The organism is Streptomyces sp. RFCAC02 (genome assembly GCF_004193175.1).
Classification (GTDB): Bacteria; Actinomycetota; Actinomycetes; order Streptomycetales; family Streptomycetaceae; genus Streptomyces.
In genome coordinates this window covers 5714443-5771180 of the sequence record NZ_SAUH01000001.1, presented here as the reverse complement: position 1 = coordinate 5771180, position 56738 = coordinate 5714443, and the positions used below count along the sequence as shown (strand labels likewise).

General features: G+C 74.9%; 51 protein-coding genes, 1 pseudogene and 1 riboswitch (2 of these 53 only partly in view). Of the genes and pseudogenes, 33 read left to right on the top strand and 19 right to left on the bottom strand.

Annotated features, from left to right (window positions below):
- From EMA09_RS26595 to EMA09_RS26580, 4 genes are all read right to left on the bottom strand, one after another.
- Positions 1 to 1365 carry the 5' portion of a hydantoinase/oxoprolinase family protein gene (locus tag EMA09_RS26595; protein ID WP_129843497.1) on the bottom strand. 789 nt of this gene lie to the left of the window's left edge, so the window shows 1365 of its 2154 coding nt (coding positions 1–1365); its start codon is at positions 1363 to 1365; its stop codon lies beyond the left edge, outside the window.
- Between the two features lie 124 nt (positions 1366 to 1489).
- Positions 1490 to 3145: an FAD-dependent oxidoreductase gene (locus EMA09_RS26590; protein WP_129843496.1), complete on the bottom strand. Its 1656-nt coding sequence runs from the start codon at positions 3143 to 3145 to the stop codon at positions 1490 to 1492.
- Positions 3146 to 3180: 35 nt separating this feature from the next.
- A complete protein-coding gene (locus EMA09_RS26585; protein ID WP_240796584.1) occupies positions 3181 to 4242 on the bottom strand; it encodes a LacI family DNA-binding transcriptional regulator in 1062 nt (353 codons plus the stop codon).
- Positions 4243 to 4434: 192 nt separating this feature from the next.
- A complete protein-coding gene (locus EMA09_RS26580) occupies positions 4435 to 4887 on the bottom strand; it encodes an SRPBCC domain-containing protein (protein WP_129843495.1) in 453 nt (150 codons plus the stop codon).
- 371 nt (positions 4888 to 5258) lie between these two features.
- On the opposite strand from EMA09_RS26580, the gene EMA09_RS26575 reads away from it, so the two are divergent.
- Entirely contained in the window at positions 5259 to 7070 is a 1812-nt protein-coding gene (locus EMA09_RS26575; protein ID WP_129843494.1) for an ABC transporter ATP-binding protein, read from the top strand.
- Between the two features lie 35 nt (positions 7071 to 7105).
- Here the strand turns inward: EMA09_RS26575 and EMA09_RS26570 are convergent, their stop codons facing one another.
- Positions 7106 to 7993: a helix-turn-helix domain-containing protein gene (locus EMA09_RS26570; RefSeq protein WP_129843493.1), complete on the bottom strand. Its 888-nt coding sequence runs from the start codon at positions 7991 to 7993 to the stop codon at positions 7106 to 7108.
- Between the two features lie 77 nt (positions 7994 to 8070).
- On the opposite strand from EMA09_RS26570, the gene EMA09_RS26565 reads away from it, so the two are divergent.
- Both EMA09_RS26565 and EMA09_RS26560 read left to right on the top strand, forming a co-directional pair.
- Positions 8071 to 8928 (top strand): alpha/beta fold hydrolase, encoded by an 858-nt coding sequence (locus EMA09_RS26565; RefSeq protein WP_129843492.1) that lies wholly within the window; start codon positions 8071 to 8073, stop codon positions 8926 to 8928.
- A gap of 157 nt (positions 8929 to 9085) precedes the next feature.
- A complete protein-coding gene (locus EMA09_RS26560; RefSeq protein WP_129843491.1) occupies positions 9086 to 10132 on the top strand; it encodes a zinc-binding dehydrogenase in 1047 nt (348 codons plus the stop codon).
- A 13-nt stretch (positions 10133 to 10145) separates the two neighbouring features.
- On the opposite strand, the gene EMA09_RS26555 is transcribed toward EMA09_RS26560, so the two are convergent.
- The gene (locus tag EMA09_RS26555; RefSeq protein WP_129843490.1) at positions 10146 to 10637 is read right to left on the bottom strand and encodes a nuclear transport factor 2 family protein; all 492 of its coding nucleotides are present in this window, start codon (positions 10635 to 10637) and stop codon (positions 10146 to 10148) included.
- Between EMA09_RS26555 and EMA09_RS26550 the strand changes: the two genes are divergently transcribed.
- Positions 10628 to 11077, top strand: a complete 450-nt coding sequence (locus EMA09_RS26550; protein WP_129843489.1) for a carboxymuconolactone decarboxylase family protein — start codon at positions 10628 to 10630, stop codon at positions 11075 to 11077. The genes EMA09_RS26555 and EMA09_RS26550 overlap by 10 nt on opposite strands.
- Before the next feature lie 31 nt (positions 11078 to 11108).
- On the opposite strand, the gene EMA09_RS26545 is transcribed toward EMA09_RS26550, so the two are convergent.
- From EMA09_RS26545 to EMA09_RS28565, 3 genes are all read right to left on the bottom strand, one after another.
- Positions 11109 to 12194 (bottom strand): SagB/ThcOx family dehydrogenase, encoded by a 1086-nt coding sequence (locus tag EMA09_RS26545; protein ID WP_168220816.1) that lies wholly within the window; start codon positions 12192 to 12194, stop codon positions 11109 to 11111.
- 5 nt (positions 12195 to 12199) lie between these two features.
- Entirely contained in the window at positions 12200 to 13315 is a 1116-nt protein-coding gene (locus tag EMA09_RS26540; RefSeq protein WP_129843487.1) for a hypothetical protein, read from the bottom strand.
- A 97-nt stretch (positions 13316 to 13412) separates the two neighbouring features.
- The gene (locus tag EMA09_RS28565; protein WP_168220815.1) at positions 13413 to 13559 is read right to left on the bottom strand and encodes a hypothetical protein; all 147 of its coding nucleotides are present in this window, start codon (positions 13557 to 13559) and stop codon (positions 13413 to 13415) included.
- Between the two features lie 374 nt (positions 13560 to 13933).
- Here EMA09_RS28565 and EMA09_RS26535 point away from each other — a divergent pair, with 374 nt between their 5' ends.
- The 11 genes from EMA09_RS26535 to EMA09_RS26485 are packed head-to-tail and all read left to right on the top strand — an operon-like array spanning position 13934 to position 25637.
- Positions 13934 to 14857 carry a cupin domain-containing protein gene (locus tag EMA09_RS26535; protein ID WP_129843486.1) on the top strand — a complete coding sequence of 308 codons (924 nt, stop codon included), beginning with the start codon at positions 13934 to 13936 and terminating at the stop codon, positions 14855 to 14857.
- Positions 14854 to 16269 carry an MFS transporter gene (locus EMA09_RS26530; protein WP_129843485.1) on the top strand — a complete coding sequence of 472 codons (1416 nt, stop codon included), beginning with the start codon at positions 14854 to 14856 and terminating at the stop codon, positions 16267 to 16269. The genes EMA09_RS26535 and EMA09_RS26530 overlap by 4 nt, the downstream gene beginning before the upstream one ends.
- Positions 16269 to 17123, top strand: a complete 855-nt coding sequence (locus tag EMA09_RS26525; RefSeq protein ID WP_129843484.1) for a hypothetical protein — start codon at positions 16269 to 16271, stop codon at positions 17121 to 17123. Before EMA09_RS26530 ends, EMA09_RS26525 begins: the two co-directional genes overlap by 1 nt.
- Positions 17120 to 18481, top strand: a complete 1362-nt coding sequence (locus EMA09_RS26520; RefSeq protein WP_129843483.1) for a radical SAM protein — start codon at positions 17120 to 17122, stop codon at positions 18479 to 18481. The genes EMA09_RS26525 and EMA09_RS26520 overlap by 4 nt, the downstream gene beginning before the upstream one ends.
- Positions 18478 to 19317: a S8 family serine peptidase gene (locus EMA09_RS26515; protein WP_129843482.1), complete on the top strand. Its 840-nt coding sequence runs from the start codon at positions 18478 to 18480 to the stop codon at positions 19315 to 19317. Before EMA09_RS26520 ends, EMA09_RS26515 begins: the two co-directional genes overlap by 4 nt.
- Positions 19314 to 19901: a GAF domain-containing protein gene (locus tag EMA09_RS26510; protein WP_129843481.1), complete on the top strand. Its 588-nt coding sequence runs from the start codon at positions 19314 to 19316 to the stop codon at positions 19899 to 19901. The genes EMA09_RS26515 and EMA09_RS26510 overlap by 4 nt, the downstream gene beginning before the upstream one ends.
- A 13-nt stretch (positions 19902 to 19914) precedes the next feature.
- Entirely contained in the window at positions 19915 to 20937 is a 1023-nt protein-coding gene (locus tag EMA09_RS26505; protein WP_129843480.1) for a radical SAM protein, read from the top strand.
- On the top strand, positions 20934 to 21914 hold the full coding sequence (locus EMA09_RS26500) for a hypothetical protein (RefSeq protein ID WP_129843479.1): 981 nt from the start codon (positions 20934 to 20936) through the stop codon (positions 21912 to 21914). Before EMA09_RS26505 ends, EMA09_RS26500 begins: the two co-directional genes overlap by 4 nt.
- Positions 21911 to 22546, top strand: a complete 636-nt coding sequence (locus EMA09_RS26495) for an iron-containing redox enzyme family protein (RefSeq protein ID WP_129843478.1) — start codon at positions 21911 to 21913, stop codon at positions 22544 to 22546. The genes EMA09_RS26500 and EMA09_RS26495 overlap by 4 nt, the downstream gene beginning before the upstream one ends.
- On the top strand, positions 22543 to 22731 hold the full coding sequence (locus tag EMA09_RS26490) for an aroma-sacti cluster domain-containing protein (RefSeq protein ID WP_129843477.1): 189 nt from the start codon (positions 22543 to 22545) through the stop codon (positions 22729 to 22731). The genes EMA09_RS26495 and EMA09_RS26490 overlap by 4 nt, the downstream gene beginning before the upstream one ends.
- Positions 22728 to 25637, top strand: a complete 2910-nt coding sequence (locus EMA09_RS26485; RefSeq protein ID WP_129843476.1) for an adenylate/guanylate cyclase domain-containing protein — start codon at positions 22728 to 22730, stop codon at positions 25635 to 25637. Before EMA09_RS26490 ends, EMA09_RS26485 begins: the two co-directional genes overlap by 4 nt.
- 9 nt (positions 25638 to 25646) lie before the next feature.
- On the opposite strand, the gene EMA09_RS26480 is transcribed toward EMA09_RS26485, so the two are convergent.
- The 3 genes from EMA09_RS26480 to EMA09_RS26470 are packed head-to-tail and all read right to left on the bottom strand — an operon-like array spanning position 25647 to position 28790.
- Positions 25647 to 26516 carry a carbohydrate ABC transporter permease gene (locus tag EMA09_RS26480; RefSeq protein ID WP_129843475.1) on the bottom strand — a complete coding sequence of 290 codons (870 nt, stop codon included), beginning with the start codon at positions 26514 to 26516 and terminating at the stop codon, positions 25647 to 25649.
- Positions 26513 to 27457, bottom strand: coding sequence for a sugar ABC transporter permease (locus EMA09_RS26475; RefSeq protein ID WP_129843474.1), 945 nt, complete (start codon positions 27455 to 27457; stop codon positions 26513 to 26515). The genes EMA09_RS26480 and EMA09_RS26475 overlap by 4 nt, the downstream gene beginning before the upstream one ends.
- A gap of 43 nt (positions 27458 to 27500) precedes the next feature.
- Entirely contained in the window at positions 27501 to 28790 is a 1290-nt protein-coding gene (locus EMA09_RS26470; protein ID WP_129843473.1) for an extracellular solute-binding protein, read from the bottom strand.
- A 167-nt stretch (positions 28791 to 28957) separates the two neighbouring features.
- Here EMA09_RS26470 and EMA09_RS26465 point away from each other — a divergent pair, with 167 nt between their 5' ends.
- Positions 28958 to 30145 (top strand): ROK family transcriptional regulator, encoded by a 1188-nt coding sequence (locus EMA09_RS26465; RefSeq protein ID WP_129843472.1) that lies wholly within the window; start codon positions 28958 to 28960, stop codon positions 30143 to 30145.
- Here the strand turns inward: EMA09_RS26465 and EMA09_RS26460 are convergent.
- Positions 30117 to 30299 (bottom strand): annotated as a pseudogene (locus EMA09_RS26460) (2-phosphosulfolactate phosphatase); the annotation flags it as partial. The gene EMA09_RS26465 and the pseudogene EMA09_RS26460 sit on opposite strands and share 29 nt — an antisense overlap.
- A 54-nt stretch (positions 30300 to 30353) precedes the next feature.
- Between EMA09_RS26460 and EMA09_RS26455 the strand changes: the two are divergent.
- From EMA09_RS26455 to rpsN, 5 genes are all read left to right on the top strand, one after another.
- Positions 30354 to 31334 (top strand): pyridoxal-phosphate dependent enzyme, encoded by a 981-nt coding sequence (locus tag EMA09_RS26455; RefSeq protein WP_129843471.1) that lies wholly within the window; start codon positions 30354 to 30356, stop codon positions 31332 to 31334.
- 167 nt (positions 31335 to 31501) lie between these two features.
- A complete protein-coding gene (locus EMA09_RS26450; protein WP_129843470.1) occupies positions 31502 to 32737 on the top strand; it encodes an epoxide hydrolase in 1236 nt (411 codons plus the stop codon).
- 110 nt (positions 32738 to 32847) lie between these two features.
- Positions 32848 to 33012: a 50S ribosomal protein L32 gene (rpmF, locus tag EMA09_RS26445; protein ID WP_129843469.1), complete on the top strand. Its 165-nt coding sequence runs from the start codon at positions 32848 to 32850 to the stop codon at positions 33010 to 33012.
- A gap of 28 nt (positions 33013 to 33040) precedes the next feature.
- Positions 33041 to 33277, top strand: a complete 237-nt coding sequence (rpmB, locus tag EMA09_RS26440) for a 50S ribosomal protein L28 (RefSeq protein ID WP_129843468.1) — start codon at positions 33041 to 33043, stop codon at positions 33275 to 33277.
- Positions 33278 to 33287: 10 nt separating this feature from the next.
- Positions 33288 to 33593, top strand: a complete 306-nt coding sequence (gene rpsN, locus EMA09_RS26435; protein ID WP_129843467.1) for a 30S ribosomal protein S14 — start codon at positions 33288 to 33290, stop codon at positions 33591 to 33593.
- Positions 33594 to 33656: 63 nt separating this feature from the next.
- Here the strand turns inward: rpsN and EMA09_RS26430 are convergent, their stop codons facing one another.
- Together EMA09_RS26430 and EMA09_RS26425 are read right to left on the bottom strand one after the other, a co-directional pair.
- Positions 33657 to 35399: an ABC transporter ATP-binding protein gene (locus tag EMA09_RS26430; protein ID WP_129843466.1), complete on the bottom strand. Its 1743-nt coding sequence runs from the start codon at positions 35397 to 35399 to the stop codon at positions 33657 to 33659.
- Positions 35399 to 37120 (bottom strand): ABC transporter ATP-binding protein, encoded by a 1722-nt coding sequence (locus EMA09_RS26425; protein WP_168220814.1) that lies wholly within the window; start codon positions 37118 to 37120, stop codon positions 35399 to 35401. Before EMA09_RS26425 ends, EMA09_RS26430 begins: the two co-directional genes overlap by 1 nt.
- 156 nt (positions 37121 to 37276) lie before the next feature.
- Between EMA09_RS26425 and EMA09_RS26420 the strand changes: the two genes are divergently transcribed.
- The 7 genes from EMA09_RS26420 (at position 37277) to EMA09_RS26390 (ending at position 47803) form a co-directional block, all read left to right on the top strand.
- Positions 37277 to 38809: an ABC transporter substrate-binding protein gene (locus EMA09_RS26420; RefSeq protein WP_206306009.1), complete on the top strand. Its 1533-nt coding sequence runs from the start codon at positions 37277 to 37279 to the stop codon at positions 38807 to 38809.
- Positions 38806 to 39783, top strand: coding sequence for an ABC transporter permease (locus tag EMA09_RS26415; protein WP_129843464.1), 978 nt, complete (start codon positions 38806 to 38808; stop codon positions 39781 to 39783). The genes EMA09_RS26420 and EMA09_RS26415 overlap by 4 nt, the downstream gene beginning before the upstream one ends.
- Entirely contained in the window at positions 39780 to 40610 is an 831-nt protein-coding gene (locus tag EMA09_RS26410; RefSeq protein WP_206306008.1) for an ABC transporter permease subunit, read from the top strand. Before EMA09_RS26415 ends, EMA09_RS26410 begins: the two co-directional genes overlap by 4 nt.
- Positions 40607 to 42088: an ATP-binding cassette domain-containing protein gene (locus EMA09_RS26405; protein ID WP_129843463.1), complete on the top strand. Its 1482-nt coding sequence runs from the start codon at positions 40607 to 40609 to the stop codon at positions 42086 to 42088. The genes EMA09_RS26410 and EMA09_RS26405 overlap by 4 nt, the downstream gene beginning before the upstream one ends.
- 50 nt (positions 42089 to 42138) lie before the next feature.
- A complete protein-coding gene (locus EMA09_RS26400) occupies positions 42139 to 42717 on the top strand; it encodes a hypothetical protein (protein ID WP_129843462.1) in 579 nt (192 codons plus the stop codon).
- Positions 42718 to 42866: 149 nt separating this feature from the next.
- Positions 42867 to 47384, top strand: a complete 4518-nt coding sequence (locus EMA09_RS26395) for an RHS repeat-associated core domain-containing protein (protein WP_129843461.1) — start codon at positions 42867 to 42869, stop codon at positions 47382 to 47384.
- Positions 47381 to 47803, top strand: coding sequence for an Imm10 family immunity protein (locus EMA09_RS26390; protein ID WP_168220813.1), 423 nt, complete (start codon positions 47381 to 47383; stop codon positions 47801 to 47803). Before EMA09_RS26395 ends, EMA09_RS26390 begins: the two co-directional genes overlap by 4 nt.
- A 19-nt stretch (positions 47804 to 47822) precedes the next feature.
- On the opposite strand, the gene EMA09_RS26385 is transcribed toward EMA09_RS26390, so the two are convergent.
- The 4 genes from EMA09_RS26385 to EMA09_RS26370 all read right to left on the bottom strand — a co-directional run bounded on the left by EMA09_RS26385 (position 47823) and on the right by EMA09_RS26370 (position 50554).
- Positions 47823 to 48140 (bottom strand): hypothetical protein, encoded by a 318-nt coding sequence (locus tag EMA09_RS26385; protein ID WP_240796583.1) that lies wholly within the window; start codon positions 48138 to 48140, stop codon positions 47823 to 47825.
- A gap of 115 nt (positions 48141 to 48255) precedes the next feature.
- Positions 48256 to 48789, bottom strand: coding sequence for an EF-hand domain-containing protein (locus EMA09_RS26380; protein WP_129843459.1), 534 nt, complete (start codon positions 48787 to 48789; stop codon positions 48256 to 48258).
- 154 nt (positions 48790 to 48943) lie between these two features.
- The gene (locus EMA09_RS26375) at positions 48944 to 49477 is read right to left on the bottom strand and encodes an EF-hand domain-containing protein (protein WP_129843458.1); all 534 of its coding nucleotides are present in this window, start codon (positions 49475 to 49477) and stop codon (positions 48944 to 48946) included.
- A gap of 144 nt (positions 49478 to 49621) precedes the next feature.
- Entirely contained in the window at positions 49622 to 50554 is a 933-nt protein-coding gene (locus tag EMA09_RS26370) for an NADP-dependent oxidoreductase (RefSeq protein ID WP_129843457.1), read from the bottom strand.
- 266 nt (positions 50555 to 50820) lie between these two features.
- Here EMA09_RS26370 and EMA09_RS26365 point away from each other — a divergent pair, with 266 nt between their 5' ends.
- The 5 genes from EMA09_RS26365 to EMA09_RS26350 form a co-directional block, all read left to right on the top strand.
- The gene (locus EMA09_RS26365) at positions 50821 to 52710 is read left to right on the top strand and encodes a sialidase family protein (RefSeq protein ID WP_129843456.1); all 1890 of its coding nucleotides are present in this window, start codon (positions 50821 to 50823) and stop codon (positions 52708 to 52710) included.
- Between the two features lie 100 nt (positions 52711 to 52810).
- Positions 52811 to 53956 (top strand): sialidase family protein, encoded by a 1146-nt coding sequence (locus EMA09_RS26360; protein WP_129843455.1) that lies wholly within the window; start codon positions 52811 to 52813, stop codon positions 53954 to 53956.
- A gap of 80 nt (positions 53957 to 54036) precedes the next feature.
- Positions 54037 to 54152: riboswitch (SAM riboswitch) on the top strand.
- A gap of 170 nt (positions 54153 to 54322) precedes the next feature.
- Positions 54323 to 55621: an aminotransferase class V-fold PLP-dependent enzyme gene (locus EMA09_RS26355; protein WP_129843454.1), complete on the top strand. Its 1299-nt coding sequence runs from the start codon at positions 54323 to 54325 to the stop codon at positions 55619 to 55621.
- A 123-nt stretch (positions 55622 to 55744) separates the two neighbouring features.
- A complete protein-coding gene (locus EMA09_RS28560; protein WP_168220812.1) occupies positions 55745 to 55885 on the top strand; it encodes a hypothetical protein in 141 nt (46 codons plus the stop codon).
- A gap of 93 nt (positions 55886 to 55978) precedes the next feature.
- Positions 55979 to 56738, top strand: partial view of an RtcB family protein gene (locus tag EMA09_RS26350; RefSeq protein WP_129843453.1) — the 5' portion only. Its footprint extends 431 nt past the window's final position; only the first 760 of its 1191 coding nucleotides appear in the window; the start codon lies at positions 55979 to 55981; its stop codon lies off the right edge, out of view.

Here is a 56738-nt window from a genome sequence, read left to right as displayed (position 1 = left end):
GTCGCGGATCATCGCGTCCACGACCTCCTGGACCTGGCGCACGCCCGCGTCCAGCACGGCGCGCGCCGCGCCGGCGACGTCGGTGCCGAGGGCGTCGGCCAGCGGCCGCAGGGCCGCCCTGGCCGTCTCCTGGTCGGAGCGGGCGAAGTCGCCCTCGCCGACGAGGCCGAGGGCGTTCGCCGCGCAGGTCATGGTGATCGCGAACCGGCCGCCCGCCGCGTCGAGCACCGCGTGGTCCGCCGGGTCGCCGGGGAGCGGCGACACGGTCGCGAGGCGGGCGTCCCGCAGGTCGTCAGGGGCGGCGAAGCAGGCGTACGGCAGCCCCGCGATGTGCGCGCTGCGCGGCCCGGCGGTCACCACCGCGCCGCCCGAGACCCGCACCATGGAGCCGCCGCCGACCCCGACCGTGCGCACGTCGAGCGCCGGGAGGTAGGAGGAGCGGCCGAGCAGCGTGGCGTGGCGCACGGCCACCTTGCCCCGGTGGATGACGCTGATGTCGGTCGAGGTGCCGCCGGTCTCCAGGAAGACGCCCTCGCTCACCCGCTCGCGCATCAGCGCGCCCGCCACGCCGGCCGCGGGACCCGACAGCACGGTCAGCAGCGGCCTGCGGCGCATCTCGTCCAGCGACATGACGCCGCCGTCGCAGCGCATCACCATCAGCGGCGCGGTGACGCCGGCCTTGACGATGCTCGCGTCCACGAGGTCGGCGGTGGCGAGCATGCGCGGCAGGATCGCCGCGTTCACCACGGCCGTGCGGGTCCGCTTGTTCAGCCCGTACAGGGACGTGATCCCGTGCGCCGCCGTCATCGGCAGACCGGCCTCGCGCGCGACGGCGAGCACCGCGTCCTCGCCCTCCGGCGCGTCCACGCTGAACGGCTCGGAGACCACGAGGACCTGCGCGCCCGCGTCCGTGACGGAGGCGACCGCGGACCGTACGGCCGCGGTGTCGAACGGGTCGGGCACGTGGGCGTAGTGCAGGGGCAGCCGGTGGTTCTCCGTCAGACGGAGCTTCCCGAGGGCGGCGAGACGCCTGGTCAGTGCCGCGCTCGGCCCGGTGCCGATGCCCAGCAGTCCGACGGGGGCGACATCGCCCTCCAGCAGGGCGTTGGTAGCTTGGGTGGTGCCGTGCGCCAGGAACGCCACATCGGCGGCGTCGTGGCCGGTCTCGGACAGCAGCCTCGCGAGCGCCGTCACGATGCCGTGCGCGACACCGTCCTCGTGGTGGTGGCTGGTGGGCACCTTGACCTGGCCGACGAGTTCCAGGGTCGCGGCGTCCACGGCCACGGCGTCGGTGAAGGTCCCGCCCACGTCGATGCCGACGCGGATGCGGTGGGTGGACGGATGAACGGGCCGGTCAGTGGTCATCGTCTGACACCTCCTTGTGTCGTCCCTTTCGGAAGAGATCGGCGACCCGGGCGGTACCGGGCGGGACAGGTGGAGCTGTCCCGCCCGGGTCTCCCGCCGGGCCGGTACGGGGCCGGCGGCGGGATCAGTAGCCGCGGACGTCGGGCCAGTGCCGCTGGACGCCCGCGCGGTCCAGCGAGCGGGTGAAGTCGGTGAGCCGCCCGTCCTTCTCGCGCACCTCGTGCGGGGCGACGCCCTCGGTGAGGCAGTGCGCCGCGAGCGCGCCCGCGACCTCGCCGATGTTCCACTCCACGGGGTGGAGGCGGTAGCAGCCGTTGGTGATGTGGGTGGTGCCGATGTTCTTGCCCGCGGGCAGCAGGTTGCGCACGCGGCGCGGCAGCAGGGCGCCCAGGGGGATCTCGAAGGGCACCGAACCGATGTCGATGTAGTTGTCGCCGGCGGTCGACGGGTGCAGGTCGATGCGGTAGCCGCCCACGCCGACGGAGTCGTCGTAGCGCGTGCCGCCGTAGGGGCCGACGAGGTCGATGGCCACGTCGTGCTCCGTCACGGTGGTGACGGCCTTGATGCGGCGCGCCTCGCGCACGTACGCGGACTTGGCGAGCCCGTCGGGCGTGCCCGTGACGTCGGGGCGGGGCCGCAGCCCCGGGAAGCCGGTGCCGCCGTCGGGCCGCGGCGCCTCGGTCTGGAGCCAGTACAGGACGGACAGCGAGAGCCGGCGCGCCCCGTCGATCGCCTCCTGCGCCGGCGCCGCCTCCGTGCCGACGAGGGGCTTCAGCCAGTAGTCGTTCAGCGGCCAGTTCACCAGCGTGATGTCCGAGTCGAACGCGCCGGGCCGGTGCATCCCGCGGGCCAGGATGCGGCGGAAGCCCCACAGCTCCTTGTCGCCCGCGTCGGCGCTCTGGTCGGCGGCGACGGCCAGGGGGTCGGTGGCCGGGTTCGGCTCGAAGGTGCGGACCACGGGCTCCAGGGTGCGCGGGTCGGGGGCGTTGAAGCCGAGGAGCGGGCCGGGCCAGAAGTCCGGACGGTACGAGCGCCAGAAGCCGTAGTCGGCCGGCCGGTCGATCGTGTGGTCCTCGCCCTCGTGGTGCGAGAGGGCGAAGCAGACGGTGATGCCCTGCTGGTTGTCGGGCTGCGCGGTGTCGGGGGCGTGCGGCTCGTCGAACTCGGCGCGGGCCTCGGCGCCCAGCGCGTGTTCGACGCCCGCGAGCGCGAGCAGCTCACCGGTCTCGGTCGCGTCCAGGACGTAGGGCGCCGTGACGGTGTGCGGCCGTCCGTCCGGGCCTGCGAGGGTGACCGCGCGCACCGAGTCGCCGTCGCTCTCGGCCGCGACCGGCCGGTGCCCGGTCAGCACGGTGAGCCGCCCCGCGGCGCGGTGCGGGGCGAGCATGCCCTCCAGCACGGCGAGCGCGACGCGCGGCTCGTGGCACAGCTTGCTCACCCGGCCGGCGCCCGGGTTCAGGTCCGTGAGGCCGAGGGCCTCGGCACGCAGCGGGTACCACGTGCGGTAGTAGGCGCGGATGTTCTCGCGCAGCTCCCGGTAGGAGGCCGTGGTGCCGAACTGTTCGACCCAGGGGTGCTCGTCCGGCGGCACCGCCTGGGCGGTGAGCTGGCCGCCGATCCAGTCGGTCTCCTCGGTCAGCACGGCGCGGCGCCCGGCGCGGCAGACGGCGAGGGCGGCGGCCACTCCGCCGAGCCCGCCGCCGACGATCAGGACGTCGGTGGCGCTCTCGGACCCTGTCGCGCCCGGGGCGGGTGCGGTGGGGGCGGTGGTGGGGGACATGCGGGGGTACTCCTCGGTGTGGTGCGTCATCGGTCTCAGTGGCGCGGTGGTGCGGAGGCCGGCGGACCCGCCGTCGTGCCGGGGCGGAAGTGGCAGGCCACCAGCTCGCCGGAGCGCGTCTCCCCGGCCAGCAGGTCGGTCAGCAGGCGGACGGCTGCGGCGCCCAGCTCCGCGCGGGGGATGTCGAAGCCGGTGGGGGACGCCTCGCCGGCCAGGTCGGGGGGCGGCGAGCCGAGCAGCGCGAGCGACACGTCGCCCGGCACGCTGAGCCCGGTGCCGGCGACGGCGGCGCGCAGGGCGCGCCAGATGTCGTGGGTGTCGGTCTCCTCGGTGACGAAGGCGGTGACCCCCTCGTCGAGCCTGGCGCGCAGCCAGGCGGGCGTCAGCTCCCCCGCGGGGTCGGTGAGCCGTACGACCTCGCCCGCCGCGGTGCCGTCCAGGCCGGCGCGGAAGCCGCGCTCGCGGTCGGTGGACGCCGGGGCGTCGTCGTCCTCGCGCACCAGCACGATCCGGCGGTGGCCGAGGGCGGCCAGGTGCCGGACGACCTCGGCGCTTGCGGCGACGTAGTCGGCGCCGACCCAGGCCAGGTCCTCGGGCTCGTCGCGCCGCCCGAGGTGGACGAGCGGGAAGCCGTCGTCCAGGAGCCGGCGCAGCTCCCCGGCGGGCACATGACGGCCCAGGAGGAGGCAGCCGTCGGCGAGCCTGACCCGCTGCAGGGCGCCGGGCGCGCCGGCGCCGGCGCCGCCGGTGCTCGACCCGGTGAACAGCACCAGGTCGTAGCCCCTGGCCGCGGCCTCGCGCTCGACGCCCACCAGGAAGGGGTAGTACGAGTGCGCGAGATCGGTGGGGAAGGTCGCGGTGAAGCTGAAGACGCCGAGCAGGTCGTTGCGGGCGGCGGCGAGCCGCCGGGCGGCCGGGTCGGGCACGTAGCCGAGCGAGCGCGCCGCGTCCAGGACCCGCTGCCGGGTCGCCTCCTGGATGACGATGCCCTGCTTGTTCCCGCCGAGCACCAGCGAGACGGTCGTCTGCGAGACGCCGGCCAGCCGCGCCACCTCGGCCTGCCGGGGGCGTCCTCGCCTGCGTACGTTGTCGGCCACGTCGCACCTCTCGCTACTAATGCGCATTAGTCGCGGGCCACAGCGCCACTCGGTCGTACTAATGCGGATTAGCCGCTACTGTGACGCCGCTGCGGTCGCCATGTCAAGAGGGTCCTCGCCGGCGGAAAACGAACGCCGGCCCTCCGACGACGAGTGCGCGTCGGGGGCCGGCGGCGGGGCTGCGGTGCGGGATCAGTCCTCGGACGCCCCGGCGAGGAAGGCGGTCAGGCCGTCGAGGAGCATGGTGCTGCCCTGCTCGGCCATGTCGCGCTCCTCGGCCGTGTCGCAGGTCTGGCTCAGCGTCGCCTCCGTGCGGCCGCCGTCGAGTGCGGCGAGGTCCAGGACCATGGTGGCGGGCTCGGCCCTGCCCGGCACGTCCATGCCGGTCACCAGCCGGCGGTCCGTCTCGACCTCGATGTAGGAGCCGGTCAGGGGGAACTGCTGCCCGTCGGGGGTGACCATCGTCGCCTTCCACGCGCCGCCCGGCCGGACGTCCATCTCGACGGTGCCCTCCGCCGCGCCCGTCCACCGGGCGTACTGGTCGGCGGTCGTCCACGCACGCCACACCGCCGCCACCGGCACGTCGAGCGTCCGGGTCAGCGTGTAGGTGAAACCGTCCGCCGCGGTCTCCTGCTCAGCGCTCATGTCAAGTCTCCATTCATGTCCCCGGGCTGGGCCGTCATCAGTAGGACACGCCCAACCGCCTTGATTCATCGGTGCGTTGGGAAGTTTCTACACGCGGGCACTGACAATCGGCCCGGGCTGGGCGCGGCCGCCGGGAAAACGCTTGGACTGCGCCGGTGCCGCCACGGGAGACTGGCCGTTCCACGGACCGTGTTACGTACCCGACGCGCCGCCAGGACCCGCTCTTCGGCTCCGGCGGCCCCCCGCCCCCGGCCGACGTCCCGGGCGCGGCACTCGCAGAGACCGACACTCACCGCGGCCGGCCGGTGAGCCGCACGCCCACCCCCGCGGGAGGCGCGCGGCGGGCTGCCGCACGACCACACAGGGGTGGGATGGGAACGCCTGAGTCGCACCAAGGTCCGCCGCAGAAGGGGACCGTGCTGCTGGCCCTTCGGCACTACATGCGCCAGTTGACCCGGCTGCGGCGGTTCGCCCTGCCCGGGATGCTGCTCCCCGCGCTGGGGAACATCTGCATCGACTACATCGCGCCGCTGATCGTCGCGAAGCTCGTCGGCCACATCGCCGGTGACGCCGACGCCTCCGCCGGCTCGGCGCTGCCCTACGTCCTCGGGTTCGCCGCCACCCTGCTGCTCGCGGAGACGCTGTGGCGCGTCGGCCTCCACTGCCTGAACCGCCTCGACGCCCTCGGCATCGAGAACCTGTACGTGATCGGCATGGACGAACTGTTCGCCAAGGACGCCACGTTCTTCCACGACAACTTCGCCGGGGCGCTGACCAAACGGGTACTGAGCTTCGCGTCACGGTTCGAGCAGTTCATCGACACCCTGGCGTTCTCGGTCGTCGCCCGCCTCGTTCCGCTGGCGTTCGGGTCGGTGGTGCTGTGGCAGTACGAGCCGCTGCTCGTCGCCGGGCTCCTCACCGTGATCGCGGTGACGGTGCTGTGCGTGACGCCGCTCATCCGGCGCCGCCAGGCGCTCGTCTCCGCGCGCGAGGAGGCGATCGCCCGCCTGTCCGGGCACGTGGCCGACAGCCTGATGCACATGGAGACGATCCGGGCGTTCGCCGCCGAGGAGCGCGAGGCCCGGGAGCACCGGCGGCGCGCCGCCGAGGCGCGGCGGCTGCAACTGCGGTCGTGGGACTACGGCAACCTCCGCATCGACACGCTGGTCGCCCCGATGTCGGTCCTGACCAACACGCTGGGCCTGCTGCTCGTGATCTCGCTCGGCGGCGGCCTCGACGTGGAGGCGCTGGTCGTCACGTTCACCTACTACACCAACGCGACCCGCATCATGTTCGAGTTCAACCAGACCTACCGGCACCTGGAGAACTCGATGACGGAGGCCGCCCAGTTCACCGGGCTGCTGCTGACACCGCCGACCGTGCTCGACCCGCCGTCGCCCGAGCCGCTGGCGTCCCGGGCTGGAGGCATCCGCTTCAAGGGCGTCACCTTCACCCACTCGGGGACGGAACCGCTGTTCGACGGCCTCGACCTGGAGGTGCCGAGCGGCTCGAAGGTCGGGCTCGTCGGCCGGTCCGGCGGCGGCAAGACGACGCTCACCCGGCTGCTGCTGCGGATGACGGACGTCGACGGCGGGCGCATCACGATCGGCGGGCAGGACATCAGCCGGATGAGCCAGGCGGACCTGCGCAGCCTGATCGCCTACGTGCCGCAGGAGCCGGCGATGTTCCACCGCACGCTGCGGGACAACATCGCGTTCGCCCGGCCGGGGGCGACCGACGAGGAGATCCGCCGCGCGGCCGACGCGGCGCACGTCACCCCGTTCGCCGACGCGCTGCCCGACGGCTTCGGCACGATGGTGGGCGAGCGCGGGGTGAAGCTGTCGGGCGGCCAGCGCCAGCGGGTGGCCCTCGCTCGCGCGATCCTGCGCGACGCGCCGATCCTGCTGCTGGACGAGGCGACCAGCGCGCTCGACTCCGAGAGCGAGATCCTCGTGCAGGAGGCGCTGTGGCGGCTCATGGAGCGGCGGACGGCGCTGGTCGTCGCGCACCGGCTGAGCACGGTCGCCGGAATGGACCGGCTGGTCGTCCTCGACCGCGGGCGGATCGTCGAACAGGGCACGCACAAGGAACTGCTCGCGGCCGACGGCGCCTACGCGAAGCTGTGGCGCCACCAGTCGGGCGGCTTCCTCGACGGGACGCCCGCCCCCTCGGCGGCGGACTGACCCGCGTCCGGCGCGCCCCCGTCGGGGCGCGCCGGTCAGCCGCGCGCGGTCCGGCCAGCGGGCGGACGGGCCGGTGTCCCCGCGGAGGCGGGGAACCCGCCGGGCCACGCGATGTCGTCGACGGCGAGGAACGGCTCGCCGGCCACGGCCGCGGGCGTCACCCCGGCGAACGCCACGACGTCCCGGTGCAGATGCGACTGGTCCGCGTAGCCCGCGTCGGCCGCGACACGGGCCGCGCCCTCCCCCGCGACCAGGCGGTGGACGGCGTGGTCGAAGCGGACCAGCCGCGCGGCGCGCTTGGGGGTCGGTCCGAGCTGCGTCCTGAAGCGGGACCACAGCCGCTTGCGGCTCCATCCGGCCCCGGCCGCGAGACTGTCGACCCTGACCCGGCCGCGGGCGGCGACGACACGGTGCCAGGCCCCGGCCACCTCCGGGTCCACCGGCGGCCCCGCCCCGTACCGGCGGGCGAGCAGCGTGTCCGCCAGGTCGAAGCGCTGCTGCCAGGACACGGCTTCCCCGAGCCGCTCCCGGACCCGTGCCGCCTCCCTGCCCCACAGGTCCTCCAGCGGTACGGTGGCGCCGTCGAGTTCGGCGGGGGACACACCCAGCACCGCGCGTGCGATGACCGGGGACAGACGCACCTGCACGCACGCGACGTTCTCCCCGCTCGCCCGGACCGCGCCACCGGACCCGAGCCCGGGCCCGGCGACCAGACTGTCCCGGTGCCGCCTCCCGCCGGCGTCGTCGAGGACGGGCGAGCCGTCGCCGAAGACCAGCAGGAGCGTCACCGCCGGGTGCGGCACCATGCGGAGCGCGTCCAGGCCCGGGGCGTGGAACCCGGCCATGGTGACACCGGCCATGCGGCTGGGCCGACGCGGGCGCGCGACGTCCCAGACAGCCGCGCCGTGCACGAACGATCGCACCGTCCCAGGCTACGCCCGCCGTGCGGGGGAACATTCGTCCAATACGGCGGCGGGTACCCGTGGGGACAGTGGGCCTCATGACTGATTCCGACAACGGGCCGCGCGTGGACGACGGCGCCGGGACCACCGCGAGTTCGTCGCTGCCGCTGGACGACGGCGACATCCACGTGCGCCAGGACGGACCGCGCGACGCCCCCGCGCTCCTGCTCATCCACGGGACGGCCTCATCGACCCGCTCCTGGGACCCGCTGGTCCCGCTGCTGACGGCGGCGCACCGTGTCATCCGGATCGACCTGCTCGGGCACGGCCGGTCGGCGAAACCCGCGGACCGCGGTTACGCCGTCCCCGACCAGGCGCGCCGGGCCGGCGCGGCACTGGACCGGCTCGGCGTCGGCCACGCCGTCGTCGTGGGGCACTCCAGCGGCGGCGTGGTCGCGACCGCCCTCGCCGAGGAGCGGCCCGGCCTGGTGACCGCGCTCGCGCTCGTCAACACCGGTCCCCACCTCGACGCCTTCATCGCGCCGCAGACGGGGGGAGACGGCCCGTCGCAGTGGCCGCCCACCGACGAGCAGCTCCGTGCGTTCGCGAGCACGGGGTTCAGCCGGGCGGGCTACCGGTTCCCGGACGAACTGCTGGATGACGTGCGCGCCATGACGCTCCACACGTTCACCGCGACGATGCGGGGCACCCTCGCCTATCTGACGGAGCGGGCACTGCCGGATCGGCTCGCGGTCCTCGGCAAGCCGCTGCTCGTGGTCTTCGGCGAGGACGACCGCAGATGGCGGGCGTCGTCCGCCGCCGACTACCGCGTCGTCCCCGGCGCGAGGGTCGAGCTGCTGCCCGGACTCGGCCACTCCCCCCTGCTGGAGGATCCGGTGCGGACCGCCGTCCCCCTGCTGGACTTCGCCGCGCTCCATACCGTGCGGGCGGGCTGACAGGGCGGGGGGCCGCGGCGTCCCTGCCCCGCGGCCCCCGCCACCCGGGCGCGCACCGCCGGGCGGTCCCGTGTGCCGTCCGGCGCCGGTGTTGAATGGAGGGATAAGCCGGACTCCTGGCGGGTCGCGGCAACAGGAGCGAAGGAACGTTTTTGTCATGAATGATGGAGAACGCTACGCGACGGTGAGCGGCCCCCGGCAGCTCCGGTGGGCCGAGGACGCCCCGGTGGACCTGCCGGCGCCCGACGGTGTCGTCGTGGACATCACGTACACCGGCATCTGCGGGACGGACGTCCACGGCTGGACGGACGGCCACATGCTGCCGCCCGCCGTCTTCGGCCACGAGTGGACCGGGACGATCCGCGCCGTCGGTGACGGGGTCACGGGGCTGGCGGTGGGCCAGCGGGTCGTCGGCGGGGTCGGCCCGGCGTGCGGACGGTGCCGTCAGTGCGTCGCCGGACACGCCCGCCAGTGCGACACCGTGTTCGCCGAGGCCAACGGCGTGGACGCGGCGGCGCCGGCGCACGGGGCGTTCGCCACGCGGGTGCGGGTGGCCGCGCGGCGGGTCCTGCCGGTGCCGGACGGGATCACCGACGTCGAGGCCGCGCTCGTGGAGCCGGCGACCGTCACCTTCCACGCCGTCCGCCGCGTCGGGATGGAGCTGGGCTCCGTCGCCGTCGTCCAGGGCGCGGGGCCGATCGGCCTGCTGACGGCCCAGCACGCGCGGAACGCCGGCGCCGGACGGATCATCGTCTCCGAGCCGTCGGAGGCGCGCAGGGCGGCGGCGCAGCGGCTCGGCTTCACCGACGTCGTGGCGCCGGACGGTCTGGCCCCGCTGCTCCAGGACGTCACCGGCGGGCTCGGCGCCGACGTGCTGTTCGAGTGCGCGGGCGTCGCGTCCCTGCTCCAGCCGTCCGCCGAACTCGTGCGGCGCGGCGGTGTCCTCGCGCTGCTCGGCTTCCCGCTCACCCCTTCCACCGTGAGCTACGGGGACTGGCAGAGCCGGGAGCTGACCGTCATCGGCTCGCTCGCCTACAACCACGAGGACTTCGTCGGGACGATGCGGGCCATCGCCCAGGGGCGCATCGACGTCGCCGCGCTGCACACCGGCACCATCGGCCTGTCGGACCTCGACGGCATGCTGGCGGAGCTGGACTCCGGCCGCAGCACGCACGCCAAGGTCCTGGTCGACCCGCGGGCCTGAGCACGGGCGCCGCTCACACCGGGGCCGGCAGGTCGAGCGACGCGAGCCGGCCCGGATCGGCCACGACGGTGATGGCGGTGATCCTGCCGCCGGCGACGGTGAACGCCATGACCGACAGCGGCGTGCCGTCCGCGCGCCAGGACACGATGCCGGGCCGGCCGTCCACGATGACGTCGCGCCCCCGCACGGCCGTGTCACCGGCCGGCCGCGCGCCGGCGGCGACCCGGGTGGCGCCGAGGGTGACCACGGTGCCGCCGGGGGTCTCGGCCGTCAGCCGGACACCGGGGTCGAGCACGCGCAGCAGCCCCTCGAAATCCCCCTCGCGCGCCGCCGCCAGGAAGGCCCGCACCACCTCCCGCTGCGGTGGCCCCGCGGCGGCCGGCGAGCCGGCGCCCCGCAGCTTCCTGCGGGCACGGCTTCCCTTTCTCGGGCCTGCTCCGTCATGGGTGATGACGAACCCCGACCGGTCCAGGTGACCGACGAAGGAGCGGACCGATGGAAACACGCGCGAAGAGGACGGCGGAGCCCGACGTGGTCACGGCGATCCAGCAGCTCGTCAGGGCGGTGCACGCCGGCGGCGTCGAACCGCGCCTGCTGCAGCTCGTCCACCTGCGGACCAGTCAGATCAACGGCTGCAGCCCGTGCGTGGTCGCCGGTGTCGAGGGGGCGAAGCCGCACGGCGAGACCGATACGCGGCTGCACGCCGTGGCCGCCTGGCGGGAGACGCCGTACTTCACCGACGAGGAGCGGGCGGCGCTCGCTTTGGCCGAGGCGGCGACCCGCGTGCAGGACGGTGCGGCGGGCGTGACCGACGGGATACGGGAGGCCGCCGCCGCCCACTTCACCGAGGAGCAGATGGGCACGCTCGTCCTGGAGGTCGCGCTGACGAACTTCTTCAACCGGATCAATCGCGCGAACCGGGTGCGGGCCGGCGCGGGCTGGTGAACCGGGCGGCGCCGGCCCGTTCCCGCGCGGGTCAGTGGCCGCCGAACGGTTCGCCGGGCGTCCGGATCGACAGCGGCAGCCCGTCGGGGCGGCGCACGGGGACGCCGCAGGCCAGGGCGAACGTCGTGAACTCGGCGGGCTGTTCGAGGCCGAGCAGGGTGTCCGCCTCCGTGTCGCGGATCGCGCCGGTGAGCGCGGCGCCCAGGCCGAGCGCGGTCGCGGTCATGGAGAAGACCTGTGCGACGTGCCCGATGTTCTGCAGCAGCAGCTTGTAGGCCCGGGGGTGCTGGTACTTCCAGGCCATGCGGTGGGCCACGGCGGCGGTGAGCACCCCGAACGCGGCGCGCTTGAAAAAACCTTGGTGGTGCGTCAGGTGCTCCAGAACGTCGCGGCCGGCGGACGGATCGAGCGGGACGAGGCCGTGGCGGATGCCGTCGTAGTGGTAGAGGCCGGGCCGGACGTGCTCGACGTCGAGGACGAAGACGAACGCCTCGGTCTCGTGCCGTGCCCCGCCCGACGCGGCGGCGCGGAGCTGGAGGACCCCCATGGGGCCCGCGTCCGCGAACCGCAGGGGCGCGAAGCAGTAGTGCAGCATGTCGGAGAACGCGTCGAGGGCGATCGGCGCTTCCTCGAAGTCGCGGTGTGTGCGGCGCTGTTCGAGGACATCGCGGTACGGCACGCTCGATACGGTGCGGACGCGCGGCAGCAGCAGCACGCGGTCGCTCGCCGGGGCGCGGACGGACGGGGGCCGCGGGTACGCCTCGATCGCGGCGAGCACCCGCTCGCGCGCGGCCGGGTCGTCCGCGCGCGTGCCGACGAACGGGGTGTCGCGGGTGCGGTTGTGCAGGCTCCACGCGGTGGTGCCCCACACGTCCCACGGCGTCCCCGGCGCGTCGGCGGCCTCCTCCTTGCGGACCAGGAACCCGGCCTCGGCCAGGCGGGTCACCGTGCCGTCGCCGTCGTCGGGCACACCGTCGCGCGCGGCGAGCAGCAGGGCGGCGACGGAGGGGATGACGCGCAGGCGGGTGCGCAGCCGCGGGCTGGAGAGGACGAGGGCGCCGCCCGTCGATTCGACGACCAGCGGGTCCACGGGGTAGAGCAGGTCGCCGTCGGGCACCCTCGTCACTCCTCGAGTCGTTCGTGCACTGGTCCCGTCCAGTCGTCCCGGTGGCCGGTTCCGGCGCCGAGCCGCGCGCTGACGCGGGCGGTCAGGGCGGCCGGCACGGGGTCCTTCTCGCCGGGGGGCGCCGGGCGGGGGCCGAGGCCGGCCCGCTCGCGCGTGAGGCGGTCGAGCACGGGGTCGGCCGCCGCGGCCGGGTCAGCGGCGAGTTCGGCGAACAGCGACCGGGCGACGGCCGGGAGACCGGCCCGTTCGGCGGTGAGGGCGAGCGAGCCGAGCCAGCGCAGCGGGGTCACCGGATCGGCGAACGGGCCGTCGAGGACGTCCCGGCGCGCCGCGAGGTGGGTGACGAGTTCCCGCGCCCGTGCGCGGCGGCCGTCACCGGCCGCCGGGTCGGTGCCGGCGTGGGCGATGTGCAGGAGACGGACGTACGCGAGGCGGCGGGCGGCGCCGGGCGGCCCGTCGAGGAGTCCGGGCCGGACCTCCGGCTGCGCCGCCGCGTCCACCAGCCAGGGCGCTTCGGCGGCGTGCTGCACGCACCGGGTCTCGGGCAGTCCGGGCCACCGGCCGGCGAGGCGCGCGGCGGCGGCGGTGAGCCGGTCGTGCCGGTGGTGGCGCCACAGGATCTGGCAGGTGTCCTGGACGACGACGTTGCGCAGCACCGTGCGGTCGAGCACGCCCTCGTCCACGGCGCGGCGGGCGGTGGCGTCGTCGAGCGCGTAGTCGGGAAGACGGGTGCCCCGGCCGTCGATCAGCGGTTCCAGGGCGGCCAGTTCACGCAGCGCCGTGTCCGCGTGCCGGGGTGCGTACCCCTTGAGGCGGATGAGGTTGACCTGCGGCTGGAGCGCGAGGACGGCGAGGCGCAGGCCGCGGTCGGTGTGCCGGTGGGCGCGCGCGTACGCGATCTGGGCGAGGCAGAGCCTGCGTGCCCCGGCGGCGTCGCCGGTGCGGAAGTGGACGAGGGCGAGGAGGTTGCAGGCGCGGTAGAGGCTCGCCGTCCCGTCCCGGTCGAGGAGTTCCGTCACGGTGCGCAGGGCCTCGGCGCGGCCGGTGGGCGCGCGGCGGGTGTCGGAGAGGAAGCCGAACGGTGTCGAGCGACGTGTCATGGTGTCGGTCACGAGGGTCCCTCCGCCGTCCGGCCGGTCGCGTGCGCGTCGGGGTGGCCCGGCGCCGGGGCGGGAGCGGTGCCGCCGCGGGGCCGGGCCGGAGGGCTGGTCAGCAGCCGAAGTTGACGTCGAGCACGGGCGAGTCGACCTCCACCTCGGCGCTGATGCCGTGGCCCTCGACGTCGGCCTCGGCCTGCTCGACCTCGGTCTCGGCGGCCTCGATCTCTTCCTTGCCGGGCTCGTTCTCCTCGGACATGGCATACCTCCATCGCGTGTCGGTGCATGGGGTCGCCGGCGCATGCCGGCGCGAATGGCGCCATTGCTGTGGAACGTCGCGGCAGGGGATGACCTGTATTTCCGGCCGGTTTTACGAACCGGTTCCCGGTGCCCCCCGACACGATCGAGCGCCGCGAGCGCGGCGCAGTTCAGATTCCCGCCCCGCCAGATACCTGTCAAGTCCGGCGAAGAAAACGTGAAGAGGGTTTCCGAAGGCTTTTCCCGGCCGCGCCGCATGACTCCATTACGCGTCACGCGGTTGCACAGCCGCATGTTTCTGTCAACGGTTGCTGCCGCTGGGTGACCGGGCGTACTCTCCTCGCGAGATCCCGGGCGCACCCTCGAAGGAGGGCCATGGACTGCCTGCTCCGCCTCGTCGAAGACACCACGGCGCTGGAATCCGCGTGGGAACGCCACCCCCTCCTCAGCACCGGGCTGGGCGACTGCGACGATCTTCTGTCGTGGGAAAGCGTCGACGCGATGCTCGCCCGCGGCTTCCCGCTCGATTCCGTACGGCTGACCGCGGGTGGCCGACCCGTGAGGCCAATGGCGTTGGCATTACCCGGTGTCTACGGCCGTTCCGCGAACGACCGGGTGGCCGACGGCGCGGAAGTCGCGCGGCGTGTGGACGCCGGCGCGACCCTGATCCTGGAGAACCTCAAGGCGTATTCCCCGCCGATAGCGGATTTTGCGGGCGCCGTGTCCGAGGCGACGGGTTACGACACGTACGTGACGGCGTTCCTGACCCCCGCCGGGCACCCGGGCGTCGCGCCGCACCACGACACGGCGAGCGTCTTCGTCCGGCAGGTCGCCGGCTCGAAGCACTGGCGCGTGAGCCCGCCCGTCACCCCCTGGCCGCTGCGCGAGCACCGCGGCGCCCCCGGCACGGCGCCGGACGATCCGGTCGTCGACGTGGTCCTGCGGCCGGGCGACTGCCTGTACGTGCCGCGCGGGTTCGTCCACGCGGCCGAGGCGGCGGACGAGCCGTCGCTGCACCTGTCGGTGGCGCTGCGCCCCGTCACGTGGGCGCTGCTCCTGCGGAAGGCGCTGGAGCGCGCGGCGGACGAACGGCCCGAACTGCGTGAGGCGCTGCCCCCGGTGTTCGCCGGCGCGGACCGCGGGGAACTGCTGCGGGAGCGCGCCGCGCTGTTCGCCGCGTACACGGCGGACCTGGCCGCGTCGGGACGGGCGCGGGAGCTGCTGGCCCGCGAGACCCCGGCCGCCCGCTCCCCCGGCCCCCTGCTGAGCGCGCTGCGGGCGCCCGGGGGCGCCGAGTGAGCGACGGCGGCGCGGCGCGCGGCACGGAGGCCGCGGCCGGCGGGGTGCCCGGTGCGCCGGTGCCCCTGTGGCGGGAGCGCAACTGGCAGCGTCTGTGGTTCAGCCAGGCCGTGTCCGTCATCGGCGACCAGGTGTTCAACACGACCGTGCTCCTGTGGATCGGTGCGAGCGTCGCGGCGGGCGAGCCGTGGGCGCCCGCCGCGGTGAGCGGGGTGCTGCTCGCCGCGGCGCTGCCGGTGCTGCTGGTCGGCCCGGTGGCCGGGGTGTACGTGGACCGGTGGGACCACGCGCGCGTCATGCGGGTGGCGGACCTGCTGCGCGCGGCGTTCATCGGCGTGCTGCTGGTCATCCCGCTGGCGGGCGGGAGCTGGCCGGCCTGGCTCCAGGTGGCGCTGATCTACCTGATGGTGGCGCTCAGCAGTTCGGCGGCGCAGTTCTTCAACCCGGCGCGGTTCTCGCTGATCGCGTCCATGGTCCACGCGGACCACCGCACCCGGGCGTTCGGCCTGCTCACGGCGACGTCGGGGACGGCGGCCATCATCGGCCCGCCGCTCGCCGCGCCCCTGCTGTTCGGTGTCGGGGAGCAGTGGGCCCTCGTGGTCAATGTCTGCTCCTTCCTCGTGTCGTACGCGGCGATCCGGCTGATCCGGGTGCCGGCCGGCGGCCGGGCGCGCGAGGACGGAAAGGGATCCCGGGCGTTCCGCGCGGAGTTGCTGGAGGGTTTCCGGTTCTTCGTGGGAAACCGGATGCTTCTCGTCGTCGTCGGCACGGTCTTCGTCTACATGGTGGGGGTCGGCGCCCTCAATGTGCTGAACGTCTTCTTCGTCACGGACAATCTGCACACGGACGCCGGCTGGCTCGGCACGCTGAATGCCGCGTTCGGCGTGGGAAGTATCGCCGGGTCGCTCGTCGCCGCGAAGTTCGCGCGGAAACTCGGGGAGACCCGGACGTTCGCGTACGGCATTCTGGTGACCGGTGTCATCGTGCTGCTCTATTCGCGGCAGTCGTCCCTCTGGTTCGCTCTCGCGCTGCTCTCGCTCGCGAGCATTTCCATCGCTTCGGTGAATGTCGTCGTCGGGCCGCTGGTGCTGCGGGCGACGCCACAGCATCTGCTCGGACGCATCAACTCGGTGCTCAATCCGACCGTTTATCTGGCATCGATTCTCTCGATGGCGGTGACCGGTTTCCTCGCCAGTACGGCGCTGCGCGATCTGGACGGCGAGGTGTGGGGTGTGCATGTCGGCCGGATCGACACCATCTATGGATGCGGGGCACTCATGATGATCATCGCGGGAGTGTGCGCGATCCGCCCGCTCGCCCGGTACGCGGCGCGCGCGGCGGAGGCCGGTGAGCGGGACGACGGCGCCGGCGGGACGGGCGAGAAGGTCATGACGTCGGACGGGGCGGCCTGATGGCGGCCCCGGCGCAGCCGCGGGAGGCGGCGCGGACGGACCGCTGGCGTCCGGCGGTGCGGCAGATCACCGGCGGTCTCCTGCGCGGCAGCGGTGCGGAGCGCTTCGTCGTCGTCTTCGCGCCGCACCGCGCGGCGGAGGCGGCGCTGCTCGCGGCGTACGCCAGGGCGTACGGCGCCCGGTGCGTCGTACGCGCGGCGGGGCACGCGCCCCCTGCGGCGGTGGAGCGGCGCGTCGCCGCCGACGCGGCGGAACCGCGCACGGCCGTCGTCGTGCTGTCCGACGCGGTGCTCGGCCTGCCCCCCGGGGTGCTGCGGCTCGCGGGCACGGCGGACCGCTCACCGCTCGACCTGTGGCGCCCCGACGCCGAACTCGACGCGGCGGCGGACGCGCTGGCCGCCGGTCTCGGGCGGCGGATCCGGGTCGGCTCGGGCGGCGGCGCGGCCGAACTGGTCTGCACGACGTCAGGTGCCCGGCGCGGCAGCGCGCGCGGCACGGCGGAGGCGCCGCTCACGGGCGCCGACGGCGTGTTCGTCGCGGACGGCACCCTCCTGGTGAACCGGGCGACCGCGCTCGGCACCGACCTCGCCGGCCACCCGGTGACGGTGACGGTGGCCGGCGGCGGGGTGCGCGGGGTGGAGTGCGCCGACCGGACGGTGGCGCGGTTCATCGGGCGGGCGGCGGACGTCCACGGAGTGCGCACGGCGGCAGCCCTGTGCCTGCCCGCCGGCCCGGCGGGCGCGCCCGGGCGGGGCGTGACCCTGCGGCTCGCGGTGGGTCCGGGCGACGCGTTCAACGCGGCGTCGGCGGACCTGCGGATCGACCTCACGGCGGCGTCGGGAGACTGGTCATGACCTGGGCACGCAGCCGCTACCTGCTGCTGGGCGACACGGAGTACCGCGACGGCGCGGGGCGTACCGTGCGGATGGCGTACTCGGCGCGCGACGCGGCCGCCTTCGCCGTGGACGCGGACACGGCGGCACTGCTGGCCCGGGGCGACGCGGACGCCATCGCGGCCATCGGCGCCGACGGTCTGTCCGACCTGGCCGCCCGGCACGCCGTCGTGGACACGGCCGAGGACGAACTCGGCGCCGTCCTCGCCGGCTACCGCGCGGCGTCGGACGCGCCGGGCGCGCGCGGCGTGACGATCATGCCGACGAGCTACTGCAACATGGCGTGCGACTACTGCGGCCAGGAGCACTTCAAGGCCCCGGTGGACCGCGCGCGGGTGGAGCGGGTCGTCGCGCGCGTCGAGGCCATGTTCGCCGACCCGGAGGTGGACGAGGTCACCGTCACCTGGTTCGGCGGCGAACCGCTGCTCGCGCTGCGCGTCGTGCGGGACATGACGCGGCGTTTCCTCGCGGCGGCCGGGGAGCACGGGAAGCGTTACCGCGCCCGCCTCGTGACGAACGGCAGCCTGCTGACCCCGCGCACCCTCCACGAACTGCATCACGACCTCAAGGTCGCCGCCCTGGAGGTCACGATCGACGGCCCGCAGGCGGTGCACGACCGGCGCCGCCTCAAGCGGAACGGGCGCGGCAGCTTCCACCGCACCGTCGCCGCGCTGGCCCGTGCGGTGCGGGAGCGGACCGTGCCCGGGCTGCGGATCGGCATCCGCATGAACGTCGACGAGACCAACGAGGACGACGTCGCCGACCTCTTGGTGGACCTCGCGTGCTTCGGCCTCGCGTCCCCGCAGGTCGAGGTGCACCCCATGCCGGTCCACTCCTGGGGCAACGACGTGTCCGCCGTCGAGCTGGAGGCCAGGCGCTACGCCCGGCGCGAGGCCGAGTGGCTGCGGCTGGCGCGGCGCCTCGGGCTCGGCTTCCCGGCCATGCCGAACGTCGTCAAGCGCACCACCTGCGCCGCGACCTCGCGGCGGCGGGAGATCCTGGACCCGTCGGGCCGGGTCTTCGCCTGCTCCGAGCACCCGCTGGTGCCCGGCGCCGAGGCCACGGGGGTCGTCGCCACGGTGGACGGACTGGCCGACTCCGCGCCGCGGCCCGCCGGGCAGTTCGACGACTGGTACGACCAGGTGGGCGACGGAAAGCAGCAGTGCGGCCGCTGCCCGCTGCTGCCGGTGTGCGGCGGGAGCTGCCCCAAGCTGTGGCGGGAGGGCCACCGGCCGTGCCCCAGCGTCAAGTTCAACTGGCCCGAGCGGCTCGACGCGGTCGCGCGCGGCCTCGGCTACCGGCCCGTGGGCGCGGGATGAGCGGCGCGGCGCGCACCGTGCGGTTCGCGCACACCTCGACCGGCGCGACCGTGCCGCCCGACGTGCTGCCGCTGCCCGGCGCGGTGGACCGTGCCTGGGCGTGGGGGGACGCGACGGGACGCGGCGTGCGGGTGTGCGTCATCGACAGCGGCGTCGATCCGTCGCATCCGCTGGTGGGCGACGTCGCGCTGTTCGCGGCGGCGGAGACGGACGGCGGCGGGTGGACCGTCGGGCCGGACGACGTGGGGGACGTCGCCGGGCACGGCACGGCGTGCGCGGGCATCATCCGGCGGCTGGCCCCCGACTGCGAGACGACGAGCGTCCGCGTGCTGACGCGCAACCTGCGCGGCAACGGCGAGGCGATGCTCGCCGCCCTCCAGTGGGCCGTGGACCAGCGTTTCGACCTGGTGAACATGAGCCTGTCGACGCGCAAGGAGGCGCTCAAGGAGCGGCTGCACGACCTCGCCGACCGCGCCTGGTTCGCGGGCGTGACCCTCGTGTCGGCGGCCCACAACAGTCCGATCATCAGCTATCCATGGCGTTTCCCGTCCGTCATCTCGGTCGGGTCGCACGCCGTGGACGACCCCGAGTACCTGGAGGTGAACCCGGAACCGCCGGTGGACGTGTTCGCGCCGGGGGTGAACGTCCGGGTCCCCTGGCCGGGCGGCGGCACCAAGGTCGTCTCCGGCAACAGCTTCGCGACCCCGCACGTGGCCGGTCTCGCCGCCCGCGTGCTGGAGCGCCACCCCCGTTTCCGCACCGCGCAGCTCCGGCACGTGCTCGCCGCCGTCGCCGACAACGTGGAGCGCAGACCGGCGAGGAGCACACGAGCATGAATCCCACCGCGACCCATGACGAGATCCTCCGCTCCACGGTCCGGCTCGCGCGCCTGTCGTTCGCCGCGTCGGCCGCCTCGGTGTGCCTGTACGACCAGGAGTCGCAAGAGCTGGTCTTCGAGGCGTCGTCCGGCGAGGGCGAGGACCGGCTGATCGGTGTCGCCATCCCCGCCGACCACGGCATCGCCGGCTGGGTCGCGGGCACGGGCGAGCCCATCGTCGTGCGCGGCGTCGCGGACGACGAGCGGTTCAACCGGGACTTCGCCGCCGGCACCGGGCTCGTCCCCGACACGATCCTCGCCGCGCCGATCGAGCACGACGGCGACGTGCTGGGCGTGCTCGAGGTGCTCGATCCCCGGCTGGACGGCATCGGCGAGCTGTCGGCCATCGACCTGCTGACCGAGCTGGCCAACCAGAGCTGCGCGGCCCTCGCCCTGATGCTCGCCGACCGCAGGGCGCGTGCCCGGCGGGCCGAGGTGTCGGGGGTGGTCACCCGGTTCGCCGCGCTCGTGGACCGGGTCGGTCCGGAGAAGGAGGACGCCGTGGAGGACCTGGTCGACGCCCTGACGAAACTGCTGTCGTGACGGAGGGGTCGTTGTGCATCTGGCCGACCTGCTGCGGCTGCGGACCCGGCCGGCGGCGGGGCTGCTCCTCGCCCTGACCGACCGCTGCCCGCTGAGCTGCGCCCACTGCTCGACCCGGTCGGGACCCGGGGCGCCCCAGTACGGCGCGGCGCCGTTCCTGCGGTTCGCCGAGACGTTCACGGCCGCCGACCGCCCCGAGGCCGTCCTCATGTCCGGGGGCGAGCCTTTGCTGCGCCCCGCGCTGGTCGCCGGCATCGCGGCACGCTGCCGCGCGGTCGGCGCGCGGACCGCCGTGCTGTCGGGCATGTTCTTCGCGCGCGACGGCCGGGTGCCGCCCCCGGTGCTGCGGGCGCTGGCCGGCGTCGACCACTTCTCGGCGAGCCTGGACGCCTTCCACGAACGGGAGGTGCCGCGCGCCGGCGCCCTGGCGGCCCTGGAGACGGTCGCCGGCCTCGTGCCGGAGGTGAGCGTGCACATCACGTCGGACGACGACGCGTACACCGAAGCGGTACTGGCCGATGTGCGGGCCGTGTTCGGGGACCGGGTGCCGGCCCTCGTCGGCCGGGTGCAGCCGACCGGCCGCGCGCGGGCGTTCACCGCGCCAGAGCGGGCCGGTCCCGGGCACGCGGCGGCCGATCCGTGCGAGTTCGCGCAGTGGCCGCTGCTCGACATCGACGGCACGGTGCTCGCCTGCCCCCGCCAGAGCCTGGCCCGGCGGCACCGGCCCCGGCACCTGATCATCGGGCACGCGGAACGGGACGGGTGGCCGGAGATCAGACGCCGGTCGGCGCAGGACGCGGTGCTGCGCGCTGTACGGGTCCTCGGCCCGGTCGAGACGGCACGCCGCACGGGCTCCCCCGTGTGCGACGGGTACTGCGCGACGTGCGTCGGGCTCGGGGCGGCCCCTGAGGTGCCGGCCGGGATGACGGTGGCCGTCGAGGCGCTGCTCGACGGCCTGCGGCCCCGCGACCTCGCCAGGCGCTGGGGCGCGGGACGCTTCGGCGACGCGGTGGAGCTCGGCTGGAGGGGTCGGTGAGACGACGTCTGACGCACGCGGGGGCGACGGCGCTGCGGCGCGTGCCCGGGGCGACGGTGGCGCTGTTCCTGACGGACCGGTGCCCGGTGGAGTGCGCGCACTGCTCGGTCGGTTCGGTGGCCCGGGGGCCGACGATCACGGACCGGCCGCTGTTCGAGGGGATCGTGGGAGGGCTCGCGGACCTGCCCGGGCTGCGCGCGGTGGCCATCACCGGCGGGGAGCCGTTCGCGGAGCGGCGCGGACTCGAGTACGCCGTGCGGCGGCTGGGCGACGCGGGCAAGGCCGTGGTCGTGTTCACCAGCGGTTCCTGGGCGCGGCGCGCCGTGCCCGCCTGGGTCCGCGCCGTGCTTGCGTCGGTCGGCACCGTCTACCTGAGCACCGACGTGTTCCACGCCGAACGGCCCGGCATGGGCGGCGGCACGCCGGCGCGGGCAGCGGAAGCGGTGCTGGCGGCGGGCTGCCATCTGGTGCTCCAGGTGCTGGCCGGGCCGGACGGGGGACCGCCGGCTGCGGGCTTCACGCACCCGGCGGCCGAGGTGAGCGTCGTCCCGCGGCTGCCGGCCGGGCGCGGCGCGCGGCACTTCCCCGCCGGGCCGGGCCGCCCGTCCGCCGATTTCGGCCCCTGCGCGCTGCTGGACTCGCCGACCGTGCGCTACGACGGCGTGGTCACCGCGTGCTGCAACGAGTCGGTGATCACCGGTTCGGGTCCCGACGCGCTGCGGCGGCGCGTGACGGGCGCCGGCGTGGGCGCCGCCCTGGCCGCCTTCCGCGCCGACCCGGTGCTGCGGCTGATGCGCACGGCGGGTCCCGTCGGGCTCGCCGGTGTGGTGCCGGACACGGCCCGTTCGGTGTGCGGGCCGTGCTGGGCGGCAGCGCGGCGGGCCGCCGCCGACCCGGCGGCGCGGCGCGTCCTCGCGCGGCGGGCGGCGTACGCCGCGGGCCTGACGTCGGGGGCGGCGGAGGGAGGAGCGGAATGACGCTGCGCGGACTGCTGGACGTGGTGAGCCCCGACCTGCGGCGGGCGTCGGCGGCCATGTGGCGTTCGGTGTCCACCGCCGCCGCGTACCGCCGCTGGCTCCTCACCTCCCACGACCTGGTGCGGGCGACCTCTCCCCTGCTGGCCGACGCGCTCGCGGAGTCGGTGCGGCGCGGCGAGACCCGCCTCGCGGCGTACTTCGCCGAGCAGGCGGCCGAGGAGAACGGCCACGAGGTGTGGCTCGCCGAGGACTACGCCGCGTCCGGCGGGAGTCCGGGCGACCTCGTGGACCGCGTGCCATCCCCGGCCGTGGCCCGGCTCGCGGGAGCCCAGTACTACTACCTGCGGCACGCCCACCCGGTGGCGCTGCTCGGGCACATCGCCGTCCTCGAATGGAACCCGCCCCGGCCGGGCGCCGACGCGCTGCTCGCGGGACGCACGGGGCTGCCGCCCGACGCGTTCCGGACGCTCGCGCGCCACGCGGAACTCGACCTCGGCCACGGCGCCGCCCTGGAGCGGCTGCTGGCGGAACTGCCGCTCGACGCGGGCCGGCGCCGGCTCGTGCGCACGAGCGCGCTGGCCACCGCGTACGGACTGGTGGAGCTGTTGACAGAACTGGGGGCCGACCCATGACCGACCGATCACGCCTGGCACCGCTCGGGCTCGACCCCGACGGCCTGAGCCCGGAGCAGCTCGCCGCCCTGGACTCCCTCACCGACGAGGAGATCGAGGTCCTCGTGCGCATCCGGCACAAGATCGGCGACGTGGCGGGCGACGTGGAGGGGCACGGTCTGGAAGGCGGTGGCGTCGTGTGGTGAGCGGTGACGGTCTCGCGTGCGCGGCGTGCCACGCGGTGAATCCGCCGATGGCGGTGTTCTGCATGTACTGCGGCGGCTCGCTCGCGCAGGCGCCGGAACCGTCGCGGCTGCGTCTCGTCACGGTCGTGTTCTGCGACATCTCGGGCTCGACGCGGCTGGCGGAGCGCTTCGACCCGCAGGTGTGGCACGGCATCCTGGAGGGGTACTTCGCCGAGGTCGGCGGGGCGCTGACGGCGGCGGGCGGGCGCCTGGAGAAGTTCATCGGCGACGCGGTGGTCGGCGTCTTCGGCGCGGACGCGGCGGGCGAGGACGACGCGGTGCGCGCCGTCCGCGGGGCACTCGACGCGCTGGCCGGCCTCGCGGCGCGCAACGCGGAGTTCACCGCACGGCACGGCGTACGGCTCACGGTGCGCTTCGGCCTCGCGTCGGGGCGCGCGGTGACCACGGACCGCGACTCGTCGTTCGCCACCGGGCCGGTGATGAACCGCGCCGCCAGGCTCCAGGCGGCGGCCCCGGCGGACGGCGTGGTCGTGGACGTCCGCACCTGGCTGCTGGTCCGCGACCGCGTCCGGTGCGAGCCGGTGCCGCCGGTCGCGGCGAAGGGCTTCGCACGGCCGCTGCGCGCCTGGGCGGCCGTCCCCGACGGGGCGGCGGGCGCGCGGGGCGCGGCCGGCGGCACGTTCGTGAACCAGACCGATCTGCTCGGCCGGCTGCGGCGCGACGTGCTGGACGCGGCGGCCCGCGGCGGGGTGACCGTGCTGGCGCTGCGCGGCGAGATCGGCAGCGGCAAGTCCCGGGTGCTCGACCGGCTCGCCGACGCGCTGGCTCGGGAGGACGGCGGCCCCGGCGCGGTCGTCCGCGTCACCTGCCGCCCCGGCGACGCCGACCACGAGCTGGTGCGTCTGGAGCGGGTGCGCCGCGACCTGGCCGCCGCCGTGGCTGACACCGGCCGTGCCGCGCCCCGCAGGGGCGGCGGTCCGGCCCCGTCGCCCAGGGAACTGGCCTGGACGGTACGCCGGTCGCTGGCCGAGGCCGGCGAGCGGCAGGGCGCCGTCGTCCTGCTGGTGGACGACTTCCACCACGCGTCACCCGCCTTCCGCGACCTGCTGCGCCCGCTGCCCGGGGGCGCCGGCCGGTGCGTCTTCGTACTGGCCGGGCGTGACACGGACCGGTACGGCGCCGACCGGACGTACCGGGTGCCGCCGCTCACGGACGCGGACGCGGAGGCGCTGCTCGACGCCGTCGGCGGGGACCTCACGCTGCACGCCGCCGGGACCGCCGAGCTGCTGGTGCGGCGCGGCCGGGGCAACCCGCTGTTCCTCGAACAGCTCGCCGCGCTGGCGGGCGACGGCATCACGGACGAGATCGCGCCGTCGGCGGAGGCGGTGATCGGGGCACGCATCGAGCCGCTGGGCGCGGCGGCGCGGCACGTCCTGGCCTGCCTCGGCGCCGGGGAGCACGACATCGCGCCGGGTGACCTCGACCCGGTGTGCGGCCTGACCGAGGCGGAGCTGCACGGGGCGCTGGAGGAGCTGCACGCCGCCGGGCTGTTCGGCAACCGGATCGCGGCCGAGGTGGCGTACGCGCAGATGGTCCTCGGCGACCGGGCGCGGGTGCACGTGGCGATCGCCGAGGGGCTGCTGCGGTCCGTGCAGGACGACCCGTCGCTGCTGGAGCCGGCGGTGCTGCACGCGGTGCGCGGGCAGCGGCACTGGCGGGAGTTCGACCCGGGGTCCGCGGCGGAGACGGCGGCCACCGAGCTGGCGGCGCGGTCGCTGGTGGCGGCGGCGCGGCAGGCCATCGCGCGGTCCGAGGTGGCGAGGGCGGTCGAGCTGTGCGCCCGGGCCGGGGAGCTCTCGGGCGGCGGGGACGGCGACGCGGCCCTGGCCCTGGAGACGGCGGCCCTGGAGACGTACGCCCTCGGGGCGGTGGGCAGGGCGGACGAGGCGCTGGCGCGGATCGCCGCCGTCACGGCCGACCCCCGCGTCACCTCGGCCCGGCACACGGCGAACGCCCCGGCGGCCTGTCATCTGCTGGTCACGGACGCGGTGCTGCGCGACCGGGAGCACCCGGCGCTGCGGGACCTCGCGCTGGCGGTGGACGATCCGGGCGCCCTGGCGCGGCTGGAGACGTGGGACGGCCTGCGGTCCGCCCGCGCGGGCGACTACGGGCGCGCGGAGGCGCTGCTGGAGTCGGCGTACGGGCGGCTGCGGCGGTTCGGGGCGGAGCTGGGTGCGGCCGAGGTGTACGGCAACCTGTCGCTGTTCCTCGTGTACGGGGACACGCCGCTCCCCCGGGCTCTGGAACGCTGTCTGCGGCTGCGCGACGAGGTCGCGGACGCGCCGGTGCTGCACGCGGTGGTGAGCTGCTCGGCCGCTGTGCTCGAACAGCTGACCGGCGACGCGGCGGCGGCCCGGTCGATGCTCGCGGACGCGCGGGCCGTGTTCGAGGCGATGGGGCACGAGCCGGGCCGGGCCGGCGCCCTTGAATTCGGCGGCAGCGTCGCCGAGCTGGCGGGGGACGACGCGGGCGCGGCCCGGTACGCGAGGCAGGCGGCCGTGGCGTACGCGGCCCTGGGGGCCGACCGCACGGCGGCCCAGTGCGCGATGCGGGCGTACGTCCAGGACCCGGTCGGCCCTCCGCCGCCGCGGCCGGAGGGCGCCGACAGCTGGGAGACGCGGGTGCTGGGCCACCAGGTGGCGGCGCTCGGCACGGCGGACCGGGTGGTGGCCGCGGAACGGCTGGACCTCGCGTTCGACGAGGTGGCGCGGATCCGCGGCGACGGCGTGCGGCTGCTGCCGCTCCTCGGCTGCCTCCGGGTCGCCCGGCGCATCGGCGACCCGGTGCGGGAGGAACGCGTGCGCGCCGCCGTCGCGGAGGTGCGGCGGCGGCGCGCGGGCGGGTGACGGCGTGCCTCAGCCCTTGAGCCCGCCGCTGATCATGTCGAGCCGCCAGAACCGCTGGAGGAACAGCAGCAGGCAGATGAGCGGGATGACCGAGACGGCGGTGCCGACAATGGCCAGGCTGTAGAGCGACGGTTCGCCAGATCCCTTGGAGAGCAGGGTGTAGAGGCCGAGGTTGATCGGGAACTTGCTCTCGTCGGACAGCATGATGAAGGGGAGCAGGAAGTTGTTCCAGCTCCCGACGAACTGCAGCATGAAGATGGTGACCATGCCGGGGAACATCATCGGCAGGCCGATGGACGTGAAGATGCGGTACTCGCTCGCGCCGTCGATCCGGGCGGACTCGATGGTCGAGTCGGGCACCGAGGCGTCCGCGTAGACCCGGGCCAGGTAGATGCCGAACGGCGAGATCAGGCCGGGCAGGAGCACGGACCAGTAGCTGCCCACCATGCCCACCTCGGCCATGATGATGTACTGCGGGATGGCGAGCGTCATGCCGGGCAGGAGGACGCCCGCGAGGATGACGGCGAAGAGCGGGTTCCGGCCGCGGAAGCGGTACTTGGAGAACGCGTAGCCGGCCAGCGTCGATATCAGCGTGCACAGCAGGGCGCCGACGCCCGCGTACAGGAGGCTGTTCGCGGCCCAGCGGGCGAACACGCCGTCCTCGTGGGCGAACAGGTCGCGCAGGTTGTCGAACAGGCCGGTGCCCGGCCGGAAGGTGAAGGTCGAGAACAGCTCCGTGTTGGACTTCGTCGCGGCGACGACGATCCACGCCAGGGGCACCAGGCAGTACGCGGCGCCGATCAGCAGGATGACGGTCGGCGCGACCTTCGCGCGCTGGTGCGGGAGCAGTCCGCGTGCATTCGTCGCGGTGTCGGTCACTGGATGCCTCCGATGGCGCGGCGCTGGGTGACCTTGAGGAGGACCAGCGAGACGATCAGGGTGCCGGCGGCCAGGATCACCGAGCCGGCCGCCGCGAGCGGCAGGTCGTCGCGCACGAAGCCGTCGCGGTAGATCTGCATCATCGGCACCCAGGTCTGGGAGATCTCCGTCGTCATCGGCTTGAGCATGGTCGGCTCGCCGTAGACCTGGAGGGTGCCGATGAGGGCGAAGAGGCCGGTGAGGACCAGGGCGGGCGCGACGAGCGGCACCTTGATGCGCCAGGCGATCCGCCACTCGCTGCAGCCGTCGATGCGGGCGGCGTCGTACAGCTCGGGCGGGATGCCGCGCAGCGACGTGTAGATGATGATCATGTTGAAGCCGACCCCGCCCCAGACGGCGATGTTCGCCAGCGACGGGTAGATGGTCCCGGCGTCGAGGAACGGGATGGCGTCGAGGCCCAGTTGCTCGGTGATGTGGCTGAACGGGCTGGTGGAGGGCAGGTACATGAAGCCCCACATCAGGGACGCGATCACGCCGGGGACCGCGTACGGGAGGAAGATCAGGGTCCGGGAGAACCGCTTGGCGCGTGAGGCCCCGTGGTCCAGGAGCAGCGCGAACAGCAGCGCGAGACCGAGGGTCAGGGGGACGGCGATCAGGCCGTAGAGCGCCAGCCGTCCGAAGCCCGTCCAGAAGTCCGCGTCGGTGAGCATCTGCCGGTAGTTGGCCAGGCCGACGAACACCTCGGTCCTGATGCCGAAGATGCCCTCGTCCACGATGCGCAGCCCCTGGACGCTGAGCCACAGCGCGTAGCCGATGGGGATGGCCATGAAGGCGACGAAGAGGAGGAGCGCGGGCGTCAGGAACAGCCAGGGCGCGGCGACGGGGGTCGCGGCCCGGCGCCTGCCGGCGGTCCGCCGCGGGGGCGGGGTGGTGGGAGTCATGGTGTGCCTGCCTGATGAGGGGGACGGGAGCTGATCGCCGGGTTCACTCGGTCACGTCGAAGCCGACGCGTTCCATGTCGTCGACCACCGCGCGCTGCGTGTCGCGGATGGCGTCGGTCAGCGGGGTGCCGTTCCTGACGGCCGCCGCCATGGCGTCCGTGAACGCGTCGGCCGCCGTGCTGACGTTGGGGCCCCAGGTGATGCCGGGGACGGTGTTCGCCGCCGCCTCGGTGGCGATGTCCCAGTAGTCGGCCTGGTCACCCGCCAGGGGCGGCGGGGGATTCTCCCGGGTGGCGGCCTGACCGGCGAGGCACGCCGGGTACATGCCGTCGGCGATCGCCAGTTCGTAGGCGGTCTCGTCGGTGTTCATCCACATGGCGAACTCGGCGGCCTCCTCGGGGTGGTCGGAGTTCTTCGTGACGGTCAGGGCCGTACCGCCCTGGAGCGCCACGGAGTCGTCGTCCCCCTCCCAGCGGGGCAGCGGTGCGATGGCCCAGTCCCCCGCCTGTCCCTCGGCGATCCCGTACAGCACGCCGGGCGCCCACAGGGCCGAGGGCCAGGTGAGGATGTCGCCGCGGTTGAGGCGGTTGTTCCACTCCGGGGTGAGCAGCGGCTCGGCCGTGACCAGGTCGTCGTCGACCAGCCCCTGCCAGTACTCGGCGACGCGCAGGGTGGGCTCGTCGGCGATGCCGACGGTCCATTCCCGGTCCTCCACCGACCACCAGGACGCGCCGGCCTGCTGGGCGAGGCCGGCGAAGTTGCCGAACTCGGCCGGGGCGAAGGTGGCGAGATGGGCGGACGGGTCGCGCTCGCGCACCTGGGCGGCCGCCTCGGCGAACTCCTCCCAGGTCGCGGGGACCTCGATGCCGAGTTCCTCGAAGCGCGCCCGGTTGTAGACCATCACCATGGGGCCGATGTCCTGCGCGATGCCGTAGACCTGGCCGTCGAACCGGGTCATCTGCCAGACCTCGTCGGTGAACTGGTCCTCCACCGGGCCGGTCCATTCGGAGATGTCGGCCAGCACGTCCGAGACGATCAGGGCGGGAATCGTCTGGTACTCGGCGCAGGCGATGTCGGGGGCGTTCCCCGCGCGGCTCGCGGTGAGCAGCTTGGTCGCCGTGTCGGTGCCGCCCCCGGCGTCGGTGTGGCGGACCTGGATGTCCGGGTGGGCGGCGTTGAAGGCGGCCACCTTGTCGTCCTGGGACGCGCTCCAGCACCAGTAGTCCAGCGTCACGGCGCCGTCGCCCGCCCCGGCGCCCGAGCAGGCGGACAGCAGGAGTGTCATCACCGCGCCGACCAGGACCCCGGGGCGGACGGTTTTTCGATTGGGCATGCGGTGACTCCCCTTCTGGCTTCGGACCGAAGCCAAGTTAGGTGGAGGTGAGACGCATGTCACCAGTCGTGCCGCAACTTTTTTGGGTTTTCCGGTGTTTGTTGTGCGTCTCTGTTGGAACAAGGCTTCACGGTGGAGCTGTTCGATGCTCCCGGTAAGCTGCGCGGGTGCACGCGGTATCCAGCCCGGGCGGCGACCGGCCGACGATCGGGGTGTGGGAGGCCGTCTCCCGCCCCGCCCGCCCCGTCATCAGGGAAGTCCTGGTCAACGGCCCCCTGACCAGGACGACGCTGGCCCGCACCCTGGGGCTCTCGACCGGCAGCCTCACCCGCCTGACGAAACCGCTGGTCGGCTCGGGGCTCCTGGTCGAGCGCGGCATCGTCCACGACCCGGTGAACGGCCGCCCCACGCGCCCGCTGGACATCGTCGCGCGCGACCACCACTTCCTCGGCGTGAAGCTGACGTCCGACCACATGCACGGCGTGATCACGGACCTGCGCGCCGAGGTCGTCGCCGAGCACAGCGAACCGCTCGGCGAACGGACGCCCGGCGCGGTCGCCCGTCAGGCCCGCGCGCTCGCGCAGCGGCTGGCCCGGACCGGCGCGCCACCGGTCGCCGCGGGGTTCACCATGGGCGGGAACCCCTCCGCCGGCGCCCGCCCCGCGCCGTCCCCGCTGTTCGACGCGCCGTACCTCGACTGGCGCCGGGTGCCCGTCGAGTCCGTGCTGAACGACGCCATCGGCATCCCCTGCGTGGTCCGCAACGACGTCTCGGCGCTCGCCCACAGCCAGCGCTGGTTCGGCGTGGCCCGCGGCCTCTCGGACTTCGCGCTGGTCACCGTCGGCGCGGGCGTCGGGTACGCCCTGTGCCTGCACGGCCGCATCGTGGAGACCACGGAGGACGACCTCGTCGAGTTCAGCCACCACGTACTCGACCCCGGCGGCCCGATGTGCCCCGCCGGGCACCGGGGCTGCGTGTCGGCGTACCTCTCGACGGCGTCGGTGCTCGCCGCCGCGTCCCACGGGCTGCGCCGCCCGGTCACCCTGGAGGAGATCGTGCGGGGGGCGCGCGAGGGCGACGCGGTGTGCGCGGGCGTCGTCCGCGAGGCCGGCTGGGCACTGGGCGCGACCGTGGCGGCCGTCGCCGGGCTCACCACCGTGCGCACGGTCGTGGTCGCGGGTGAGAGCGTGGACGTGGCCCGCGCGGGGCGGCGGGACATCGACCGGGGCATCGGTGAGCGGCGGCTGCGCGGCCACCGTTCCCTCAGCATCCCGATGCTGTCCTCCTCCTTCACCGAGTGGGCGCGCGGCGGCGCCGTCGAGGCGATCAGGGCGTTCGTCGTCGAGGGGCGCTGACCGGCGCGGGGTCCCCGCCGTGTGCCCCGAGCACCATGGGCGAGTCCTCGGGGGCCGCCACCATGGCGGAGGGGAACCGGTCGAGTTGGAGGCAGAGCGCGACGTCCTCGGGGTGCGCTCCCCGGCGCACGCCCGCCCGCGGCTCGGCCGCCGCCGGGGGCACAACGCACGGCGCTGCGGGTCGCGTTGGGCGCTACGCTGCCGTGCCATGCAGCAGACGCGCCTCGACACCGACCGGATCCGCGCGGCCCGCCGGCTGATCGACCCGGTGTTCCTCGACACGCCGCTGTACCGCTGCGAGGCCCTGGAGCCGGAACTCGGCTGCGCGGTGAGCGTCAAGCTGGAGACGGCCAACCCCGTCCGCAGTTTCAAGGGACGCGGCACCGAGGTGGTCACGAGCCTGCTGCCCGGGGACGGTCCCCGGGCGGTGGTGTGCGCCAGCGCGGGCAACCTCGGCCAGGCCCTCGCCTGGTCCGGGCGCGGACGCGGGATCGAGGTCACCGTCGTGGCGTCCCGCTCCGCGACGGCGGCCAAGCTGGAGCGCATCCGCGCGCTGGGCGCCCGGCTCGACCTGGTGGACGGCGACCACGAGGCGGCCCGCGAGCGGGCGGCGGCCATCGCGCGCCGCGACGGCGTCCGGCTCGTCGAGGACAGCCTCGACATCGAGACGTGCGAGGGCGCCGCCACCATCGGCCTGGAACTGGCGGAGTCCGCCGCCCCGTTCGACACCGTCCTGATCGCCCTCGGCGGCGGGGCGCTGGCCACCGGAGTGGGACACGTGCTGAAGTCCCTCGCGCCGGAGGTCGACGTGGTGTGCGTCCAGCCGCTCGGCGCGCCGGCGATGACCCTCTCGTGGCGCGGGCGGCGCGTCGTGACGACGGGTCCGACGGACACCATCGCCGACGGCGTCGCCGGCCGGTGTCCGATCCCGGCCGTCCTGGACGACCTGCTCCTGGTCGCCGACGACGCCGTGCTCGTGCGGGAGGCGTCGATCGTCGCCGGCATGCGGCTGCTCCTCGACCACGCGGGGCTCGTCGTGGAGCCGTCGGCCGCGCTCGGCGTCGCCGCGGTGCTGGAGGACCGTGAGCGCTTCGCCGGCCGGCACGTCGTCACCGTCGTGTGCGGCGGCAACGTGGACATGGACGCCCATCGCCGCTGGACCGGCGCGGCTGCCGGCCACGGGTCCTGATCCCCCCTCATCCCCGCCGCCGCGCACCACCGAAACCGCCCCTGCATATGCTGGCCCCGACTCGTGGCCGCCGGGAGTGCGGTCGGGGACGCGTCCGTGTTCCGTGCCGGGCTCCGCTGCCGGCGCCACACCGACGATGCCGTCCCCTGCACGTGAGGAACCACGCGATGACCGCTCCGCACGCCTTCCCCCTGGAGCCCACCCCGATCCACGTGGCCGACGAGGTGCTCGACGACCTGCGCGCCCGGCTCGCGCTGACCCGTCCGCCGCTGGACGAGGGGAACGAGGACTGGTCCTACGGCGTCCCCGCCGACTACCTGCGCGAGCTGGTCGCCCACTGGCGGGACGGCTACGACTGGCGCAGGGCCGAGGCCGCCATCAACGCCCACGAGCACTACCGGGTGGACGTCGCCGGCGTGCCGGTGCACTTCATGCGCGAACCGGGCCGCGGCCCCCGTCCGATCCCGCTGATCCTCACCCACGGCTGGCCGTGGACGTTCTGGCACTGGTCGAAGGTGATCGGTCCGCTCGCCGACCCGGCGGCGTTCGGCGGCGACCCGGCCGACGCGTTCGACGTCATCGTGCCGTCCCTGCCGGGTTTCGGCTTCCCCGGCCCGCTCACCGGCTTCCCCGACGTCAACTTCTGGAAGGTCGCGGACCTCTGGCACACCCTGATGACCGAGACCCTCGGGTACGCGAAGTACGCCGCCGGGGGCTGCGACATCGGCGGGATCGTCTCCAGCCAGCTCGGCCACAAGTACGCCGACGAGCTGTACGGCATCCACATCGGCTCCGGGCTGCCGCTCGACTTCTTCAACGGCCCCCGCGCCTGGAGCTTCGCGCGGAACCGGCCCCTCACCGACGACCAGCCCGCCGACGTCCGCGCCCGGATCGTCGAGCTGGACCGCCGTTCGGCGTCCCACCTCACCGTGCACATGCTCGACGGCGCCACCCTGGCCCACGGGCTGAGCGACTCGCCCGCCGGGCTGCTCGCCTGGCTGCTGGAGCGCTGGAACGCCTGGAGCGACAACGGCGGCGCCATCGAGTCCGTCTTCACCAGGGACGACCTGCTCACCCACGCCACGATCTACTGGGTGAACAACTCGATCGCCACGTCGATGCGCTACTACGCCAACGCCAACCGCTACCCCTGGACCCCGGCACACGACCGCACACCGGTCGTGCAGGCCCCGGTCGGCCTCACCTTCGTCGCGTACGAGAACCCGCCCGGCATCCACTCCGCCGAGGAGCGCGTCCGGGCGTTCGAGACCGGTCCGCAGGGCGCGTGGTTCAACCACGTCAACGTCAACGCCCACGATCACGGCGGGCACTTCATCCCGTGGGAGAACCCCGGCGCCTGGGTGGACGACCTGCGCCGCACCTTCCGCGACCGCAGGCCCTGATCGGCCGCACGGGGCGCGAGCGGGTTAGGATACGAAAACAGCAATCATTTTCATCAAGGGCGGGCCCGCCGGCCCGCCCGCGATGTCCCGTGTCCGATGGAGGGCGCCCCGTGGCCGTACCGAAGCGCCGCATGTCCCGCAGCAACACCCGTCACCGGCGTGCCCAGTGGAAGGCGACGCCGCCCGACCTGGTGCCGATCGTCGTCGACGGCCGGCGGCACCTCGTGCCCCGCAGCCTCGTGCGCGCCTACCAGCGCGGCCTGCTGACCCCGTAACCCGGCGACGACGACCGAAGGAAGCACCATGTCCGCCCACTGCCAGCTCACGGGCCGCGCGCCCCTGTTCGGCAACAGCATCTCCCACTCCCACCGCCGTACCCGGCGGCGGTTCGACCCCAACATCCAGTCCAAGCGCTACTGGCTGCCGAGCGAGGGCCGGCACGTCCGGCTGCGGCTGAGCGCGCAGGCCATCAAGACGGTGGACAGCATCGGCATCGAGGCCGCCGTCGCCCGCATCCGCGCCCGCGGCGAGAAGGTCTGAGGAGCGCCCCATGGCCAAGAAGAGCAAGATCGCGAAGAACGAGCAGCGGAAGGGCGTCGTCGCACGCCACGCGGCCCGGCGGGCCGAGCTGAAGCGGATCATCCGCGCCCCCGGCACCTCCCCCGAGGAGCGCGCCGCGGCGCGGCGGGAGCTGGAGCGCCAGCCGCGCGACGCGAGTGCCACGCGCGTCCGCAACCGCGACAGCGTCGACGGCCGGCCCCGCGGCTACCTGCGGACCTTCGGCCTGTCCCGGGTCAACCTCCGCACCATGGCCCATGCGGGCGAACTCCCCGGCGTGACCAAGTCGAGCTGGTGACCCGCGCGTCGTACGGCGCGGGCCCGCCGGCCGGACCCGCGTCGTACGGCGCCGCCCACAGGCTCAGCTCCGCGCCCGCCCGACGGCGGCGAACCGCCAGCCCCGGTCGCCGGCCCGGCCCTCGGTGAACTCCCGGTAGAGCCCCGGCCGTCCGGCCAGCTCGTCGTGGGTCCCCCGGTCCGCGACCCGCCCCCCGTCCAGGACGACGATCCGGTCCGCGTCCCTGACGGTGGCCAGGTGATGCGCGATGACCAGGACACTGCCGCGTCCGCGCAGCACATCGAGGGTGCGCCGCACCACGAGCGCGTTCTCCGGGTCGAGCGCCGCCGTCGCCTCGTCGAGGACGGTGAGGGGGGCGGCCTTCAGGATCGCCCGCGCGATGGCGACCCGCTGCCGCTGGCCGCCGGACAGGCGCGCCCCGCCCTCCCCGACCCGGGTGTCCAGCCCGTCCGGCAGGTCGCGTGCCATCTCGGCCACCCCGGCCAGCGCGACGGCCTCGTCGAACTCCGCGTCGCCGGCGTCGGGACGGCCGAGCCGGATGTTCGCGGCGACCGTGTCGTCGAAGAGGTGGACGTCCTGGAAGACCGGGGCGATCCGCGCGAGCACCTCGTCGGACGGTGCCTCCCGCACGTCGCGCCCGCAGACCAGCACGGCCCCCTCGTCCACGTCCCAGAACCGCGCCAGGAGCCGGGTGACGGTGGTCTTCCCCGAGCCGCTCGGTCCGACCAGCGCGGTCAGTCCCCTGCGCGGCAGGGTGAAGGAGACGTTCCGCAGCACGGGGTCGCCGCCGTAGCCGAAGACCACGTCACGGAACTCCGCCACCGGCCCGTCGCCGCTCTCCGGCGCCGCGGTCGCCGGCTCGGGGAGGGCCGGGGCGGTCAGGACGGACGCGACGCGGTCGATGGTGCCGCCCGTCGTCCGGGAGGCGGCCGCCAGCTCCGCGCCGCTCGCGCCGATGGCGACCAGCCGGGTGGTGACCACCAGCAGGCCGACGCAGGCCCCGGCCGTCAGGTCCCCGGACACGAGCAGCGCCAGGGCGAGCGACAGGCAGCAGGCGAAGGCGAGTTGCACGGCGAAGGAGAAGACGACCAGGCCCGGCACGATGGCGGTCATGGAACGGCGGGCCGCGCGGTCGGCGTGCACGAGCGCGTCGTCGAGCGCGCCCGCGTCGCTCCGGCCGAACGCGCGCAGCACCTGCTGGGCGGTGGCGAACTCCAGGACCCGGCCGGCCGCCTCGTCCAACGCGCGGTGCCGCTCGCGCTCGGCGTCCGCCACCCGGCGCCGCGCGAACCGGGTCACGGCCGCGGCGGCGCATCCGGTCAGCGCCACGGTGAGGGCGTAGCGCCCGTCCCACAGCGCGAGGCCGACGACCGTCACGGCCGGCGTGACCAGGGCCGTGACCAGCGGCCGCAGGAGGATCGCCGGATAGGACATGAGCTGCGGTATCCCCGCGGTGGCGATCTCGACCACCTGGCCGGTCCTGGCCCGGGTGAACCAGCCGAGCGGCAGGCGGGGCAGCCGGTCCCCGAGCAGCCGGTGCAGCGCCCGTGCCGTCTCGCCGCCCACGCGGAACGCCATCGCCTGGGCGCCCCACTGGACCGCCGCGTACAGCGCGCACGCCGCCGCGGCGACGGCCAGCCAGGGAAGGGCGGTGTCCGGGTCGCCGTCGAGGAGCCGCTGGAACACCGGGACGGCGAGGACCAGTACGGCGCCCTGGAGCGCGGCGGCGAGCGCGAGGAGCGCGGTGAGCCGGCGCAGGCGGGCCGCGTCCCGGTCCTCCAGGAGGGCGGTCAGGTCCTTGAGCATCAGCGCGTTCCTTCCATCTCGTGCTGGGCGGCCCACGAGGCCGCGTACCGGCCGCCCAGGGCGAGCAGTTCGTGGTGGGTCCCCCGCTCGGCGACCGCGCCGCCGTCGAGGACGAGGATCAGGTCGGCCCCGGTGACCGTGTCGAGGCGGTGGGCGATCAGCAGAACGGTCCGCCCGCGGGCCAGTTCGCCGAGCGCCTCCTGGAGGGCCGCCTCGGTCCCGGGATCGGCGGCGGCGGTGGCCTCGTCGAGCACCACGACCGGGGTGTCCCGCAGCAGGGCGCGGGCGATGGAGAGGCGCTGCGCCTCGCCGCCGGACAGCTCGACGCCCTCGCCGACGACGGTGTCGTAGCCGTCGGGGAGCCGGGTGATCCGGTCGTGGATGCGCGCGGCGCGCGCGGCCGCCTCCACGGCCTCGCGGGGGTACGCGCGCCCGCCCGTGAGGTTGTCGAGGACGCTGCCGCGCAGGAGGACGACGTCCTGGAAGACGAAGGAGACCGTCTCGTACAGAGTCTCCTGCGTCAGGTCGCGCAGGTCCGCGCCGCCGACGCGTATGCGGCCGGACCGCGGGTCGTCGAACCGGGCCAGCAGGCCCGCGAAGGTCGACTTGCCGGCGCCGGAGGGACCGACCAGGGCGGTGAAGCCACCGGCCGGGAGCGTGACGTCGACACCGGTCAGCACGGGCGTGCCGTCGAAGTCGAAGGACACGTCCTCGTAGCGGACTTCCGCGCCCTGCGGCACGGTCGACCCGTCGCCCCAGCGCAGGACCGGCTCGTCGAGCAGCGCGGTGATGCCGCGTGCCGCCGACAGGCCGGTGCGCAGCGCCTGGAGCCGGGGGCCGAGGACGGCGACCGGCGCCGAGACGGCGGGACCGACCAGGGCGAGGGCGACCACCGCCTCGGCGCTCGCCCAGCCGGCGACCGCCGCCCAGGTGCCGAGCGCCGCGAACAGGGTGAGGGTGACGCCGGGCGCCACCACGAGCCACGAGGCGGTGGTCACGCCGGTGGTCGCCGAGGACCAGGCGCGGAAGAAGTCGTGGAACGCGGTCGTCGCCCGGTGGAACGCGCCGGTCGCCCGCCCGGTGAGGCCGAACGTCTTCACCTCGGCGACCCCGCGCACATGGTCGGCCGCCGCCGCGTTGATGGCCGCCTGGGCCGCCCCGTACTCCGCGAACCTGGCGGACGCGCCCGCCATGGCGCGGGCGTACAGCAGCGCCCCGGCCAGCAGGGGGATGAGCGCCGCCGCGGCGACGCGTGGGTCGAGGAACGCCAGATACGCGAGGCCGAGCACCGGGGTGGCGACGACTGCGGTGATGTCGGTGAGGGTGTGCGCGACGAGTTGGTGCAGTCCGTGGACGTCGTCGTGGACGGTCTTCTTGACGGTGCCCCCGCCGCGGCCCGTGAGTCGGCGCAGTGGCAGGCCGGCGAACCGTTCCACCAGGCGGCGCTGGAGGCCGAGCCGGAGGCCGGCGTCGGCCACGTGCGCCAGCCAGGCGGCCAGGCCGGCCAGCAGGGCGCCGGCGACGGCGGCCAGGAAGGCCGTGGCGATCAGTCCCGCGTCGGTCGCGGAGGGCCGGTCGCCCGCCAGCCAGCCCGCGGCGGTGCGGGCGACGGCCACGAGTGCGGCGAGGGACGCGGCCGACGCGGCGGCCTGCGCCGCGACCGCGGCGATGAGCCGGAGCCGTTGCGGGCGCAGGAGGGGGAGGACGGGGGGTGCGGGCACGTGGGCTGTTCCCTTCGGTGGGTGGCTGCACGGCGGTAGCCGGCGCACGCATGCGTACTATACGGAAGTCATAATCATTTTCATCTAGCATGACGTTTCCCCGCCGGGCAGAGCCCCCGCCCCGCCCGTCCCGCACAGTCACCCGAGGAACACCCCGTGACCACCTTGAAACGCCGCTCCTTCCTGGGCCTCGGCGCCCTCACCACCGCCGGGCTGACCGGACTGCTGGCCGCCTGCTCGACGTCCGGCGACGAGGGCGGCGACGGAGCCGCCGCCGGCCGCCGCGTCCTGCGCGCCGCGTTCGCCGGCGGCGGATCGAGCGAGACGCTCACCTACCTGCTGGGACCGACCGCCCTGGACTTCGTCCGCGCCCGCCTCGTCCACGGAGCCCTGGGCGCGATCGACGCGTCGCAGCCCGACGGGGTCACCTACGGCGTGCTGGAGTCGATCGACGTCAGCGACGACCTGGCCACCTACACACTGCGGGTGCGCGACGGCGTCACCTTCACCGACGGGTCGCCCCTGACCGCCGCCGACGTGCTGCACTCGCTGCGCCTGCCCGACCTGCTGGAGGGCCTGCCGTTCACCCGGCTCGTGGGCCGCGCCTTCGACCTCGCGGCCGCCGAGGCGGCCGACGACCGCACCGTTTCGCTGCCCGCGCTGACGCCCATCGCCGACGGCCGGCTGCTGCTGTGCCAGAGCATGCTGGCCGTCAAGGACGGCACGACCGACTTCACACAGGACATGCCCTCGTGCGGCCCGTTCACCGTGGCGGCGTTCGAGCCCGGTCAGCAGACCGTCCTGCACCGCAACCCCGACTGGTTCGGCGCGGCCATCGGCGACGAGGTGACGCTGGACGAGATACGGCTCCTGTCCGTCGCGGACGCGGAGGCCCGGGTCAACGCGCTCCGGGGCGGCCAGGCCGACTTCGTCAGCGGCGTCTCACCGGCCACCGCGCGCACCCTGGACGGCGAGGACGGCATCGGCGTCACCGCGGGCGAGCCCCCGTACGTGGCGAACCTCAGGTTCACGATGAACCTCGCGCACGCCCCGTTCCAGGACGAACGGGTGCGCCGCGCCTTCCGGCTGGCCATCGACCGGCAGGCCATCGTGGACAGCGTCTACTTCGGCCGCGCGCACCTCGGCAACGACGTGCCGGCGCTGGGCTTCCCCACCTACGACGGCGGGCTGGAGCAGCGGACCTTCGACCCCGACACGGCCGCCGCCCTGCTGGCGGAGGCGGGACACGCGGGGATGGCGGTCGAGCTGACCGCCGGTCCCGAACTCACCGGCATGGTCGAGACGGCCACCCTCGTCGTCGAGAACCTGAGGGCCATCGGCGTCGACGCCCGGCTGAACGAGCTGCCGGCCGGCCAGCTCTTCGCCGACTACGCCGCGTACTCGCAACTGCCGTTCGCCGCCGGGTACAACCCGCCGGCCCCGTTCGAGCCCAACCACACCCCGGGCACGTTCCCGGACATCGACGAACTGGTCGTCACCGCCCGCAGCGCCCGCACGGAACAGGAGCGCCTCGACGCCTCGCACCAGGCGCAGCGCCTGCTGTGGGAGAAGGGCAACGACATCATCCCGGTGTTCGTGCCCACGGTCGACGCGCGGCTGGATCGCGTGAGCGGCGTGCGGCAGTCCCAGTTCCCCGACCTCTCGGTCGCCGAGATCGCCTCCGCGTGAGCCCGCGCGACGCGGCCGCCCGCTGCCTGGGGGCGGCGGCCACCCTGCTGGTGCTGTCGGCGGTCCTCTTCATCGCCACGGACCTGCTGCCGGGCGACGCCGCCGGCGTGGCGGCGGGGGCCGACGCGACGGACCGGGAGCGCGCGGGCATCCGCGAGCGCCTCGGCCTCGACCGACCGCTGCCCGCCCGGTACCTGGCCTGGCTCGGCCGGGCACTGCGCGGCGACCTCGGCACGTCGGCGGCGGGCGGGCGGCCCGTCGCCGGCGTGGTGGCCGACCGGTTCGGGAACTCGGTGCTCCTCGTGGTGATCGCCGTGGCGGTCATCGCCGTGCTGGCCACGGTGCTCGGCCTGACCGCCGGGCTGCGGGCCGGCCGGCCCGTGGACCGCCTGCTGTCCTCGGCAACGGTGACCCTGGTGGCGCTGCCGGAGTTCCTCCTGGCGACAGCGCTGCTCGTGCTGTTCGCCCAGCACTGGCGGCTCTTCCCGGCCGTGTCGCTGCTCGCGCCGGGTGAGTCCCCGCTCGACCGCCCGGAGCTGCTGGTGCTGCCCGTGGCGAGCCTGGTCCTCGGCGGCGTCGGAACGGCGACCCGCCTGCTCAGGGCCGCCGCGGTGACCGTGTGCGAGGGTCCCGCGGTCGAACAGGCGCGCCTCGACGGGGTGCGGGGCCTCCCGCTGGCGCTGGCGTACGTCCTGCCCGCCGCCTCGGGACCCGCCGTACAGGGTCTCGCCGTCCTCGCCTCGGGGCTGCTCGGCGGCGGCGTGGTGGTGGAGTCCCTGTTCAACTACCCGGGGATCGGCAGCGAACTGGCGCGTGCGGTGGCCTACCGGGACACCGCCATGGTGCAGGGGATCGGGCTGACGCTGGCGGCCTCGGTCCTCGCGGTGCTGCTGGCCGGCGACCTGCTGTCCCGGCTGCTCGACGTGCGGACGCGCCCCGCCGCCCGGCGCCGCGCGGCGGGAGGTGCGCGGTGATCCGCCGGGTGCTGCGCCGCGGCGCCCTCGCGGTACTGCTGCTGATCGTGGCAGCCGCCCTGGCCGGTCCGTGGCTGCCGCTGCCCTCCCCCACCGGGCAGACCGGCATGCCCTACGAGCCGCCGGGCCGGGGCGGGTTGCTCGGCACCGACTTCCTCGGGCGCGACGCACTGGCCAGGACGGCCCACGGCGGACGGACACTGCTCCTCCAGGCCCTCGCCGCCACCGCGCTGGGCAGCCTGGTCGGTCTCGCCGTCGGGACGCTCGCAGGACTGTCGCGGCGCGGCCCCGGCACCGTACTGCTGCGGCTGGTCGACGGCCTGGCCGCGCTGCCGCCGCTGCTGGTGATGCTGCTGGTGGCCGCCGGGCGTCCGGGCAGCGCGACGGCGGTGCTGGTGGCCGTGACGGCGGTGAGCCTGCCGTTCTCGGTGCGCGTCATCGGCGGCGCCACCGCGCGGCTCGCGGACCTGCCGTACGTCCGTACGGCGCTCGCGCGGGGCGACGGCGTCCTGCGTGTCATCCGGTACGACATCCTGCCCAACATCGCCCGCGAGGCGTGGGCCGAGGCCGGCATCCGCTTCATCGCCGCCACCCAACTCGTGGCGACCGCGGGCTTCCTCGGCCTGGGCGCCGCCGCCCCGGCGGCCAACTGGGGCCGCCTCGTGCGGGAGAACATCCCCGGGGCGTCGGACAATCCCTGGCCGGTCGTCGTCCCGGCGGCCCTGCTGGCCGTCCTCGCGCTGGGGACGACGCTGGCCGTCGACCGGCTGACGGCCCCGGGGAAGCCGGCCGTCCGTCCCCCGCAGCGAAGGAGCGTCGCGCGATGAACCCCGCACCCCCCGGCCCCGCGCATCCGAACCCGGTGGAGGTCACGGCGCTGTCCCTGTCCGCCGCGGGCCGGTCCGTGCTCGCCGGCTGCTCCCTGGCGGTGCGGCCGGGCGAGACCGTCGGGCTGGCCGGCAGGTCGGGCTCGGGCAAGACGGCGCTCGCGCACGCCCTGCTCGGCTGGACGCGGCCGGGCATCGTCCGCACCGGCGGCACCGTCCTGGTCGACGGGCTCGACCCGTTCGAGCCCGCGGCGGCACGGCGCCTGCGCGGCCGGACCGTCACCTACCTCCCGCAGGACTGCGCCGCCGCCCTGCCCGCCCAGCACCGCGTCGGCCGGATCCTGGACCGGGCGGCGCGGCGGGCCGGCGTGCCCCGCGGCGATCGCGCCGGACACGTGGCGGCCACCCTGGAGCGGATGCGTCTGCCGCCCGCCCTGGCCCGTTCCTTCCCCCACGAGCTGTCCGGCGGCCAGGCCCGGCGCGTGGCCCTGGCCGCCGCCCTGGCCGCCGGCAGCCGGCTGCTGGTCCTCGACGAGCCGACCGCCGGCCTCGATCCGGCTCTCGTGACGGACATGCTCGCCCTCCTGCGTCCGGCCGCCGGCACCGCCCTGCTGATGATCAGTCACGACCCGGAGGTCATCGACCGTCTGGCGGACCGCAGGCTGCTCCTGACGGACGGGCGGCTCGCCGAGGCCGGCACCGGCCGGGACGCTCCCCCGCCGCCCGCCGTACCCGCCCCGGCCGTGCCGGTCCGGCACGCCCACGGCTCCCGAGTCCTCGCCGTCGAGGCGGTCTCGGGCGGTCATCAGGGCGCCAGGGTCCTGCGGGACCTCTCGCTCGGGCTGGCCGAGGGCGAGTGCGTCGCCGTGACGGGGCCCTCCGGGACCGGCAAGAGCACCCTCGCGCGCATGCTGGCCGGCACCCTTGTCCCGGACACCGGCCGGCTCCTGCTCGGCGGAACGCCCCACCCGTGGGCCGCGCGCCTGCGGTCACGGCGTGGCCGGCTCGCCGTCGCGCACGTGGAACAGGACGCCCGCGCGGCGCTCAACCCGGCCGAACCGCTGGGTGCCGCGCTGGAACGGGCGCGCCTGACCGCGCAGCGTGCCGGGCTGCGCCCGCCGTCCGTCGCCGGACTGCTGGCCTCGGTGTCGGTGCGCCCGGGGCACGCGGAGCGCCGCCCCGGCGAACTCAGCGGCGGCGAGCGCCAGCGCGCCAACCTGGCGAGGGCGCTCGCGGCGTGCCCGCGGGTGCTGGTGTGCGACGAGGTGACGTCGGCCCTCGACCGTGCCACGGAACGGGACATCCTGGCCACGCTGCTGCGGCTGCGGGCCGAGCACGGCCTGGCGGTCGTGCTGATCACCCACAGTCGTGAGGTGTCCGCCGCGGCCGACCGGCGGCTCGTCCTCGCGGACGGGGTGCTCGTCCCCGCGCAGCCGGAGGGCTACGGGCTTCCCCTCTCCCGTCCGGCCGGTGGATGATGCCCGTGGGCGGCCCGACCGCCGCCCGTCGGACCGACCGAGGGGGCAGCGTGCCGGGCGCCGGGGGCAGGTCCACCGCCGACTCCGGCGACGGCTCCCGGAGCGGCGCCGCTCCGGTCGTCATGGGCTGCCTCCTGCCGCTGCTCGCCGTGCTCGTCGGCGCGGTGAGCCTCGCCGTCCACTACGCGGTCAGGGAGCCGGTCTCCCCGTACCGCGTGGAGTTCTCCGACCCCGGGACGGAGTGCCGTGACGGCGGGTCGGACGAGGACGCGGCGCTGACGATCGACCGGGAGACGGGCGAGGTGCTGTACTGCAGCGTCCTGCCCCCGGTCGGCCCCGGCCCCGGCCGGGCGCGCGCCGTCGGGGCGTTCTCCGCCGAGGAGGTCGCCCGGGTCACGGAGCTGACGCGGTCGCTCGCCACCGGCGGCGGGCTCGGTGCGGAGGACCGGCGCGCCGTGGAGCGGCTGGCCGGGGAGATCGGCCGGGAACACGGCTTCGAGCGGACCTCGCGGACCACGCTGGAGCGCGTGACCTGGAGCGTCGGCCTGTACGGCCTCATCGGCGGGTTCGCCGTGCTGATCGCCTTCGGCGTCCTCGCGCATCACCTGGAGCGGCAGCCCGGGCACTGAACCGCCGTCGGCGGCACCTCACGGCACTCTGCGGCAGGGGCCGCCCCACCGCGCAGACCCACTCGAACGGCAGTGCCGCGAGTCCCTCGAACACGGCGGGTAGCGATCCGATCACAGGGCAGCATCTCCCGGCGTGGAGGTGATCGACGATGTCCCGTCCGTCCGACTGGAGCCCGCTGGGCATGGACTCGGACCCGACGCCGGGCGACCCGAACGGCGTCCGGGACCTGGCCGACGAACTCCAGGCGTTCGCCGACGACGTGGGCGAGGCGCTGGGGAAGATCCGGGGCATGGCCGGGGACCGGGCCGTCCAGGAGTGGGCGGGCCTGTCGGCCGAGACGTTCCGCGCCGAGTTCGACGGCGTGCCGGAGAACCTGACGAAGCTCCAGACGTCCTACGACCTGTGCGCGCGGGCGCTCCAGGGCTACTGGCCGAAGCTGGAGACGGCGCAGGGGCAGGCCGACCGGGCGCTGGAGAGGGCGATCGCCGCGCAGGCCGACCTCACGTCCGCGCGGGGCGAGCTGGGCTCCGCCGAGGACTGGGTCGCGAGGGCCGGCGCGGAGGCCGACCGGCTCCGGGCCGGGGGCGGCCGGGAGGACGCGCTGGCGCCGGACGAGGACGCGGTGCGGGCGGCCGTCCGCGACGGGCAGGCGGCCGAGGAGGCGCGCGGCGCCGCGCAGAGCCGGGTGGACGACGCGGAGTCCAGGCTGTCGGCCGCCCGCGCCCTCGCCGAACAGGCGCGGGAGATGCGGGATGAGGCCGCCCGCACGGCGGCCCGCGACATCGACGAGGCGTCCGACGCCGGCATCCGGAACCGGAGCTGGTGGGAGAAGCTGATCCACTGGTTCACGGAGGCGTGGGACACCATCGTGGCCGTCTGCAAGGTGATCGTCGCCGTCCTCGGTGTCGTGGCGCTGATCATCGGCGGTCCGATCGCGTGGGTCGTCCTCGGCGCCGCCCTCGTCGTCCTCGCCGACTCACTGATCAAGTTCTCCCAGGGCAGGGGTTCCCTGCTCGACGTCGCCTTCGCCGCCCTCGACTGCATCCCCGGGATGCGCGGCCTCACCACACTCGGCGGCCTGGCACGCGGCATCAAGGGCGGGCTCGGCGCCGCCCGCACCGGCCTGCGCGGCATCACCGCCGGCGCACGCGGCGCCGGACGACGCGTCCGCGGGCTCGGGCGCCCCGTCCGTGAACTCCCCTGCCGCGGCGACCCGGTCGACATGGCGAGCGGCGCCGTGGTCATGTCCGCCACCGACGTCGACCTCCCGGGCGTCCTCCCCCTCGTCATCGAACGGCACCACCGCTCGACGGTCCGCACCGGCCGCTGCTTCGGCCCATCATGGGCCTCGACCCTGGACCAGCGCCTCGTCCTCGACGACGAGGGCGTACGGCTGTGCGCCGACGACGGCATGGTCCTGTACTACCCGCGCCCCCTCCCGGACGCCCCCGTGCTCCCGGTCGAGGGACCCCGCTGGGCGCTGTCCTGGGACGGCACGCCGGGCACCGGGCTGCGCGTCACCCGGCCGGACACGGGCCGCACCCTGCACTTCGCCCACGTCCCCGGCCGGCGCGGCGGCGAACTGCCCGTCACCGCGCTCACCGACCGCAACGACAACGCCATCCGGTTCCTGTACGACGCGGCCGGGTCGCCGAGCCGTGTCGTCCATGACGGGGGCTACGAGATCGGCGTGACGACGGCCGGCGGCCGCGTCACCGAACTGCGCCTCCTCAGCGACCCGCGGCAGCCCGTGCTCCTGTCCTACGGGTACGACGCGCGCGGCGACCTGACGGAGATCCGCAACTCCTCCGGCCTCCCGCTCCGCCTCGACTACGACGGCGGGCACCGCATCACGGGCTGGGAGGACCGCAGGGGCACCCGGTACCGCTACACGTACGACGACCGGGGACGGTGCGTCGCGACCGAGGGCGCGGGCGGCGTGCTCAGCAGCACCATCGCCTACGAGGACCGCGCGCGGCGCACCCGGTTCACCGACTCGCTCGGCCACACGACGGTCCTGACGTTCAACGACTGCTTCCAACCGGTCGAGGAGACCGATCCGCTCGGGAACCGGACGCTCCGCTCGTGGGACCGCCACGACAACCTCCTCTCCCTCACCGACCCCCTCGGCCGCACCACCGTCCACCGCTACGACGAGGCCGGCAACCGCACCGCCGAGGAACGGCCGGACGGCACCCGCCTGCTCGCCGCCCACGACGCCCGTGGCCTGCTCACCTCCTTCACCGCCGCGGACGGCGCCCGGTGGCTGCACACGTACGACGACGCCGGGAACCTCACGTCCACGACCGACCCGATGGGCGGGGTCAGCCGGTTCGCGTACGACGCGCGCGGCGCCATGACGGCCGCCACCGACGCCCTGGGCCACACCAGGGAGTTCGAGCCCGACGCCAGGGGACTGCCCACGGCGGTGCGCGAACTGGGCGGCGGTGTCACCCGCTACGCCCACACGCCGACGGGCCGCGTGGCGTCCATCACGGAGCCGGGCGGCGCGACGACGCTGATCGAGTGGGACCTCGAAGGGCACCCGCTCCGCCGGGTCCACCCGGACGGCGCCGAGGAGCGCTGGGAGTGGGACGCGGAGGGCACGCCCGTGCGGCACACCGATCCGGCGGGCGGCGAGACGCGCGTCGAGGTGGGTCCCTTCGACGTGCCGGTGGCCCTCACCGACCCGTCGGGCGAGCGCACCACGTACACGTTCGACACGGAGCTGCGTCTCACCGCCGTGCGAAACGGGCGGGGCCTCACCTGGGAGTACGTCCACGATCCGCTCGGCCGCACGCTGCGGGAGACGGACTTCACCGGCCGGACGACCGAGTTCGCCTACGACCCGGCGGGCCGGCTCGCCGCCCGCCGCAACGGGGCGGGACAGGAGGTCGTGTACGCCTACGACCTCCTCGGCCACCTCGTCCGGCAGACGGCCGACGACGGCGAGGTCACCTCGTACACCTACGACGCCGCCGAACGCATGACCGAGGCCAGTAACCGGCACGCCCGCCTCACCCTCGCCCACGACGCGCTGGGGCGCATCACGGCGGAGTCTGTCAACGGGCGGACGATGCGCTACTGGTACGACGCGCTCGGCCGCCGCGTGTCGCGCGGCACGCCCGGGGGCGTCGGCAGCGTCCTGCGGTACGACGGCGCCGGCCGGCCCGTCGCCGTCACCGTCGGCGGGCACGCGCTGCGCGTCGAGCACGACACGGCGGGCCGGGAGACCGCGCTGACGCTCGGCGCCGCCCGCCTGCGGCAGGAGTGGGACGCGCGGCACCGGCTGGTCGCGCAGGACGTGCTGGCCCCCGCCGGCACGGTGCAGCGCCGCACGTTCTCCTACCGGCCGGACGGACACATCGGCACGGTGGACGATCTGCTGGCGGGCGGCGCGAGCCGTTACACGCTGGACGGCACCGGGCGGCCCACCCGCGTCCGCACCCCGCGCGGCGACGAGGCGTACGCGTACGACGGCGGCGGCGACCTCCTCCACGGCTCGTGGCCGGCCGCCGCCGGCGGCGGGGACGGGCGCGGCCGGCGCGCGTACGGCGGCGGGCTGCTGCGGCGCGCGGGCACCCTGCGCTTCGAGTACGACGGTCAGGGCCGCGTCGTCCGGCGGCTGCGGAAGCTGCTGTCGGGCGGCACGCGCGAGTGGCGTTTCACCTGGGACGCGGACGACCGCATGACCGGCGCCGTCACCCCGGACGGCCACCACTGGACGTACCACTACGACCCGCTCGGCCGCCGGATCGCCAAGCAGCGCGTCGCCCCGGACGGCACGCCTGACCCGTCGGGGCGCACGGAGTTCGCGTGGGACGGCACGCATCTGGCCGAGCAGACGACGTACGGGGGCGGCGGGCGCAGGACGCTCACCTGGGACTGGGACGTGGCGACGCGGCGCCCGTACTGCCAGCACGAGCGGTGGGTGCCCGACGGGGAGGGCGACGACCGGGCGACCGTGGACGAGCGGTTCTTCGCCATCGTGCTCGGTCCCTCCATGGCGCCGGCGGAACTGGTCGACGCCGAAGGCCGCGTCGCGTGGCGCGCGGAGCACAGCGTCTGGGGCGTGCCGACGGCGGTCCACGACGACGCCGGCACCGACTGCCCGCTGCGCTTTCCCGGGCAGTACTTCGACGCCGAGACGTCGCTGCACTACAACGTCCTGCGCTACTACGACCCCGAGGCGGCGCGCTACCAGTCCCCCGATCCGCTGGGCCTGGTCACGCCCAACCACTACGCGTACGTGCGGAATCCGCTGACCTGGTCCGATCCGCTGGGGCTCACGCCCTGCACCCACTACGCCTCCGTGCGCATCCATGGCCCCGACGGGCGGGTGCGCGTGGCGTTCTCGGTGCGCAGCGGCGACCAGACCCCGGAGGAACTCGCCCTCGGGTTCCCGAACGGGTCGCTGGCCAGCCACACGGAGAACCGGGTCGCCCGCATGATCGGCGGTTCACCGACCGTCCCCATCGTGAACGACTCGTATGCCAACCTGATCCCCGCCGGCCCCGGTGACACGGTCATCATCGTGGGGACCCGGCAGCCGTGCCCCCAGTGCAGGGGCGCGATGAACCGTGCCACGCGGGAGACCGGGGCGCTGTTCGGCTATATCTGGGGCCACGGCCCGAACAACTACCACTGGTGGCAGACACAAGCATGACGCAGGAGACCGACTGGGACGTCCGGCTCACGGACGTCCGCGAGAACACGGCCGACGGGTGCTTCACCGTCGGGCTGTCCGAGGACGAGCAGGGCGCGGCGCGCCACCTGATCCTCCAGTGCTCCCTCCAGCCGCCCGACGAGCAGGACGTGCGCCTCGGGATGGACACGTACTGCACGATCACCGAGGAGGGCGCCACGGCGTACGGCGGCGTGGCGGGGGCGACGCTGCGGGACTCCGTGCTCAGGCTGCGCTTCACCCCCGCCACGGCGGACGAACTCGAACTGACAGAGCCGTCGTTGTCGCTGCGCCTCAGGGTCCCCGGGGAACGGATCACTGAACTGGGCCGGGCTCTGCGGCGGGTACTGACCTACGGAACCCCGGACCACCGCCCCGCCGTGCTCGACCTGGAGGTGTGACGGGTCCGGCGGGCCGGGCTCAGCACCCTTCGGGCGACTCCACAGTCCAGGAGGGCGAGTCCCGGGACGGCGCCGGCCGCACGGTCCATTCCGAGCGGTCGGCGGACTCGTCCCAGTACGGGACCTCGCCGTAGTAGAGACCATAGGCCCAGTACTCGGGCATCTCATGGCAGATGACGTCCGGGTAGGGGTCGAACTCCTGCTCCTCGAATGCCTCGTTCACCCGGGCGACCGCCTCCGCGTAGTCGATGCGGAACGTGTCGACCATGAAGACGGCGATCTCACGGAAGTACGCCTGCATGTCGGCGTCCTCGGTGGCCATCAGGAACTCCGGCACGGCAACTCCAGCGGGTCCCGCAGCTCGTCCGAACGACGCCACATACGGTACGACTACCGGGCCGGGGCGCCGCCCGTTCCGGTGGAGCGCCACCCCGCCCTTGCGCCCGCCGTCGTCAGGCGGCCGTGTCGGTGAGCAGGTGGTCGCCCGGGATGCCGGCCTTGTCGGGGGCGTAGTAGTCCTTGATGCCCTCGACCCACGTCGCCACCGGGACGGTGTCCTCGTCCGAGGGGCCGAGGGCGTCGAAGAGCGCGTCGATGTTGGCGCGTTCGAAGCCGATCGCCAGCATCACGGCGGTGAACTCCGGCCGGCCGACCAGGCCGTCGCCGTCCGGGTCGCCGACGGCGGCGATGGCCTCGGCGAACCCCGTGACGGCCGCCCCGAACCGCTCCGGCGACAGGGCGCAGGCGCGGTACTCGTCGAAGTCGATCCTGCCGTCGCGGTCGGTGTCCAGCTCCGCCACCAGGGTGGCCCAGGAGCGGCGGAACGAGTCGCGCAGCGCTTCCCTCGCCGCCTCGCCGGACGCGGGGACCGCCTCCGCCACACGCGCCGCCATGAGGTCGAAGTCCTCGGCGTCCACGACACCGTTCCCGTTGGCGTCGAGCAGGGAGAAGACGAGCTTGACGCGGTTGATCGCCTCTGTACGCATGACTGCTTCACCTTCGGCCGTCCGATATGACGTGCTCACTATCGGCGCGGCGTACGGCATCCGGGTGAAAACGGCGGCCGTCTTCACCGGAACGGGTGGAACGGCCGGAGCGTGGGTTTGAACCGCGGTCCGCGCCCCGGCCGCCCGTCCTCCGTCAGACCGCCGGGCTGCCGACCAGGTGGTCGCCCGCGATGCCGGCCTTGTCGGGCGCGTAGTAGTCCTTGATGCCCTCGACCCACGTCGCCACCGGGATGGCGTCGGCCTCCGTGGGGCCGAACGCGTCGAAGAGCGCGTCGATGTTGGCGCGTTCGAAGCCGATCGCGAGCATGAGGGCCATGAACTCCGGCCGCTCGACCATGCCGTCGCCGTCCGGGTCGCCGAGCGCGGCCAGGGACTCGGCGAACTCGGCGAGCGGGCCTTCGAACCGCTCGGGCGCCAGGACGTAGGCGCGGAACTCCTCGAAGTCGACCACTCCGTTGCGGTCGGCGTCCAGCTCGGCGACGAGGGTCGTGCCCCAGCGGCGGAAGGCGGCGCGCATCGCGTCCTTCGCCGCCTCGCCGGACGCGGAGGCCGCCTCGGCGACCCGCGCCGCCATGAGGTCGAAGTCCTCGGCCTCCACGACACCGTTCCCGTTGACGTCGAACAGGGTGAAGACGAGCTTGGCGCGGTTGATCGCCTCTGTACGCATGACTGCTTCGCTTTCGGCCGTCCGGTATGACGTGGTCACTATCGGCTCGGCGTACGGCATTCGGGTGGGGAAGACGGCGGTCTTCACCGGAACGGGTGGATCGGCCCGGAGGCGGGTTTGACCGGGCCGGTCCTCCTCCGGAGGTCAGGGGACGGTGAGGACGAGTTTGCCCGCCGTGCGGCCCGTCTCCCCCGCCCGGTGCGCCTCGGCCGCTTCGGCCAGCGGGAACACCTGCTGCACGTGCGGGACCAGCAACCCGTCCCGCACCAGTGCGGCGATCCTCCGCATCCCGTGGTGGTCGTGCTCGACCAGCAGCGTCCGGTGGCGGACGCCCCGTGCCCGCGCGGCCGCCAGTTCCTCGTCCGGCGTGCCGCCGAGCAGGGTGACGAGGGTCCCGCCGTCGCGGACGGCCTCCAGCGAGTGCGTGCGCGTCGTACCCGCCATCGGCACGAGGGCGGCATCGACTCCGCCGGCCACCTCGCGGACGTCCTCGGCGCGGTAGTCGACCGGCCGGTCGGCGCCCAGCGAGGTGAGGAAGTCCTGCTTCCCCGCGCTCGCGGTGGCGTACACGTACGCGCCGAGGGCCTTGGCGATCTGGACGGCGAGGTGCCCGACCCCGCCCGCCGCCGCCTGGACGAGCACCTTCTGTCCCTCCCGCAGGCGGGCCGTGTCGTCCAGCGACTGGAGCGCGGTGAGCCCGGCGAGGGGCAGCGCGGCGGCGTGGACGGCGTCGAGTCCCTCCGGCCTGCGGGCGAAGGCGCGTGCCGGGCCGACCGCGTACTCGACGTACGCGCCCGGCCCGTCCGGGTACGGCAGCATCCCGAAGACCTCGTCGCCCTCCTCGAAGAGCGTCACCCCGTAGCCGATCCGGTCGACGACGCCCGCGACGTCCCAGCCGGGGACGACGGGCAGGCCGTCGTAGCGCACCGTGCCGTCCCGGTGCTTCCAGTCCGTCGGGTTGACGCCGGCGGCCTCCACGCGCACCCGGATCCGTCCGGCGGCAGGCTCGGGCAGCGGGACGTCCGTCACCTCCAGCACGTCCGGCGGCCCGTACGACCGCTGCACGACGGCCCGCATCACGACGCCGCGCCCCGGCCGCCGGCGACGAGCCCGTCCGCCCGGTGCACGGTGATTCCGGTGTGGCCCATGTCCCGCACTCCCTCCGCCCGGCACTGCTCACACCGGCAGCATCACCCGGCCGCCCGTGCCCCGCATCCCGTGCACGGGGCAGGGACGACGGGCCGATCGGGTGTGCGGGTCGGGCTCCGCGCGTGTGGTCGGGGTCCGCGCCGGGCGCGGGCGCCACACTGCCGTGACCTCCGCAGCAGACAGAAGGATCCCGCATGTCCGAGCCACCGCCGCCCCGCCGTCGCCGGGCACGGTTCACAGCCGCGCTGGCCCTGGCCGGCACGCTGCTCGCGGCGCCGTCCGCCCAGGAGCCGGCACGGGCGGCCATCGCAGCCGAGCCGGTGCAGCGGGTGCTGTTCCGCGCCGACCTGGACGGCGGCTACGCGTGCTTCCGCATCCCCGCCGTCGTGCGGACGAACGACGGCACGCTGCTCGCGTTCGCCGAGGGCCGCCGCGACAACTGCGACGACGCGGGCGACATCGACATCGTGCTGAAGCGTTCGGCCGACGGCGGACGCACCTGGTCGGATCTGAGCGTCGTCGACGCGGGCGGCGGCGACACGCACGGCAACCCGGCACCCGTCGTGGACACCGCCACCGGCCGGATCCTCCTCGCCAGCACGCGCAACGCCGGCCAGGGCAGCGGGAACTGCCCCGAGCCCTGCGCGCGCGTGCCGTACCTGTCGTACAGCGACGACGACGGCCGCACCTGGTCGGAGCCGCGCGACCTGAGCGCCGAACTGCGCCCCGACGACTGGAACTCCTGGTACGCGACCGGGCCGCTGCACGGCGTCCGGCTGGCCCACGGGCCGCACGCGGGGCGGCTCGTCCTCACCATCACCGCGGAGAGCCACGACGGCGACCGCGTCACCGCCCACCACACGGCCCTCGGCCTCAGCGACGACGGCGGCGCCACGTGGCGGCTCGGCGCGGTCGACTCCTGGCCGGTCGCGCCGGACGGCACCTTCCGGCAGAACCCGGCCGAGAGCGCGGTGGCCGAACTGCCGGACGGCACCCTGTACGTGAGCGCGCGCGAGCAGGAGGGCACGGACCTCGGTCACCGCTCCTACGCGGTGAGCATGGACGGCGGCGAGACATTCGCCGCGCCGTTCCGCGCCATGCCGGACCTGTACACGCCGCAGGTGCAGGGGTCGCTGCTGAGCCTGCCGGGCAGCGGCAGGCTGCTGCTCGCCGCGCCGGCCGACCCCGACCGGCGCCGCTCGATGATGATCCGCTCCTCCTGGGACGGCGGGCGGACGTTCGACTCCGTGGAGCGGGGCGCGCCGGTCACCGACGACTGGTCGGGCTACTCGGACCTGGTCGCCACGGCTGACGGGCTGATCGGGCTCCTGCACGAGGCGGGCGCCGCCGACGCCCGCGACGAGATCCGCTTCACGCTGTTCGGCGAGGACTGGCTCGGCCCGCGCGGGGGCGCCCCGCCCACGACCGCCGACGCGGCGGCGCCCGGGGCACCGGCCGTCGTGGAGGGCGGCCCCGCCCGCACGGCCGGGCGGTACGGGAACGCGCTCGCGTTCGACGGCGCGGACGACTCCGTACGGCTCCCCCACCGCGACACGCTGCCGCTCGGCGAGGGCGACTTCACCGTCTCGCTGTGGTTCCGCTACTCCGCGGCGTCCGGTACGCATCCGTTCCTGTGGATGGGCGGCGTCGGGGGGAACGCGCCGCAGGTCTGGGTGCGCGGCGAGCCGGCGGACGGCAGGGTACGGGCGCTCGTCACCGCGCGGGACGGCGCCGCCGACCCCGCGAGCGCGTCCGTCGCGACGGCCGGGGCGTACAACGACGGCGCGTGGCACCACCTGGCGCTCACCCGCTCCGGCGGCACCCTGACGCTGGCCGTGGACGGCGGCGTGCCCGTGACGGCGGCGGACGTGCCGGGATCGGTCAGCGTGCGCACGACGTTCGGCGTCCACCTCGGCGAGCGGCCCGACGGGCGGGTGCGGCTCACCGGCGCGCTCGACGAGGTGCGCGTGTGGGACCGGGCGCTGACGGCGGACGAGCTGCGGCGCGCCCGTGACGGCGACGCGCCGCCCACAGGTGCCGTCACGGCGCTGCCGCTGGACGCGGTGGACACCCCCGCCGGGTGAGCCGCCCCCGGCGGGTGCCCCTTGTGGCGGGCGGCCGTTCCCTCCTATCGTCCGCTGGACGACCGCACGAGGCACGCGAGCCGTACGAGGAGTCGCGATCATGCAGGGCACGCACAGCGGCGCGGGCACCACTCCCCCACCCGTCCGGACGGCCGCCGCGTCGGTGCCGTTCGTCTCCGGCGTGGGCGGGTACGCCTCCTACCGCGTCCCGGCGGCCGTCGCGACACCGGAGGGGACGGTGGTGGCGTTCGCCGAGGGCCGGGTCGGCGGCCCGTCCGACACCGGGGACATCGACGTCGTGGCGCGGCGTTCCGAGGACGGCGGCCGCACCTGGGGGCCGCCGGCCGTGGTGGCGGCCGGGCAGGGCGACACCCGGGGGAACCCGTCGCCCGTCGTCGACCCGCGCTCGGGCCGCCTGGTCCTGCTGACGACGTCGAACGACGGCCGTGCCACCGAGAAGGCCATCATGCGCGGCGAGGTCGCGGCCGACCGGTCGCGGCGGGTCTTCGTGCAGTTCGGGACGGACGACGGGCGCGCCTTCACCGCCCCGCGCGAGATCACCGCCGGGGCGAAGCGGCCGGACTGGCGCTGGTACGCCACAGGTCCCGGGCACGGCATCGCGCTCACCGGCGGCGCGCACGCGGGACGGCTCGTCGTGCCGGCGAACCACTCGGCCGCGCCGCCGGACGGTTCCGGCGACACCGGCGAGGAGGCGCGTCACTACGGCGCCCACGCGCTGCTGAGCGACGACGGCGGGCGGACGTGGCGCGTCGGATACACCGACGCCAGGGGTGACGGCACGCTCAACCCCAATGAGTCGTCCGTCGCCGAACTCCCGGACGGCCGCCTCTACTTCTCGGCCCGTGACCAGAAAGGGACGGCGCCGGGCAACCGCGCGGGCGCCCACTCGTCCGACGGCGGCGAGACCCTGGACGGCCCCGGCTACACCATGCAGCCGACGCTGTCCGCCGTGCCGGTCGTGCAGGGCGCCGTCCTGCGGACGCCGGGGCCGGACGGGACGCTGCTGTTCTCCGGCCCCTCCGACCCGGCCGCCCGCAGGGCCATGACGCTGTGGCGCAGCGACGACGGCGGGGCGGCGTTCGCACGGGTGACGACCGTGTCGGCGGCCCCGGCGGCGTACTCGGACCTCGTCCAGGTGGACCGGGAGACGGTCGGCCTGCTGTACGAGACGGGCGAGGACGGGCCGTACGAGTCGATCGCCTTCCGCGCCCTCACCGGGCTCTGACGCCCGTCGGCGGGCCGTGCTGTCCGGCAGGTGAGACAGGGGTGCGTGCCGTCGCCAGCGGTGTGCCAGAATCCCCGCGAGGTCACGAGTGACAGCGACACGGCCCCGGCCCGCTGTCCGGCAACCCTCCGTCGTGGCGGGGTGCCCCGGGTGATGACCGGGTCGCGGCGCAGGAGCCCCGCGGCAAGTACGGCCGAGGAGTTCCCTGTGCACGAGCGAATGCGGTAGAGCGCCGAGCGCTCCCCTTCCCCCAGCCCTTTCCCGGCCGGTCGCCGCCCGCGCGTGCCCGGTCTCCACGTCACGCGTCCCGCGACGCGTCGGGCGGCCCCGTGACGCCGCCCCGCCATGCCCGACGGAGGCAACCCCATGTCCACGCCTGCCCAGTCCGTTTCCGCGCCCGCCGCCACCGGGGACGACGCGCTCGCCGTCCTCAGCGCCGGCGTCACCGCCCCGCTCGCCACCGGCGGCGAGGTCGAGTACGCCGCCCTCGACTACGCCGCCAGTGCCCCCGTGCTGCGCCGGGTGTGGGACGAGGTCGCGGCACACGCGCCCCTGTACGGCAGCGTCCACCGGGGCACAGGACACCTGTCGCGGCTGACCACCGGGGTGTTCGAGGACGCGCGGCGGACGGTGGCCGGGTTCGTCGGCGCCCGCGCGGACGACCGGGTGCTCTTCACCCGGTCCACGACCGACTCGCTCAACCTCCTGGCGGCCGCCCTGCCCGCCGGCACGCGTGTGTTCGTCTTCGAGACCGAGCACCACGCCGCACTGCTGCCCTGGGCGCACCACGGTCACGACGTCACCTGGCTCGACGCGCCGGCGAGCCCGGCGGAGGCCGTCGCCACGGCCGCGGCGGCCTTCGCCACGCTGCCGGCCGGCCGGCCGGCGCTGCTGTGCGTCACCGGCGCGTCGAACGTGACCGGTGAGCTGTGGCCGGTGCGGGAACTGGCCGCCGCGGCCCACCGGTCCGGCGTCCGGGTGGCTTTGGACGCGGCCCAGCTCGTGCCGCACCGCCGGGTGGACATCGGCGACCTGGACGTGGACTGGGTGGCGTTCTCCGGGCACAAGCTGTACGCGCCGTTCGGCTCGGGGGTGCTCGCCGGGCGCGGCGACTGGCTCGACCGCGCCGCGCCCTACCTCGCCGGCGGCGGCGCCACCCGGCTGGTCACCCGCGCCCCCGGCGGCGGCGTGGCGGTCGAGTGGGCGGCCGGCGAGGCACGGCACGAGGCCGGATCGCCCAACGTCATCGGTGCCCTGGCCGTCGCGGCGGCGTGCCGCGCCCTGACGGACGCGGGCCCCGGCACGCCGGCCGGCCGTGAGCGGCACCTCCTCGGGCTGCTCCGCGACGGCCTGGCCACGATCCCGGCCGTCCGGGAACTGAGCCTGTTCGGGGCGGACGCCGAACGGGTCCCCGTCGTGTCGTTCACCGTCGAGGGGTGGTCGGGCGACGGCCTGGCGCGCGCGCTGTCCGACCGGTACGGCATCGGGGTGCGCGCCGGCCTGTTCTGCGCCCAGCCGCTCGTCCGCCGCCTGCTCGGGGAGGCGGGTGCCGACGGCGACTGCGAGGGGCCGCTCCAGGCGGTGCGCGCGAGCTTCGGCGCGGGTACGCCCGAGGAGCACGTGACGCGCCTGGTCACGGCGGTACGCCGGCTGGCGGGGGCCTGACCCGGGGGCGGGGTCACGGGACGGGTACGAGGGGACGGACTCGGCATATCAACGCCAATCCGGAGGCAGACACTCCTTCGGGACGTCAACTCCCGTTTCCCCGCGAAGTCTTCGGAGGCGCAGGTGGCCACATCGGCAGCGGTCGTCTGGGCGACCGCGTTCGGCGCCGTGGTCCTGATCGTCGCCGTGTCGGCGTGCGTACGGGCCTGGGCACAGGTGCAGATCGCGCGCATCGAGGCCCAGCGCGCCGGCGACCGCCGCTGAGGCTGCCGTACCCGCGCGGTCGAAAACCTGTTGCCCGGGTGACGGGCCGGCGGCCGACAATGGGTCACCGAACGTCACCGACAGGGGGATTCCATGTACACCGAGCTGCCCGGGGCACGGGTGCCGATCCGGATGTGGGCGGATCCGGCGGAGGTGGAGGACGCCGCGATGCGGCAGCTCCACAACGTGACCACGCTGCCCTGGGTGCGCGGCCTCGCGGTCATGCCGGACGTGCACTACGGCAAGGGGGCGACGGTCGGTTCCGTCATCGCCATGGAGGGCGCGGTGTGCCCGGCGGCGGTGGGCGTGGACATCGGCTGCGGCATGTCGGCCGTCCGGACCTCGCTCACCGCGAACGACCTGCCGGGTGACCTGTCGCGGCTCAGGTCGCGCATCGAGCAGGCCGTCCCGGTCGGGCGCGGCATGCACGACACCCCGGTGGACCCGGCCCGGCTGCACGGTTTCCCCGGCGGTGCCTGGGACGACTTCTGGGGGCGTTTCGACGGCGTGGCGGACGCGGTGTCGTTCCGCAGGGAGCGGGCCGACCGGCAGATGGGGTCGCTCGGGGGCGGGAACCACTTCATCGAGGTCTGCCTCGACACCGAGGACGCGGTGTGGCTCATGCTGCACTCCGGCTCCCGGAACATCGGCAAGGAGCTGGCGGAGCACCACATCGGTGTCGCGCAGAAGCTGCCGCACAACCAGGGTCTGATCGACCGTGACCTCGCGGTGTTCGTCACCGGCACGCCCCAGATGGACGCCTACCGGCACGACCTGTTCTGGGCGCAGGAGTACGCCCGGCACAACCGGGCCGTGATGATGGCGCTGCTACAGGGCATCGTGCGCAAGGAGT

What these genes read in the sequence shown, in the direction of transcription:
- rpsN (WP_129843467.1), top strand. Translation starts at nt 33,288, where the DNA reads ATGGCCAAGAAGAGCAAGATCGCGAAGAACGAGCAGCGGAAGGGCGTC.
- EMA09_RS26455 (WP_129843471.1), top strand. Translation starts at nt 30,354, where the DNA reads ATGCAGCAGACGCGCCTCGACACCGACCGGATCCGCGCGGCCCGCCGG.
- EMA09_RS26360 (WP_129843455.1), top strand. Translation starts at nt 52,811, where the DNA reads ATGCAGGGCACGCACAGCGGCGCGGGCACCACTCCCCCACCCGTCCGG.
- EMA09_RS26575 (WP_129843494.1), top strand. Translation starts at nt 5,259, where the DNA reads ATGGGAACGCCTGAGTCGCACCAAGGTCCGCCGCAGAAGGGGACCGTG.
- EMA09_RS26550 (WP_129843489.1), top strand. Translation starts at nt 10,628, where the DNA reads ATGGAAACACGCGCGAAGAGGACGGCGGAGCCCGACGTGGTCACGGCG.
- EMA09_RS26520 (WP_129843483.1), top strand. Translation starts at nt 17,120, where the DNA reads ATGACCTGGGCACGCAGCCGCTACCTGCTGCTGGGCGACACGGAGTAC.
- EMA09_RS26490 (WP_129843477.1), top strand. Translation starts at nt 22,543, where the DNA reads ATGACCGACCGATCACGCCTGGCACCGCTCGGGCTCGACCCCGACGGC.
- EMA09_RS26430 (WP_129843466.1), bottom strand. Translation starts at nt 35,399, where the DNA reads ATGCTCAAGGACCTGACCGCCCTCCTGGAGGACCGGGACGCGGCCCGC.
- EMA09_RS26380 (WP_129843459.1), bottom strand. Translation starts at nt 48,789, where the DNA reads ATGCGTACAGAGGCGATCAACCGCGTCAAGCTCGTCTTCTCCCTGCTC.
- EMA09_RS26405 (WP_129843463.1), top strand. Translation starts at nt 40,607, where the DNA reads ATGAACCCCGCACCCCCCGGCCCCGCGCATCCGAACCCGGTGGAGGTC.
- EMA09_RS26390 (WP_168220813.1), top strand. Translation starts at nt 47,381, where the DNA reads ATGACGCAGGAGACCGACTGGGACGTCCGGCTCACGGACGTCCGCGAG.
- EMA09_RS26535 (WP_129843486.1), top strand. Translation starts at nt 13,934, where the DNA reads ATGGACTGCCTGCTCCGCCTCGTCGAAGACACCACGGCGCTGGAATCC.
- EMA09_RS26355 (WP_129843454.1), top strand. Translation starts at nt 54,323, where the DNA reads ATGTCCACGCCTGCCCAGTCCGTTTCCGCGCCCGCCGCCACCGGGGAC.
- EMA09_RS26565 (WP_129843492.1), top strand. Translation starts at nt 8,071, where the DNA reads ATGACTGATTCCGACAACGGGCCGCGCGTGGACGACGGCGCCGGGACC.
- EMA09_RS26560 (WP_129843491.1), top strand. Translation starts at nt 9,086, where the DNA reads ATGAATGATGGAGAACGCTACGCGACGGTGAGCGGCCCCCGGCAGCTC.
- EMA09_RS26525 (WP_129843484.1), top strand. Translation starts at nt 16,269, where the DNA reads ATGGCGGCCCCGGCGCAGCCGCGGGAGGCGGCGCGGACGGACCGCTGG.
- EMA09_RS26495 (WP_129843478.1), top strand. Translation starts at nt 21,911, where the DNA reads ATGACGCTGCGCGGACTGCTGGACGTGGTGAGCCCCGACCTGCGGCGG.
- rpmB (WP_129843468.1), top strand. Translation starts at nt 33,041, where the DNA reads ATGTCCGCCCACTGCCAGCTCACGGGCCGCGCGCCCCTGTTCGGCAAC.
- EMA09_RS26365 (WP_129843456.1), top strand. Translation starts at nt 50,821, where the DNA reads ATGTCCGAGCCACCGCCGCCCCGCCGTCGCCGGGCACGGTTCACAGCC.
- EMA09_RS26515 (WP_129843482.1), top strand. Translation starts at nt 18,478, where the DNA reads ATGAGCGGCGCGGCGCGCACCGTGCGGTTCGCGCACACCTCGACCGGC.
- EMA09_RS26370 (WP_129843457.1), bottom strand. Translation starts at nt 50,554, where the DNA reads ATGCGGGCCGTCGTGCAGCGGTCGTACGGGCCGCCGGACGTGCTGGAG.
- EMA09_RS26375 (WP_129843458.1), bottom strand. Translation starts at nt 49,477, where the DNA reads ATGCGTACAGAGGCGATCAACCGCGCCAAGCTCGTCTTCACCCTGTTC.
- EMA09_RS28565 (WP_168220815.1), bottom strand. Translation starts at nt 13,559, where the DNA reads ATGTCCGAGGAGAACGAGCCCGGCAAGGAAGAGATCGAGGCCGCCGAG.
- EMA09_RS26580 (WP_129843495.1), bottom strand. Translation starts at nt 4,887, where the DNA reads ATGAGCGCTGAGCAGGAGACCGCGGCGGACGGTTTCACCTACACGCTG.
- EMA09_RS26450 (WP_129843470.1), top strand. Translation starts at nt 31,502, where the DNA reads ATGACCGCTCCGCACGCCTTCCCCCTGGAGCCCACCCCGATCCACGTG.
- EMA09_RS26475 (WP_129843474.1), bottom strand. Translation starts at nt 27,457, where the DNA reads ATGACTCCCACCACCCCGCCCCCGCGGCGGACCGCCGGCAGGCGCCGG.
- EMA09_RS26510 (WP_129843481.1), top strand. Translation starts at nt 19,314, where the DNA reads ATGAATCCCACCGCGACCCATGACGAGATCCTCCGCTCCACGGTCCGG.
- EMA09_RS26590 (WP_129843496.1), bottom strand. Translation starts at nt 3,145, where the DNA reads ATGTCCCCCACCACCGCCCCCACCGCACCCGCCCCGGGCGCGACAGGG.
- EMA09_RS26470 (WP_129843473.1), bottom strand. Translation starts at nt 28,790, where the DNA reads ATGCCCAATCGAAAAACCGTCCGCCCCGGGGTCCTGGTCGGCGCGGTG.
- EMA09_RS26395 (WP_129843461.1), top strand. Translation starts at nt 42,867, where the DNA reads ATGTCCCGTCCGTCCGACTGGAGCCCGCTGGGCATGGACTCGGACCCG.